50 protein-coding genes and 2 pseudogenes are annotated in these 54300 nt (G+C 70.3%); 16 read left to right on the forward strand and 36 right to left on the reverse strand.

Annotated features, from left to right (window positions below; genetic code table 11):
* The coding region (locus VI238_RS01975; RefSeq protein ID WP_331647881.1) for a hypothetical protein at positions 1–537 on the forward strand (537 nt) is incomplete at its 5' end.
* A gap of 522 nt (positions 538–1059) precedes the next feature.
* Here the strand turns inward: VI238_RS01975 and folP are convergent.
* The 4 genes from folP to rlmE form a co-directional block, all read right to left on the reverse strand.
* On the reverse strand, positions 1060–1953 hold the full coding sequence (gene folP, locus VI238_RS01980) for a dihydropteroate synthase (protein ID WP_331647883.1): 894 nt from the start codon (positions 1951–1953) through the stop codon (positions 1060–1062).
* A gap of 191 nt (positions 1954–2144) precedes the next feature.
* Positions 2145–4778, reverse strand: coding sequence for a S8 family serine peptidase (locus VI238_RS01985; RefSeq protein WP_331647885.1), 2634 nt, complete (start codon positions 4776–4778; stop codon positions 2145–2147).
* Positions 4779–4977: 199 nt separating this feature from the next.
* A complete protein-coding gene (gene ftsH / locus VI238_RS01990; RefSeq protein WP_331647887.1) occupies positions 4978–6921 on the reverse strand; it encodes an ATP-dependent zinc metalloprotease FtsH in 1944 nt (647 codons plus the stop codon).
* A gap of 91 nt (positions 6922–7012) precedes the next feature.
* Positions 7013–7633 (reverse strand): 23S rRNA (uridine(2552)-2'-O)-methyltransferase RlmE, encoded by a 621-nt coding sequence (rlmE, locus tag VI238_RS01995; RefSeq protein ID WP_331647889.1) that lies wholly within the window; start codon positions 7631–7633, stop codon positions 7013–7015.
* A 137-nt stretch (positions 7634–7770) separates the two neighbouring features.
* Between rlmE and yhbY the strand changes: the two genes are divergently transcribed.
* The gene (gene yhbY, locus VI238_RS02000; RefSeq protein ID WP_331647891.1) at positions 7771–8070 is read left to right on the forward strand and encodes a ribosome assembly RNA-binding protein YhbY; all 300 of its coding nucleotides are present in this window, start codon (positions 7771–7773) and stop codon (positions 8068–8070) included.
* 9 nt (positions 8071–8079) lie between these two features.
* Positions 8080–8472 (forward strand): Mth938-like domain-containing protein, encoded by a 393-nt coding sequence (locus VI238_RS02005; protein WP_331647893.1) that lies wholly within the window; start codon positions 8080–8082, stop codon positions 8470–8472.
* A gap of 70 nt (positions 8473–8542) precedes the next feature.
* Here VI238_RS02005 and VI238_RS02010 read toward each other — a convergent pair whose 3' ends face one another.
* From VI238_RS02010 to VI238_RS02025, 4 genes are all read right to left on the reverse strand, one after another.
* Positions 8543–8929: a VOC family protein gene (locus tag VI238_RS02010; protein ID WP_331647895.1), complete on the reverse strand. Its 387-nt coding sequence runs from the start codon at positions 8927–8929 to the stop codon at positions 8543–8545.
* A gap of 34 nt (positions 8930–8963) precedes the next feature.
* Positions 8964–9224: a hypothetical protein gene (locus VI238_RS02015; RefSeq protein WP_331647898.1), complete on the reverse strand. Its 261-nt coding sequence runs from the start codon at positions 9222–9224 to the stop codon at positions 8964–8966.
* Positions 9225–9434: 210 nt separating this feature from the next.
* Positions 9435–9680: a hypothetical protein gene (locus tag VI238_RS02020; RefSeq protein WP_331647900.1), complete on the reverse strand. Its 246-nt coding sequence runs from the start codon at positions 9678–9680 to the stop codon at positions 9435–9437.
* Positions 9681–9706: 26 nt separating this feature from the next.
* Positions 9707–10012 carry a hypothetical protein gene (locus VI238_RS02025; RefSeq protein ID WP_331647902.1) on the reverse strand — a complete coding sequence of 102 codons (306 nt, stop codon included), beginning with the start codon at positions 10010–10012 and terminating at the stop codon, positions 9707–9709.
* A 2-nt stretch (positions 10013–10014) separates the two neighbouring features.
* Here VI238_RS02025 and VI238_RS02030 point away from each other — a divergent pair, with 2 nt between their 5' ends.
* The 4 genes from VI238_RS02030 (at position 10015) to VI238_RS02045 (ending at position 15732) form a co-directional block, all read left to right on the forward strand.
* Positions 10015–10203: a hypothetical protein gene (locus VI238_RS02030; RefSeq protein WP_331647904.1), complete on the forward strand. Its 189-nt coding sequence runs from the start codon at positions 10015–10017 to the stop codon at positions 10201–10203.
* Positions 10200–11711: a PAS domain S-box protein gene (locus tag VI238_RS02035; protein WP_331647906.1), complete on the forward strand. Its 1512-nt coding sequence runs from the start codon at positions 10200–10202 to the stop codon at positions 11709–11711. Before VI238_RS02030 ends, VI238_RS02035 begins: the two co-directional genes overlap by 4 nt.
* A gap of 104 nt (positions 11712–11815) precedes the next feature.
* A complete protein-coding gene (locus VI238_RS02040; protein ID WP_331647908.1) occupies positions 11816–13894 on the forward strand; it encodes a hypothetical protein in 2079 nt (692 codons plus the stop codon).
* Positions 13895–14019: 125 nt separating this feature from the next.
* The gene (locus VI238_RS02045) at positions 14020–15732 is read left to right on the forward strand and encodes a hypothetical protein (protein ID WP_331647910.1); all 1713 of its coding nucleotides are present in this window, start codon (positions 14020–14022) and stop codon (positions 15730–15732) included.
* A gap of 31 nt (positions 15733–15763) precedes the next feature.
* On the opposite strand, the gene VI238_RS02050 is transcribed toward VI238_RS02045, so the two are convergent.
* From VI238_RS02050 to surE, 5 genes are all read right to left on the reverse strand, one after another.
* Entirely contained in the window at positions 15764–16639 is an 876-nt protein-coding gene (locus VI238_RS02050) for a sigma-70 family RNA polymerase sigma factor (protein WP_331647912.1), read from the reverse strand.
* A 232-nt stretch (positions 16640–16871) separates the two neighbouring features.
* Entirely contained in the window at positions 16872–17726 is an 855-nt protein-coding gene (locus VI238_RS02055) for a peptidoglycan DD-metalloendopeptidase family protein (protein ID WP_331647913.1), read from the reverse strand.
* A 165-nt stretch (positions 17727–17891) separates the two neighbouring features.
* Positions 17892–18497, reverse strand: a complete 606-nt coding sequence (locus VI238_RS02060; protein ID WP_331647915.1) for a DedA family protein — start codon at positions 18495–18497, stop codon at positions 17892–17894.
* 49 nt (positions 18498–18546) lie between these two features.
* Positions 18547–19227 (reverse strand): protein-L-isoaspartate(D-aspartate) O-methyltransferase, encoded by a 681-nt coding sequence (locus tag VI238_RS02065; protein WP_331647917.1) that lies wholly within the window; start codon positions 19225–19227, stop codon positions 18547–18549.
* 2 nt (positions 19228–19229) lie between these two features.
* Positions 19230–20006 (reverse strand): 5'/3'-nucleotidase SurE, encoded by a 777-nt coding sequence (gene surE, locus VI238_RS02070; protein ID WP_331647919.1) that lies wholly within the window; start codon positions 20004–20006, stop codon positions 19230–19232.
* Positions 20007–20269: 263 nt separating this feature from the next.
* Between surE and VI238_RS02075 the strand changes: the two genes are divergently transcribed.
* On the forward strand, positions 20270–20845 hold the full coding sequence (locus VI238_RS02075) for a Smr/MutS family protein (protein WP_414650014.1): 576 nt from the start codon (positions 20270–20272) through the stop codon (positions 20843–20845).
* Positions 20846–20893: 48 nt separating this feature from the next.
* Here VI238_RS02075 and VI238_RS02080 read toward each other — a convergent pair whose 3' ends face one another.
* The 9 genes and pseudogenes from VI238_RS02080 to VI238_RS02120 all read right to left on the reverse strand — a co-directional run bounded on the left by VI238_RS02080 (position 20894) and on the right by VI238_RS02120 (position 28257).
* On the reverse strand, positions 20894–21115 hold the full coding sequence (locus VI238_RS02080) for a hypothetical protein (RefSeq protein WP_331647921.1): 222 nt from the start codon (positions 21113–21115) through the stop codon (positions 20894–20896).
* A 119-nt stretch (positions 21116–21234) separates the two neighbouring features.
* Positions 21235–22260 carry a tRNA pseudouridine(13) synthase TruD gene (gene truD / locus VI238_RS02085; RefSeq protein WP_331647923.1) on the reverse strand — a complete coding sequence of 342 codons (1026 nt, stop codon included), beginning with the start codon at positions 22258–22260 and terminating at the stop codon, positions 21235–21237.
* A gap of 83 nt (positions 22261–22343) precedes the next feature.
* Positions 22344–22811 (reverse strand): annotated as a pseudogene (ispF, locus tag VI238_RS02090) (2-C-methyl-D-erythritol 2,4-cyclodiphosphate synthase); the annotation flags it as partial.
* A 106-nt stretch (positions 22812–22917) separates the two neighbouring features.
* Positions 22918–23616 carry a 2-C-methyl-D-erythritol 4-phosphate cytidylyltransferase gene (ispD, locus tag VI238_RS02095; protein ID WP_331647925.1) on the reverse strand — a complete coding sequence of 233 codons (699 nt, stop codon included), beginning with the start codon at positions 23614–23616 and terminating at the stop codon, positions 22918–22920.
* Complete coding sequence (ftsB, locus tag VI238_RS02100) at positions 23606–23923, reverse strand: cell division protein FtsB (protein WP_331647927.1); 318 nt, start codon at positions 23921–23923, stop codon at positions 23606–23608. The genes ispD and ftsB overlap by 11 nt, the downstream gene beginning before the upstream one ends.
* Before the next feature lie 10 nt (positions 23924–23933).
* Positions 23934–25229, reverse strand: coding sequence for a phosphopyruvate hydratase (eno, locus tag VI238_RS02105; RefSeq protein WP_331647929.1), 1296 nt, complete (start codon positions 25227–25229; stop codon positions 23934–23936).
* On the reverse strand, positions 25226–25615 hold the full coding sequence (locus VI238_RS02110) for a hypothetical protein (RefSeq protein ID WP_331647931.1): 390 nt from the start codon (positions 25613–25615) through the stop codon (positions 25226–25228). Before VI238_RS02110 ends, eno begins: the two co-directional genes overlap by 4 nt.
* A 31-nt stretch (positions 25616–25646) precedes the next feature.
* Entirely contained in the window at positions 25647–26477 is an 831-nt protein-coding gene (gene kdsA / locus VI238_RS02115) for a 3-deoxy-8-phosphooctulonate synthase (RefSeq protein ID WP_331647933.1), read from the reverse strand.
* A gap of 106 nt (positions 26478–26583) precedes the next feature.
* The gene (locus VI238_RS02120; RefSeq protein WP_331647936.1) at positions 26584–28257 is read right to left on the reverse strand and encodes a CTP synthase; all 1674 of its coding nucleotides are present in this window, start codon (positions 28255–28257) and stop codon (positions 26584–26586) included.
* 238 nt (positions 28258–28495) lie between these two features.
* Here VI238_RS02120 and VI238_RS02125 point away from each other — a divergent pair, with 238 nt between their 5' ends.
* Entirely contained in the window at positions 28496–30091 is a 1596-nt protein-coding gene (locus VI238_RS02125) for a hypothetical protein (protein WP_331647938.1), read from the forward strand.
* A 163-nt stretch (positions 30092–30254) separates the two neighbouring features.
* A complete protein-coding gene (locus VI238_RS02130; protein WP_331647940.1) occupies positions 30255–31739 on the forward strand; it encodes a choice-of-anchor Q domain-containing protein in 1485 nt (494 codons plus the stop codon).
* 52 nt (positions 31740–31791) lie between these two features.
* Here the strand turns inward: VI238_RS02130 and mdtD are convergent, their stop codons facing one another.
* A complete protein-coding gene (gene mdtD / locus VI238_RS02135) occupies positions 31792–33207 on the reverse strand; it encodes a multidrug transporter subunit MdtD (protein WP_331647948.1) in 1416 nt (471 codons plus the stop codon).
* A gap of 161 nt (positions 33208–33368) precedes the next feature.
* On the opposite strand from mdtD, the gene parE reads away from it, so the two are divergent.
* Together parE and VI238_RS02145 are read left to right on the forward strand one after the other, a co-directional pair.
* Complete coding sequence (gene parE, locus VI238_RS02140; protein ID WP_331647950.1) at positions 33369–35258, forward strand: DNA topoisomerase IV subunit B; 1890 nt, start codon at positions 33369–33371, stop codon at positions 35256–35258.
* Positions 35259–35409: 151 nt separating this feature from the next.
* Positions 35410–37230 (forward strand): DUF885 domain-containing protein, encoded by a 1821-nt coding sequence (locus VI238_RS02145; protein WP_331647952.1) that lies wholly within the window; start codon positions 35410–35412, stop codon positions 37228–37230.
* Between the two features lie 49 nt (positions 37231–37279).
* Here the strand turns inward: VI238_RS02145 and VI238_RS02150 are convergent, their stop codons facing one another.
* Positions 37280–37771: a TspO/MBR family protein gene (locus tag VI238_RS02150; RefSeq protein WP_331647954.1), complete on the reverse strand. Its 492-nt coding sequence runs from the start codon at positions 37769–37771 to the stop codon at positions 37280–37282.
* Positions 37772–38023: 252 nt separating this feature from the next.
* Here VI238_RS02150 and VI238_RS02155 point away from each other — a divergent pair, with 252 nt between their 5' ends.
* Complete coding sequence (locus tag VI238_RS02155; protein ID WP_331647957.1) at positions 38024–38521, forward strand: MopE-related protein; 498 nt, start codon at positions 38024–38026, stop codon at positions 38519–38521.
* Between the two features lie 31 nt (positions 38522–38552).
* On the opposite strand, the gene VI238_RS02160 is transcribed toward VI238_RS02155, so the two are convergent.
* From VI238_RS02160 to VI238_RS02205, 10 genes are all read right to left on the reverse strand, one after another.
* Positions 38553–38951, reverse strand: a complete 399-nt coding sequence (locus tag VI238_RS02160) for a YybH family protein (protein WP_331647959.1) — start codon at positions 38949–38951, stop codon at positions 38553–38555.
* Between the two features lie 26 nt (positions 38952–38977).
* Positions 38978–39577, reverse strand: coding sequence for a hypothetical protein (locus VI238_RS02165; RefSeq protein ID WP_331647961.1), 600 nt, complete (start codon positions 39575–39577; stop codon positions 38978–38980).
* A 99-nt stretch (positions 39578–39676) separates the two neighbouring features.
* Positions 39677–40912: an FAD-dependent oxidoreductase gene (locus VI238_RS02170; RefSeq protein WP_331647963.1), complete on the reverse strand. Its 1236-nt coding sequence runs from the start codon at positions 40910–40912 to the stop codon at positions 39677–39679.
* 3 nt (positions 40913–40915) lie between these two features.
* Entirely contained in the window at positions 40916–41242 is a 327-nt protein-coding gene (locus tag VI238_RS02175; protein WP_331647987.1) for a hypothetical protein, read from the reverse strand.
* A gap of 445 nt (positions 41243–41687) precedes the next feature.
* On the reverse strand, positions 41688–42848 hold the full coding sequence (locus VI238_RS02180) for an acetate/propionate family kinase (protein WP_331647965.1): 1161 nt from the start codon (positions 42846–42848) through the stop codon (positions 41688–41690).
* Complete coding sequence (locus VI238_RS02185) at positions 42845–43804, reverse strand: bifunctional enoyl-CoA hydratase/phosphate acetyltransferase (protein WP_331647967.1); 960 nt, start codon at positions 43802–43804, stop codon at positions 42845–42847. Before VI238_RS02185 ends, VI238_RS02180 begins: the two co-directional genes overlap by 4 nt.
* Positions 43805–43895: 91 nt before the next feature.
* Positions 43896–44387 carry a hypothetical protein gene (locus VI238_RS02190; RefSeq protein WP_331647970.1) on the reverse strand — a complete coding sequence of 164 codons (492 nt, stop codon included), beginning with the start codon at positions 44385–44387 and terminating at the stop codon, positions 43896–43898.
* 135 nt (positions 44388–44522) lie between these two features.
* Positions 44523–44996, reverse strand: coding sequence for a hypothetical protein (locus VI238_RS02195; RefSeq protein ID WP_331647972.1), 474 nt, complete (start codon positions 44994–44996; stop codon positions 44523–44525).
* A gap of 43 nt (positions 44997–45039) precedes the next feature.
* The gene (locus VI238_RS02200) at positions 45040–45831 is read right to left on the reverse strand and encodes a hypothetical protein (protein WP_331647974.1); all 792 of its coding nucleotides are present in this window, start codon (positions 45829–45831) and stop codon (positions 45040–45042) included.
* A complete protein-coding gene (locus VI238_RS02205; protein WP_331647976.1) occupies positions 45828–46190 on the reverse strand; it encodes a DUF4398 domain-containing protein in 363 nt (120 codons plus the stop codon). The genes VI238_RS02200 and VI238_RS02205 overlap by 4 nt, the downstream gene beginning before the upstream one ends.
* A gap of 137 nt (positions 46191–46327) precedes the next feature.
* Between VI238_RS02205 and VI238_RS02210 the strand changes: the two genes are divergently transcribed.
* The 3 genes from VI238_RS02210 (at position 46328) to VI238_RS02220 (ending at position 50749) form a co-directional block, all read left to right on the forward strand.
* Positions 46328–47800, forward strand: coding sequence for an amidohydrolase family protein (locus VI238_RS02210; RefSeq protein WP_331647978.1), 1473 nt, complete (start codon positions 46328–46330; stop codon positions 47798–47800).
* 80 nt (positions 47801–47880) lie between these two features.
* On the forward strand, positions 47881–49158 hold the full coding sequence (locus tag VI238_RS02215; RefSeq protein ID WP_331647980.1) for an acetyl-CoA C-acyltransferase: 1278 nt from the start codon (positions 47881–47883) through the stop codon (positions 49156–49158).
* 265 nt (positions 49159–49423) lie between these two features.
* Positions 49424–50749, forward strand: coding sequence for a hypothetical protein (locus VI238_RS02220; protein ID WP_331647983.1), 1326 nt, complete (start codon positions 49424–49426; stop codon positions 50747–50749).
* Between the two features lie 1001 nt (positions 50750–51750).
* Here the strand turns inward: VI238_RS02220 and prmC are convergent.
* The gene (gene prmC / locus VI238_RS02225) at positions 51751–52587 is read right to left on the reverse strand and encodes a peptide chain release factor N(5)-glutamine methyltransferase (RefSeq protein WP_331647989.1); all 837 of its coding nucleotides are present in this window, start codon (positions 52585–52587) and stop codon (positions 51751–51753) included.
* A pseudogene (locus VI238_RS02230) lies at positions 52584–54300 on the reverse strand (hypothetical protein); the annotation flags it as partial. The pseudogene VI238_RS02230 and the gene prmC, both read right to left, overlap by 4 nt.

The raw sequence follows: 54300 nt of genomic DNA on the forward strand, positions 1-54300 counted from the left end.
GCGGTCGCCGCGCTGCCGACCACCGACGAAGCGCACGTGCGCGCGCAGGCCTGGCTCACGCGCGTGCGCGCACTCATCGCCGCCGGGCGCTCCGACGACGCGCAGGACGAATGTGCGCAGTTCCAGCGCTGGACCAGCGAGCACGCCGACATGCCGTCGATCGGCCAGTTCGCGCGCTTGGCCGATGCCGAGCTCGCGCGCGCGGGGCAGCGGCGCGAGGACGCCTACCGCAGTTATGCGGCCGCGTTCGCCGACGCCGAGCGATGGGGCGTTCCGAAGGACCTCGCCGTCGTCGTCTCGTCCTACGGCGCGAGCCTCATCGCGGACCGCGAGCTCGATCGCGCGAGCGAGGTCGTCGGCCGCGTCGCGCGCTGGGCCGAACAGGACTACGACTGCGCACTGCTGCAGGCGCACCTCTACGAGGCGCTGCACCAGACCGACGCCTGGCGCGCGGCCCTCGCGCGCGTGCGCGCGCTCGCGGGCGAACGGCCGGTGCCGGCCACGGGCGACGCCGAAACGCCGACGCGCCGCGGGTAGGCCGGCCGCGCGGCCCCCCGCCCTGGCCGCGGCGCCCCCGTCGAACGGCCGTCCAGCCGGCCATGCCGCCGTCCGTCAGCGTCGCTTCATGCGATACGAACGGAAAACGAATGAAGATGGAGTGCAGCGGCGCACTCCCCGCGCGATCCTGCCCCGGTTCCATCGAGGGCCGCCGTTCGACAGGCGCCTGCCGCACCGGATGCCGTCGAGGGCAGGCAACGGTCCGGCGTGCGGCCCGCACGTTTCGGCGCGCGATCCGTTGCGGCTGCGACGAAGCGGCCGCATGCAACGTCCTCGGTGCAAAGTCCCCCCGGTCGGGGTACCCCCCAACAGCCCCGACCGGCCCCGCCGTCGCCTCCCTCTCTCCCTCGGGCGACGGCGGGAATTTCTCCCTGACGCGCACCGGTCCGCCGCTCCCGGCGGACCGGTGCCGCGAAGACCGGGGTGGACGCGCGCATCGGCATTCCGTCCGCGAAGACGCCCCGCGCCCAGGGTGGCCTGAGCGGCGCGGCAGTCGGCGGGTCAGTCGTCGTCCCAGAGACCCGTCGTTTTCGCCGCGGGTGGCTTGCGCGCCGATCCGTCCCCGGCGGCGACCGCCTGCCAGACCGCGAGTGCATCGCGCGTCGGCGCGACGTCGTGCACGCGCACGATCGCGGCGCCGCGTTGCGCGGCGATCAGCGCCGCCGCGACCGAACCCGCCACCCGCTCGTGCGGTTCCTCGCGGCCGGTCAGGATGCCGATCGAGCGCTTGCGCGAGAGCCCGGCCATCACCGGCGCGATCTCGGCGAAGCGCTCGAGCGCGCGCAGCAACGCGAGGTTGTGCTCGAGTGTCTTGCCGAAGCCGAAGCCGGGATCGACGAGGATCTTCTTCTTGTCGATGCCGGCCATCTGGCACGCGAACAGCCGCTCGGCGAGGAAGCGGTGTACTTCGCCGACGACGTCGTCGTAGTGCGGCGCGTCCTGCATCGTGCGCGGCTCGCCCTGCATGTGCATCACGCAGACCGGCACGCCGAGCGCGGCGGCCGCATCGAGCGCACCGTCGCCGCGCAACGCGCGCACGTCGTTGATCAGCCCCGCGCCCGCGCCGACTGCAGCGCGCATGACCTCGGCCTTCGACGTGTCGATCGAGATCGGCACTTTCACCTGTCGCGCGAGCGCTTCGATCACGGGTGCGACGCGTGCGATCTCGGTCGCCGCGTCGACCTCGTCCGCCCCGGGCCGCGTCGATTCACCGCCGATGTCGAGCAGGTCCGCGCCCTGCTCCACCAGCGCAATGCCGTGCGCGACCGCGCGCGCGGGATCGACGAATTCGCCGCCGTCGGAGAACGAATCGGTGGTCACGTTGACGATGCCGCACACGAGGGTGCGGTCGAGCACGAGCTCACGGCCGTTGCAGTCGAGGCGGGCGTGGAACATGGCGGCTTCCGGGTGGGCGGCCCGGGCATTGTATGCGCGCTTCCCTCATCGGTTCGTCGCGAACAGCGAGTGGGTCGTGCTCCTCGCTCCGTCACGCGACGGCAGGCGACGGCGGCACGGCGGTCGCCGTGCGCGCCTCGGGACGCATGTCGCGATGCGCCCGTCGCGCGCCGGGACGTATGTCGACGCGTTCATCCGGCCGCTTCGAAGCCGTCGGCGTAGATCGCATCGTCGAGCGGCGTCGAAACGACCGCCGTGTCGTCGGCGGCGTTTCCGTCCGCCTCGTCGGCCCTCGCCGCGAACGTCGTAGTGACCGGGTCGGCCGGGTTCGCGCCGACGACGGTGTCGAGGACGAGCGTCGCGCTCGCGCCTGCGGCGAGCGGATCGGCGAGTGCGCACTGCAGGTTCGCGCCGAGGCCGAGGCAGGTCCATCCCGACGACCCCGGCGTACCCGCGCTCGCGAGGTCGGGAGCGGTGACGACGACTTCGACGTGGTTCGCGGCATCGGGGCCGTCATTGTGCACGTCGACCGTGTACTGGATCGCCTGGCCCGCGACGACGGACGCCGCATCCGCACTCGCGCTCACGCCGAGATTCGCCGACGGCGGAACCTCGCCGACGCAGTTGTAGCAGACGAGCGCGAAGTCCTGGTCGGTCGCGTCGCCCGAGTGCGGCAGTGCATCCGAATTGACGTCGGTCGCGAGCACTTCCACCGTGACGGAGCCCGCATGCTGTGCCGACTGCAGGAAAACCGCTTCGGTGTTGTTCTTCGCGTCGGCGCTGCCGCCCGGGGTCGACCAGCCCGCGTCGTCGAGCACGTTGCCGCGATAGACGGTGCCGTCGGCGGTCACGCGTAGATCGAGGTCGTTGTTCCACGCGGGCGTCGAACCGCCGAGGCCGTGGCCGGGCGCGTCGGTCCAGGCGAGCATGATGCGGATCGGCTTGGCCGGGTCCGCCGCCGTGTAGGTATGCGTCCAACTCTCGCCGGTGTTGTCGAACACGGTCGCCTGGTCGACGTACTCGACCGCCGCGTCCGGCGCGAACACGGGCGGCAGCTGCAGGCGTCCCCAGCCCTGCTTGCTGTCGAACAGGTGCGTGAGCACGCCGCCGTCCGCGTCGTGGTTGCCGGTGAGGTTCTTCGCCACCGCGGTGAACGCGGCCTTGATCATCGCCGGGCTCGGGTCGTGGCCGAACAGGTTGCGGTAGTACTCGACGAACAGCGCGGAGGCACCGGTCACGTGCGGCGAGGCCATGCTGGTGCCACACATGAGCTCGTAGCCGGTCGCGCTCGCGCTCGAATCGACGCTGCACCCGGGGGCGACCATCGCGGGAATGCTGCGCCCGTCGAGCGCGGGCCCGTGGGCGCTGTTCGAAGAAAGGTCGTCGATCGCGGCGATCTGCACGGTCGCCGAACTCTGCATCTTGGTCGAGCCGATCGTGAAGATGTTCTTCGCTTCGTCGGGCGTGCCTTGCGAGCTGACGCCGCCATAGCCGTTCATGAACGACAGCACGAAATGGAGCGGCTGGTCGCCCGGCGCGGTGGGATCCGCATCGCGCACGCCGACGTCGACCTGGCGCGTATCGTCGTCGTAGCCACGCGGCGAGCCCGCGGGGCCCCAGCTGTTGCCCGACATGACCGCACCGTTGCGTTGCGACTCGGTCATGAGCAGGAGCATGCCGCCCGCCTGCGTGAATGTCGGGTCGTACAGCTGCTCGACGAGCCTCGCGCCCGGCGCCATGCCGAGCCCGCGCAGGAACCCGTTAGCGAGCGTACCGGAACTGCCGTCCGCGGCCATGATGCCGGCCGTGTGCGTACCGTGCGCATCGCTCGCGGCGCCGCCGCAGGTCGTGCCCGCACACGGCAGCATGCGATGCACGAGATCCGGATGCGTGTCGTAGATGCCGCCATCGACATCGGCGATCACGACACCCGCGCCATCGAGGCCGATCTGCTCCAGGTAGGCGAGGTAGCCCGGCACGGCGAGGTTGTTGCCGCCGTAGTTCCCGGCTGCGATCTGGTCGCTCATCTCGCCGCGCAAACCGCCGTCGCGCGGCACGGGCTGGATGCTGTAGACGCCAGGAACGTTCGCGAGCGTCCCGAGGCGGTCTCCCGCGACGCGTACGCTGACGACCGAAAACGTGCGGTCGACGGCGCGCTCGCCGACGACGTCGGCGCCGGCTGCGCGCAGGCGGGCGGTGACGCCGGCAGCGCCTCGATACGTGCTCACGTGCGCCTCGATCGTGTCGGGCGGCAGCGCGCGCCACTGCGGCAGTACCCGGTAGGCCGGGGCGAAATCGCCGCTCCAGCGCACGGCGGCGCGCGCGGATGCCGCCCGCAGCTGCGACGGGCGCGCCCACACGACGTACGTGAACGGATGAATGTACTGGACCGGTTCGACCCCGGCCGCGCGCAAGGCGTCGAGATCGCTCTCGCGTACGGGGCCGGTGAACTGCACGAGGTGCAGGTCGCTGCCGTCGGCCGTGGTCGATGCGACATGTCGCCAGCCGGCGGGCAGTGACGGCGGCGCACGCACGGGATCGAACCGCGCGCCGCCGAGATCGAGCACGAACGGTTCGGCGATGACGTCGACGTCGAAGCCCGCGCTGCGGATACCGCGCAATTGCGCATCGTCGACGGTGAGCCACTGGAAGCGGCCGTAATCGGTGCTGCCCGCCGACGTGCCGCGCACGCGCGCGAGTTGCTCCGCCGCGGCTTCCACGCGCAACCCGTAGATGCGCGCCGGGGGCGGCGTCGCCGACGCGGCTATCGAGAACGACGCGGCGATCGCCGCCGCGATCAAGGTCGGACGATGGATGCAAGGCATGCGCTGGCTCCCCGGGGTGGCTGGAGAACCCACCGGTGCGGCCGCGCCATCGGCATCGCCGGACGTCCCCAGGGCGCCCGCCGCATCGCGCGGCAAAATTCGAGTGTATACCACCCGACGCACCGCCCGGCTCCGGCGCGCGCCCGAAAAAAAGGCCGTCCCCAGGGACGGCCTTCGTCATGCTGCGGATGCGATGGGCTCAGTCGCCGAGGCGTTCGCGCGGCTGCACCGCGGGACCGCCGATCGGGCTCTCGCCACGCGGCTTGTCGCCACCACCGCCGCTGCCCGGCTTCTTGTCGCCGCGCCAGTCCTTCGGCGGACCTGGCGTGCGACCAGCCATGATGTCCTCGATCTGCGCGGCATCGATCGTCTCGTACTGCAGCAGCGCTTCCGCCATCGTGTGCAGCTTGGCGAGGTTTTCCGTGAGGAGCTCCTTGCTGCGCGCGTACGCACGGTCGAGGATGTCGCGCACTTCCTCGTCGATGCGGCGCGCGGTCTCGTCGGAAACGTTCTTGTGCTGCGTGACCGAACGGCCGAGGAACACTTCGTCCTCCTCCTCGCCGTACGCGATCGGGCCGAGCTTGTCCGACAGGCCCCACTTCGTGACCATGTTGCGCGCCATCTTGGTCGCGCGCTCGATGTCGTTCGACGCGCCCGTGGTGACCTTGTCGGCACCGAAGATCAGCTCCTCCGCGACGCGGCCGCCGTACAGCGAGCAGAGCCGGCTGACGATGTTTTCCTTGTTGTAACTGTAACGGTCGTTCTCGGGCAGGTACATCGTCACGCCGAGCGCGCGGCCACGCGGAATGATCGTGACCTTGTAGACCGGGTCGTGGTCCGGCACGAGGCGGCCGACGATCGCGTGACCCGCCTCGTGGTACGCGGTCAGCTTCTTCTCGTCTTCGCTCATGATCATCGAGCGCCGCTCGGCGCCCATCATGATCTTGTCCTTCGCGCGCTCGAAGTGATCCATGCGCACTTCGCGCGAATTCTCGCGCGCGGCGAACAGGGCCGCCTCGTTGACGAGATTGGCGAGGTCGGCACCGGAGAAGCCCGGCGTGCCGCGCGCAATCGTCAGCGGCTCCACGTCGGCGGCGACCGGCACCTTGCGCATGTGCACCTTGAGGATCTGCTCGCGCCCGCGCAGGTCGGGCAGCGGCACGACGACCTGGCGATCGAAGCGACCCGGGCGCAGCAGCGCGGGATCGAGCACGTCCGGGCGGTTCGTCGCGGCGATCACGATCACGCCTTCGCTGCCCTCGAAGCCGTCCATTTCGACCAGCAACTGGTTCAGGGTCTGCTCGCGCTCGTCGTGGCCGCCGCCGAGGCCGGCGCCGCGATGGCGGCCGACCGCGTCGATTTCATCGATGAAGATGATGCACGGCGCGTGCTTCTTCGCTTGCTCGAACATGTCGCGCACGCGCGCCGCGCCGACGCCGACGAACATCTCGACGAAGTCGGAGCCCGAGATCGAGAAGAACGGCACCTTCGCCTCGCCCGCGATCGCCTTCGCGAGCAGCGTCTTGCCCGTGCCGGGCGAACCGACCATGAGCACGCCGCGCGGGATCTTGCCGCCGAGCTTGGTGAACTTCGACGGGTCGCGCAGGAACTCGACGAGTTCGGACACTTCCTCCTTCGCCTCGTCGCAGCCTGCGACGTCGGCGAAGGTGATCTTGACCTGGTCCTCGCCCTGCAGCTTCGCGCGCGAACGACCGAACGACATCGCGCCGCGCCCGCCCGCGCCCGCCTGCATCTGGCGCATGAAATAGACCAGCAGGCCGATGAAGATGAGGATCGGCACCCAGTCGAGCAGGATGCGCCAGAGCGGCATCACGTTGTCGGGCGGCGTCTGGCGCACCTCGATGTTGTTCTTCGCGAGCAGCTCGAGCAGGTCCTTGTTGCCGTCGATCGGCACGATCGTCGACACGGTGCTGGTTCCGTCCTTGAGCTTGGCCGTCGCCTTCGATGGGATCTCGGCGCTGAACGTCACCGACGACACGCTGCCGTTGCCCACCTGCTGGGTGAACTGCGAATACGGCACGTCCGTCGGCTGCGAGACGCGCGGGTTGAAGCTCTGGAACACGGTCAGCAACACGACCGCGATGACCACCCAGAGCAGCAGATTCTTGGCCATGTCGTTCATCGTGCGGAACTCCCGCGAGCGGCCGGGCAACCCTGCGCGGACGGTTCACGAATAGCGGCGGTGGTCTGGAAAATTTCGAACATGAATGCCCTCACGCGCGCTTGCCCACGGCCAGCGCATACACTTCCGGGCTGCGTGCCCGGGAAGCCTTCGGCTTGCGGATGCTGACTCGCTCATAGCCTGCACGCAAGCGCCTGACGAAATCGTCGAATCCTTCGCCCTGGAAAACCTTGGTCAGGAATGCCCCGCCCTTGCGCAGGTGCTGGGCGGCGAATTCCTCCGCAAGTTCGACCAGGTGCATCGAACGCGGCTGATCGACCGCGTTCACGCCACTCATGTTGGGGGCCATGTCCGAAAGCACAAGATCGACCTCGGCACCGCCAAGCGCCTGTTTCAGCTGCTCGAGCACCGCGTCCTCGCGAAAATCGCCGAGGATGAACTCGACGCCGCCGATGCCCTGCATCGGCAGGATGTCGAGTGCGATCAAGCGCCCCTTGTCGCCGAGCCGTTCGCGCGCAACCTGCGACCAGCCGCCCGGCGCGGCGCCGAGGTCGACGATCACCATGCCCGGTTTGAGCAGGCGATCGCGCTCGATAAGCTCCTCGAGCTTGAACACCGCGCGCGAACGCCAGCCTTCGGCCTGCGCCCGCTTCACGTAGGGGTCGTTGAAATGTTCCCGCAGCCAGCGGGAACTCGATTTGCTGCGCGCCATGGGCCCGGAGTCGCGTTCTGCCCGTGGCGGCGCACGCCGGTGACCGGCGCCTGCTGCGAGGGACTCGTCAAGGCGGCCATGATACCCTGTCCGACCCGCGGTCGGCTCTCCCGCCCGCCTCGATTCGGTTGCCGTTCATGCCCCTGTCCGCCTCCCAGAAGCGCTACCTGCGCGGTTTCGCCCACGACCTCAAGCCCGTGATCCTCGTCGGGCAGAAGGGCGTCACGGCCGCCCTGCTGGCCGAATTCGACGGCGCACTCGACCACCACGAGCTCGTCAAGGTCAAGCTCGCCGACGACGACCGCGCGTCGCGTGCGGCATCGATCGAGGAGATCCGCGCGCATTCGGGTGCCGAACTCGTGCAGGCGATCGGCAAGGTCGCCTGCTTCTACAAGCGCAATCCGGACCGCAACCAGTTCCCGCTGCCGAAAGGCTAGGGCCGCGCCGTGCAGCTCACGCATGAACTGCCGGAAGGGTATTTCTTCTTCCGCTCCTGCGCGCCCGGCGCCGTGAGCGTCGTCGATCGCGAACTCCGGACGAGTTTCCTGCTCGCACCCGATCGCATCGTCGAGCACTGGCCGGTGAAGGTCGCGGCGGAATTCGACGTCGCGGCCGCCGAGTCGGTCGCTGCGCTCGCGCCCGAAGTGGTCCTGCTCGGCACCGGCGAAACACAGGTTTTCCCGCCACGCGAGGCGCTCGCGGCCTTGCTTCGCCGGCGCATCGGCGTCGAAGTGATGACGAATTCGGCCGCCTGCCGCACCTACAACCTGCTCGCAGGCGAGGGCCGCCGCGTCGTCGCCGCGATCATGCTGCCGCCTCCGCCCGGCGCGGCCGCCTGAGTCGCGCGACGGGGCCGTGACGCCCGGTTCGGGTTGCCACGCTCGCCGTGCGCGTGCGCGGGCCCGCAGGTCACGCCGGCCAGGCGCTGATCGTCACGTAATAGCCGTCGGGATCGCGCAGCGAGAATTCCATCGTCCCGGTGTTGGGGTTGCGGTTCGCATCCTCCTCGAATCCGTCGACCAGGGCCCGTGCGCGCTCGCGCGCGGCGTCGAAGTCGTCGACGCGGAAGAACAGCAGCAGGCCATTGCCGGGCTCGGCACGGCCAGGGCTCGCCAGCGTGGGATGCTCGTGCGCTCCCCACGCGTGCAGGCACAGCAGCACGGTTCCGTCGGAGTCCACGATCTGGCCGAAATGGGCGTGCGCCGGCGCGCCCGCCGGCTGGCCGAACAAGCGCTGGTACCACGCGAAGCTGCGCGCGACGTCGCGGACGCCGATGACGGTCCAGGTGCGCTTCATCGCGTCGCGACCGGCCCCTCGTCGGAGCGCGGCATCAGTCGCAGGATACTTCGAGGTCGACGACGCGCGCGGCGGCCATCGTCCGCAGGATGCGCAGCAGGATTCCCGCCGACGCCGCACCGGACAATTCGCCTTGCGCGTAGTTGACCATGAGCTCCCAGTGCGAAAGCGACTCGCACCGCGAGGGCAGCTTGCGACTGCGGTAGTACGAGGGTTCCGCATCGCACACGTCGCGCACGGAGTTGCTGAGGACCGGCGTGCTGACGACCGCGACGATGCGCCACTCGGGATTCATGACTGCTCCGGGATCGTGCTCCGGGAGGGCCACTATGGGCCCCGCCCCCCGCCCAATCGGTGACGCGGGTCTCGAAACGGGACCCGCTTCACACGAATTTGCGATCCGCGGGCCCGCGTGCGGAGGTCCATATGCGGCCGCTCCGGATCATGTCGCTCGTCGAAATCCGCCGGCACCATGAGTCCCTTCGCGGCCGCGCGCCGCGCGCGATCAATCCAGCAGGATCGCGCCCCCGGCATAGGTGCTGCGCACGGCGCGCAGATCGTCCTCGATGTCGCCCGCGGACACGCCGAGGCGATACCAGCCGATCGTCGTGTCGGTCGCGGCGCGTTGCGCCGGGTCGACATCGACGGTCCAGAGGATGTCGCCCACCGCGTTCGACCATACCGTGACGTCGCCGTCGGCGAGGGCGGCGTGGATCGCGAGTGCGGTGGCGGCGAGATCGCCCGAGAGCATGTGCGCCGCCCGTCGCGTACGGCGCCTCATTGGACGCCGGGCTCCCACGCCTCGGCCGGGCCGTCGCGCAACACCCACGACCCCCAGACGATCCGGAATCGGTCGAGACGACCGAGGTCGGCGAATCGGAGCAGCGCTTCGAGCACGCCGCGCGTGGTCGCGAGCGCGTCGTCGGTCTGCGACACCGCGACGCAGACGCTGTACCAGGACGAGCCGTGCGGCGACTTGATGAAGTGCTCGATGCGGTAAGGTGCCGCGCTGCCGAAGCCCGCGAGCAGCGCGCGCACGTCCTCGAGCGAGGCCGTCGTCTCGATGACGGCGAGGGTGTGCATCCGTGATGATCCTGCTGTCGTTTCCGTTTCGTTCATGCGTCGACGCCATGATGGCCGCGGCCTGGAAGCGCGGAAGTCTGCGCGCCGAGCTGAACGCCGTCGTGGGACGCATGCCCCGGATCGCCCGGGGCATGTGTCCCGTGCCGGGCCCCGTAACCCCTCTCGACATCGACGCATCGCTCACGGCATGAGCAGAACACCGACACCACCGGCCTCCCTCGCGGACTTCGACCAGCTTCGCCAGATCCTCGCCGGCCTTGCCGAAGGCGTGATCCTCGTCGGGCGCAAGCGCGACGTGTTATGGGCCAACGCGTCGGCCTGCGCGCTGCACGGCGTGAAGACGCCGTCCGAACTCGGCGGCACGACCGCGGGCTATCGGCGCCTGTTCCGCCTGAAGTACCGCAACCATCATCCGCTCAGGGCCGCGCAGTACCCGCTCGAACGCGTCGCTGCAGGCGAGATCTTCGATGGCGTGATCGTCGACGTGCAGGCGCACGCCGATCCGGACTCCCATTGGGTGCACCGCGTGCGCGGGCAGACGATCCTGTCGCCGCAGGGCACCGCCGACCTCCATGCGCTGTTCATCACCGACATGACCGAATGGGCGAGCGCCGAACACCGCTTCGAGAAGGCGTTCGGCGCCAATCCCGCACCCGCGGTGATCTGTCGGATCGGCGACCTGCGCTACGTGAAGGTCAATCCCGGGTTCCTGCAGATGACCGGCTTCACGAGCGAGCAGGTGGTCGGTCGCTCCACCTACGAGCTCGACGTGCTCGCCCACGCGGCCGCCCGCGACGACGCGATCGCGCGGCTGTCGGCGTGGCAGACGATTCCGCAGATGGAAGCCGAACTGATCGCCGCCGACGGCAGCGGCAGGCTCGTCGTCGTCGCTGGACAGCCGATCGAGATGGCGGGCGAGCCGTGCATGCTGTTCACCTTCATCGACCTCGAACCGCGTCGCAAGGTCGAACTCGCGCTGCGCCACAGCGAGGAGAAGTTCGCCAAGGCATTCGCGATGTCGCCGCTCCCCGCCATCGTGTGCCGCGCCGACACGCTCGAGATCACCGACGTCAACGAAGCCGCCTCCGCCCTCGCCGCGCGGCCCACGACCGAGCTCGCCGGCCGCACGCTCGACGACCTCGGCCTGCTCGGATCGGGGCCGGAGCGCAAGCGCGTCGCTGCGCAGCTCGGGTCGCATGGGCGGGTGCGCAACGCCGAACTCACGCTCGCGCTGCGCGAGGGCGAGTCGATCGACGTGCTGGTCTCCGCGGATACCGTGCGCATCGAGGACCGCGACTGCGTCCTCATCGCCTACCTCGACATCACCCATCGCAAGCGGCGCGAACTCGAGCTCGCCGATGCGGTCGAGGCGATCATGCAGGACGCCTCGTGGTTCAGCCGGCCGCTGATCGAGCGACTCGCCCGCGTCCGCCGCGGCGACGCGCCGGTCGATTCGGCCGAACTCGCGAGCCTCACCCGCCGCGAGGGCGAGGTGCTCGCGCTGATCGGCGAAGGGCTCGCGGACAAGACCATCGCGGCGCGCCTCGGGCTCTCGCCGCGCACCGTGCGCAACCATGCGACCTCGATCTACGCCAAGCTCGGCGTGCGCAGCCGTGCCGAGGCGATGCTGTGGGTACGCGAGCGCGGCATGCGCGGCCTGCCCGCCACGGCGGAGCGATCACGCCGCGGCCACGCCTGATCGGGGGCGTGGCGCCGTCGGCGGATGGCGCGACGAACCGCGGTGGCCGAATCCGGCGCACAATCGCGTAATCGGGAAACGTCCTCCGACCACGCGAGTCCGCCATGTCCTTCCGCCGTCGCTTCGTGCTCCTTCCCGTCGTCCTGCTCTCGCTCGCACCGCTCGCGCGCGGGCAAGCGCTGGTCGTCTACGACGACGCGCTCGAGAACGGCTTCGGCGACTGGTCCTACGGCGGCGGCAGCGACTTCGCCAATACGACGCCGGTACACGCGGGGATCCGCTCGATCGCGTTCGCGGGCAACGCGTTCAATGCGGTGTCGTTCACGCACGAGTCCGGCCTCCTGTCCACGACGGGTTACCCCACGCTGCACTTCTGGGTGCACGGTGGAACGGCCGGCGGCCAGCAGCTGGGGCTGGTGCTGCAGACGAACTGCAGCGCATCCGGCAACCCGTGCACGGTCGTCGCGCAGGGCGACCTCGGCCCGTACATCGCCGGTGGCGCGCCGGCCGCGGGCACCTGGCGCGAAGCCACCGTGCCGCTCGCGCAGCCGCCGCTGTCGTACTCGGGGCCGTTCGACCGCATCGACATCGTCAGCGATGCCGCGGGCGCGCAGCCGACGCTGTACATCGACGACGTCGCCTTGCAGGCAGGGTCGAACGTCGTCGATCCGATCTACGCGAACGGGTTCGAGGGCGCGCCCGTCGCGGCGGACCTGCTCGTCGAGGAACACGACGTGACGGTCGACTCGATGGTCAGCGACCGCTTCACCTGGCGCGATTCGGCGAACGCGCCGCGCGTTGCGGTGCTCGCGCACAACGACGGCCAGACCGGTCCGACCGCACCGGGTGGCTACCCGAACCGCGGCGGCGCGCTGCGTGAGTTCCGGTACCGGATGCCTGACGGCTCGACGCGCGTCGCCGGCGTCACCGACTACGGCAACGCGGGACAGGGTGGGTTCGGCTACGTCGTCTCGCATTCGGCCTGGCCGAGCAACGGCGGCGGTTGCAATGGCGATGATTCGCCGCTCGGCTACGGTACGCCAGGGTCGTTCCAGCGCGTGTTCGAAGGCCGCCACCATGCGATCTTCCGCTTCACGCAGGCCTACCCGCGCCATTGCAGCTCGGCGGCGGGCGGCGCGAGCGCGGTCGTGCCCGTGACGATCGACTGGACCTTCTCGACCGGCCGCGACAATCCGCTCTGGTCGGTGACCTGGGACATGAGCGCGCTCGGCGCGGATTACCTGTTCGACGATTCGCGCGCGCCTTACGGCGAACTCGAGATCGACGGCAGCGGCGCCGCCGACATCAGCGGCGTCGCATGGGGCGATCGCTGGCAGTTCACGAGCACGACCGCGCCGGTCACGCTCGACAGTGCGTGGACCTGGAATACGCCGAACAGCGTCCCGTACGTGAAGCTCTGGGTGACGACGACGAACGCGACGATGGGGCTCGTGCAGAGCCAGACGATGACGCAGCAGGACGCGGGTGCGCGCAATGCGTTCTATCACGACGTCACTGCGTACTGGAACCACACGAGCGCGCAAGGCGATGCCGGCGACGGCTACGCGATGCCATGGCAGGACAGCTGGCCGTACCAGGCGAACTCGTACTCGATCGACGTCGGCACGTCGAGCAACAACGCGCGCCTGACCTGGGGCACGTCGTACGGCTTCCTCGGCCAGACGAGCTACGACGTGCATGACGGCGTCGTCGCGACCGCGTCGGGCTATCCGAAGAAGAGCTATGCCGTCTACGTCGTACTCGGCCCGCACACCGCGAATCCGGTCGAGAGCCAACGCGCCGAAGTGGAGGCGATCCAGACACTCGTCTTGAGTGCGAGCGTCGGCAGCGTCGCGACGAGCGGGCCGGCCGGCCCCGCGCGCAGCGATACGATCACCTACGCGCCCGCCGGCTACGACCCGGTGCGCGGGGCGCTTACGTTCAATGCCGCCGCCAACGCGCTCGACGCGAACATCGCGGTCGGTGCCGGTCGCACGCTGAAGCACCCGCTGCTCGTCGTGCGCGGCATGAGCGCATACCCGCAGACGGTGAAGCTCGATGGCGCGACGCTCGTCGCCGACGTCGACTACTACCCGTCGCTGCGCGCGGGCGCGAACGAGCTGTGGCTCACGCTCAACCGCGATCTCGCGGGTACGGCGAACCGGCTCCAGTTGCAGCCCTAGGTCCTCCGCGCGCGGCGCGCAATCTCCCGACGCCCCGCGCGCGGCGCCGCGCGCATGGCGTTTCATGCGCCCGGCTGCGTATTCCGTCAGGTCCGCGGCCTTGCGCCGCCCACGGGAGATGCCTCGTGTTCGTTCGAATCCGTGCCGGCCTGCTCGCCGTCTCGCTCGCTTTGCTGCATTCGCCGCCGGCCGTCGCCGGCGGCCCGGTATTCTGGCTCGGCGGCGGCGGCGCGCCGTGCAACTTCGGCTCGCTGTCGACCGCGCTCGGCGCCGTGCCGCAGGGCGCGACGATCCGCATCGCGAACAACCAGTCATACGCGAACACGAATCTCACGATCTCGAACAGGAGCGTGACGCTGGAAGGCGGCTGGGCGGATTGCGCCGGCACGCCGTCCGCGCAGCGGACGCTCATCGAAGGTGCGGCCGGCGCGAACCTGCCGGTGCTGCGCATCCAGGCCGCGGGCACGTCGCGCAGCGTGCGGCTCGAGCATCTCGAGGTCCGCGGCGGAACGCGTTCGGGCATCGAGGTCGACGGACTGCTCGACGTGCGCCTCGACGACACCCTGGTCACGGCGAACAGCGCTGCCGACGGCGGCGGCATCTCCGTGACGGGTGTGTCGCCGGCGCAGACCGTGCTGCGCCTCGTGCACAGCACGGTCGGCACGCCCGAGGTCGGAAACGGCGACGGCAACGCAGCGACGTTCGGCGGCGGCGTGTACTGCGCCGACGCGCGCGTGCAGCTGAGCAGCGCGCTCGTGCAGGGCAACGACGCCGACTACGGCGGCGGCATCGCGCTGCTCGCCTGCGATCTCGACGCGGGCGCGGCCGCACTCGTCGTCGCCGGCCATCCCTTGCTGTCGGCGCTCGTGCGCGACAACACCGCGACGTTCTTCGGCGGCGGCCTCTACGCGACGAATGCGAGCAACATCGGCCTCGACAACGACCACCAGCCCGTCACGTTCGAGGCGAATCGCGCGAGCCGCGGCGGCGGCATCCACCTCAGCGCCGCTGGCACGCAGTTCCACGGCGCCGGCATCACGCTCGCCAGCAACAGCGTGGGCGGCTTCGGCGCCGCGGCCTACGTCGAGAGCGGCGCGTATCTCGCGCTCGAACGCGGCGCCGACGGCGGTACGTCGTGCGCCCGCGACGCCGTCTGCAGCCGCATCGTCGACAACACGGTCGACGATGTGCCGACCGCGGCCGCCAGCGCGCTGCAGGTCATCGACGCGGTTGCGGTCATTGCGCAGACGGACGTCGCCGGCAACGCGTCCCACACCGGCCAGTCGCTCGTCCGCCTCGACGGCCACAGCGGGGTGCGCGTGGTCGACAGCCTCGTGCACGACAACGATGCGGGCGCCGGCCGCCTGATCGTGCTCTACGGCAGCGACAACCTGTTCACGCTCGGCGCGAGCACGGTCGTGGGCAACGCGACGCTCTCGCCGCTGGTCGACGTGCGCGAGAGCGGAGGCGCCGCGGCGTTGCACTTCGACCGCAGCGTCGTCTGGCAGCCCGGAGTGCTCGTGCAGGACACGAACGCGGGCGAGACGGTGTCGAGCACGTGCATGAACGTGCACGCGGGCGCGGGCATCGACGGCGTCACGACCGACCCCGGCTTCGTCGATGCGGCGACCGGCGACTTCCGGCTGCGCGCCGATTCGACGAACGTCGACGCGTGCGCGGACACCGCGGCGGCAGCCGGAACGGGCGCAAGCCACGTCGATGTCGCCGGCCATCCACGCCCGCAATCGGCCACCGGCTCGCCGACGCCGTTCGATCGCGGCGCCCATGAACTCGTCGACCTCGTCTTCGCCGACGGCTTCGATCCAGCGCCGCCGTGAAACGGCGGGGCGCGGGCGCTGCCGCGCGCGCTCACTGGGAGGCGAGCTTGCGCAGGCGCTCGAGGCCCTCTTCCTGGATCTGCCGCGCGCGCTCGCGCGAGATGCCGAGGTCGCGGCCGATGTCGGCGAGCGATTGCACGGGCGTGCCGTCGAGACCGAAACGGCGCTGCAGCACGAGGCGCTGGCGCTCGTTGAGGCGGGCGATGAGCGCGTTCAGTCGCTCGCTGCCGATCGCGGCCGCGGTTTCGTTCGTGCCGTCATCGCCGTCCTGGATCGTGCCGATCAGCGCGCGCTCGCCGGCGTCGAGCGCATCGAGCGAGTCGACGCGCTCGCTGACGCGGAACAGTTCGGCGACGTCCTGCACGCTCTTGCCGACGACCTCCGCGATCTGGTCCAGGCTCGGCGCCGCGCCATTGCGCGCGGCGAGCTCGCGTTCGGCGCGCAGCACCTGGGCGAGCTCGCGCAGCACGTGCACGGGCAGGCGCACGGTGCGGCCCTGGTTCATCACGGCCGACTGCACCGCTTCGCGGATCCACCACACCGCGTAGGTCGAAAAGCGCAACCGGCGCGCGGGGTCGAACTTGCCGACTGCACGGATGAGCCCGAGGTTGCCTTCGGCGATGAGATCCATGAGAGGGACGCCGCGGCCGACGTACGGTCGCGCGACACTGACGACGAGGCGCAGGTTCGCCTCGATGAGTCGGCGGCGCGCATCCGCGTCGCCGGACTGCACGCGCTCGGCGAGCGCCCATTCCTCGCGCGCACCGAGCAGTTCGATGTAGCCGATCTCGCCGAGGTACGCACTCGCGGAACTGCGTGCTTCTTCGTCCTGCGGTTCGATCGCGTCGACGAGATCGAGGATCCCGTCCTGCTGGGCATGGGCATCATTGGCGTCGGGCCGCGTCACGGACGCAGCTTACGGCAACGCCGATGCAGGCGTCATTTCCGCGCATGCGGGTCCAACGAGCGGGACGGCGTGCGCGAACGACGGGGCGTGCGCGGGAAGCCGCGGACCCGCGAGCGCGATACGGGTTTCTCCGTGCGAGGGACGGGTTCCGCGCATGCCGATGTCGGCGAATGCATTCCTTCGACGCGCGCGCGCGGACCTCGAGGTCACCTGCGTCGCCGCCGCACGACGCTCAACGCCGCGGCAGGAAGTCGACCGGGTTCGCCGGTTTTCCGTTGCGGCGGATCTCGAAATGCAGCGAGTCGCGGCTCGCGCTGCTCGAACCCATCTCGGCGATCACCTGCCCGGCCTTGACCCGATCGCCTTCCTTCACGAGGCGCTTGCTGTTGTGGCCGTACGCGGAGAGGAAGCTCGGGCTGTGCTTGATGATGATGAGTTCGCCGTAGCCGATCAGGCCATTGCCGCTGTAGACGACGGCGCCGTCCGCGGCGGCACGCACGGGATCGCCGCTCTTGCCGGCGATGTCGATGCCCTGTCGCGTCGGATCGCCCGCCGCGTAGCTGCCGACGATGGGTCCCTCGGCCGGCCAGCGCCAACTGACCTCGCCGGCGGGCAGCGCAGGCTCCGGCGCGGGCGGCGCCGTGGGTTTCGGCGCCGGCGCAGGTGCGGCACCCGCGCCCGTCGATGCGGCTCCCGCGGTCGTCGCCGACGGAGCGGCCGCCGTCCCCGCAGGCGGCGGCACGTCGCGACTGGACGAGGCGGGCGCCGTCGCGGCACGCGCCTCCGCGCGCGTCGGTGCGGGCGTGGATTGCAGGGGTTCGAAGGCGCCGGGCCTGGGAGCGCTGTTCTTCGTCGGCGTTGCGACCGTATTCGGGCGCGGCGGCGGCGGAGCCGCCGCCATGCGCGAGGCCCCTGCCGGCGCCGCCGCCGCCGGCGGCGCGCTCGTGCGCAGTTCCTGGCCGACATAGATCGTGTACGGCGCGCCGATGCCGTTCCAGTCCGCGAGTTCGCGGTAGTCGACGCCGTGGCGGAACGCGATGCTGTAGAGCGTGTCGCCGCGCTGCACGAGATAGGTGTCGGCCTTCACGCCGACAGCCGCGGCGGGCGCGCGCGCGCGAGGCGGTCGGTCAAGGCTGCGGTCCTCGACCGGCGCGGGTCCCGTCGAGGCGCAGCCCCCGATGCACGCAGCGAGCATCAGGCCGACGAGGCGCCGCTCGAATCCACCGCAGAAATATCTCCGCATGACAATATGTTACCGCATGAATTTCAGGTACACGATCAACCCGGCGACCGCCGCGACGATGAGCCACCCGATCCACTCGATCCAGCGATGCAGCAGTTCCTCCGCACGCCGGCCGCCGAGGCGGATCGCGCCCGCGAGCAGGAACACGCGCTTGCCGCGCCCGACGACCATGCCGCCGACGAACGGCAGCAACGGCATGCCGACGATGCCGGACGCCCACGTGAAGATCTTGAGCGGCACCGGGATGAACCCGGCCGCAACGAGCATCCAGAACGCCTGCCACGGATGCGCACCCATCTCGGTGCGCAGCTCGGCGACGAGCGCGTCGATGCGGGGCAGCCAGCCGAGCCAGGCGAACAACGGTCGCATCGCGTCGAACGCGAAGTGGCCGAGCGCATAGGCGGCCAGCGCGCCGACCAGCGAACACGCGAGGCTCACGCCCGCATAGCGCGCCCAACGCCGTGGCTGCGCGAGCACCATCGGCGCGAGCATGATTTCGGGCGCGATCGGGAAGATGATCGCTTCGACGAAGCTCAGCACGCCGAGGTAACGCTCGGCGAACGGATGCGACGCCCACACGAGCGCGCGTTCGTACAGCGGCCGGAAGAGTTTCATCGAATGCGCTCCCTGCCGTTCACGAGGCGGCGATCCGTCGCGGTGCCGTTCATCCGAGGCCGCCGAGCAGGGGTACGAAACTGACCGCGCCGAGATTCTCGGAGACGAATCCGTCGTCGCCGTGTCGCACGCGCAGCAGGCCCTGGCGGCCCGACGGCCCGACCGGCGCGACGAGGTACCCCTCCGGCGCGAGTTGCGCGAGCAGCGCGGGCTCGAGCGCCGCCCCCGCCGCGGTCACGATGATGGCGTCGAACGGCGCCTGCTCGGGCCAGCCGAGCCGACCGTCGTCATGCTTCGAACGGATGTTGGACAGGCCGAGCTTGCGGAAGCGGCGCCGCGCGTTGCGCAGCAGTTCGTCGATACGCTCCACCGTGTGGACCTGCTCGACGAGCGCGGCGAGCACCGCGCACTGGTAGCCCGACCCGGTGCCGACCTCGAGCACGCGGCGCGGAAGCCTCGCCTCGATCAGCGCTTCGGTCATGCGCGCGACGACCCAGGGCTGGGAAATCGTCTGTCCCTGCCCGATCGGCAGCGCGGTGTCCTCGTAGGCGCGCGACGCGAGTGCTTCGTCGATGAACAGGTGGCGCGGCAACTGGCGCATGACGTCGAGCACGCGCCGGTCGCGGATGCCCTCGGCGACGAGGCGGTCGACGAGGCGATCGCGCGCCCGCTGCGAGGTCATGCCGAGGCCGCGCGACGACGGATCCGGGCGCGAGAACAGCGGACTCATGGTCAGGCGGCCCCGGCGACGTCAGGCCGCAGCGCAGCGACCCAGCCGCTCACCTTCTCGAGTGCCTGGAAGCGCGTGAGGTCGACATGGATCGGCGTGATCGAGACGTAGCCGTCGCGCACCGCGTTGAAGTCCGTGCCGGGGCCGTCGTCGGCAGCCTCGCCCGGCGGGCCGATCCAGTAGATCGGCCGGCCCCGCGGATCGTTCTGAGCGATGCACGGCGCCGAGCGGTGTCGCCGTCCGAGTCGCGTGACCGCGAGGCCGCGGATCTCGTGCCACGGCCGATCGGGCACGTTGACGTTGAGGATCGTATCGGCCGGCAACGGATCGACGAGCAGGCGGCGCATGAGCAGGAGTACGGCTTCGGCGGCGCTGTCGTAGTGCGTGCCCTTGTGGTCCTTCGTCACGAGCGACACCGCGATCGCAGGCAGGCCGAGGAAGCGTCCTTCCATCGCCGCCGACACGGTGCCCGAATAGATGACGTCGTCGCCGAGGTTGGCCGCATTGTTGATGCCCGAAACGACGATGTCGGGCTCGTGGTCGAGCAGGCCGGACAGCGCGAGGTGCACGCAGTCGGTCGGCGTACCGGCGACGCGCCAGCGACCGTCGTCGAGGCGCAGCGCGCGGATCGGCGCGTCGAGGGTCAGCGAATTGCTCGCGCCGGAACGGTCGCGGTCGGGCGCGACGACGGTGACGTCGCCCACCGCTCCGAGGCGCCGCGCGAGCACGTGGATGCCCGGTGCGTCGACGCCATCATCGTTTGAAACCAGGACTCGCATGCGGCTTCCTGCGCCCGCGCCAGCGCGCACGGCACACCAGCGGGTATCTGTTCTCGGGGAAGCAGGCATGATAGCGGATCGGGCCGGCGGACGCTGACGCCGGGCAGGCAGGCGGTTGTCGATGCGGACCCGCGTGGTTACGCTCGGACCCTACCGAACAGGCCCGATGCGACGGGCCGCCCGCCCGAGACGAGCACGCAGCTTTACGCACGTTCGTGACGATATCCGACGACAAGCCCTGGTCAGTGCGCGTGCGCGATGCGCTGCGACGGCGCGCCGTCGCCTCCCGTGCGCCGATCGAGGACGCTTCGTCGCCGGACGAGGACGCGCGGTTGTTCCGCGACGCGATCGGCGAAGTGCGCCCGCTGCCGGAACCGGAGGCGGCCGAACCGACGCGGCCGCGGCCCGCACCGGAACCGCTCCAGTCCGAGCGCGACGAGGCGAGCGTGCGCGACGAACTGCTCACGCACGCGATCGACCACGGTGCGATCGAGGTCGGCGACGAGATCAGCTACCTCAAGCCGGGCCAGCCGCCGAGGCTGCTGCAGAAGCTGCGCCGTGGCCAGTTCAGCGTGCGCGCGGAAATCGACCTGCACGAGATGAGCGTCGCAGTCGCGCGCGAGGCGATCCGCCAGTTCCTCGACGATTGCCGCCGCCACGATGAACTGTGCGTGCGCATCGTGCACGGCAAGGGCCTGCGCTCGAAGGCGCACGGCCCGGTGCTCAAGCAACTCACGGACGGCCTGCTGCGCCGGCGTGCGGACGTGCTCGCCTTCACGTCGGCGCGCCCCGCGCAGGGCGGCACGGGCGCGGTGATCGTGCTCCTGCAGGGCGCGTGAGGACGGCACGCGCGACGCGCGTGCGCCGATGCCAGGCAACGTGGGACCTCAACCGTCGTTGCGCGCGAGGCGCTCGGGACGCGTCGGGTAATTGACCCACATCACGGTCGCGTGGCGGCGAAGTGCCCACTGGTTCACCGCGATGACCTTGCCGTAATCGATGTCGCCGTCGTACGAGCGGCGCGCCATGCCGTTGCGGCCGCCGCTGCCGGCGCACGCCGACAGGCCCAAGCCCAGCAGTACCGTCAATCCAATCGCGAGCGATCGCATGACAACCTCCGCTTCGGACGCCGCGACCACGGCACGATCGCCATGATCGCGCGGACACCATACGCCCGATCGACGCGCCCGGCATGTGCCCCGCCGCGCGAAACCCCCGCTTCGCCGCATCACGCCATTTCAGTGCGCCAGTCGCACAATTCGCGCAACACGGTCGTCGCGAAGCTGCCGGCGCCGAGGGCGAACTCGACGACGAACCGGTCGGAACCCTCCCACGCGTGCGCGAGGCCCGCCGCGCGCAGGCGCAGCGCGCGGCGTTCCTGTTCGAGGCCGGCGCGTTCGAGGCCCTCGGCGATCGCCGCGTGCGGAGCGATCGCCGCGCGCTCGAGCGCGGCCACGGCGCCGACGGAGCGCAGCTCGCCGCGCCCCCACAGAGGGCCGGTCGGGTGGATGTCGCCTGCTTCGAGCCGGCGCGCGAGGTCGTCGCTCCACGGCTCCGGCCCGAAGATCGCGTGCGTGCCGTCGAGCATCCAGACTTCGCCGTCGACGGCGCGATTCCAGTCGTCGCGCTCGACGCGCGAGGCGAGCACCGCGTTGAACAGTTCCGAGCGCGCCGCCGACAGCGCGATGCCGCGGCGCTCACGCGGCATGCGTTCGCCCGCGAACAGGCGCGCCGCGAGCGCGAGGTTGCCGCCGTCGCGGCCGAAGCGCTGCTCGCCGAAATAATTCGGCACGCCGCGGGCGGCGATCGCGGCGATGCGGTTTTCGATCGCGTCGCGATCGCCGCGCACGTCGCGCAACACGATCCGGAAACGGTTGCCGCGATGCGCGCCGCGCTTGAGCTTGCGGTTGTGGCGCGTCGCCGAGAGCACGCGCACGCCCTCGATGGCCACGGCCGACCAGTCCGGGTCGGCGCGTCCCGCGAGCTGCACCGTGAACGCCTGCCGCGTGACGGCATGACGATCCTTGAGCCCGGCGAAGCCGACCGCGAGTGGCGCGACGCCGGCCGCGCGCGCGAGCTCGCGCGCGACCCACTCGGTGTTCGCCCCGGTCTTCTCGACCACGAGGAATGCATGCTCGCCGCTGCCGGAAGGCTCGAAACCGAGCACTTCGTCGACGCGGAAATCGACGGGGTCCGCACGCAGCACGCCGGTCGCGGGTGGGCCGCCGTGCGCGTACGGCAGCGCACCGCTCATTCGAGTTCGTCCGGCTCGAGCCGGCGCGCGAATGCTTCGAGCGCGGGCGTGGCCGGTGGCGTGACCGTCGCCGCGGCGCGGTGCCGGTGCAGCAGCACGACCGCGAACGCGGCGATGCCCTCGCCACGCCCGGTGAAGCCCATCTTCTCGCTCGTCGTCGCCTTCACGCTGACGTCCCCGACGGTACAACCGAGGTCGGCCGCGAGGTTGAGGCGCATCGCCTCGACGTGCGGCGCGAGCCTGGGCCGTTCGCATACGACCGTGATGTCCGCGTTCGAGAGCGCGTAGCCGCGCTCGATCGCGAAGGCCATGCAGCGCAACAGCAAATGCCGGCTGTCGACATCCTTCCAGAGCGGATCATCGGGCGGAAAATGATGGCCGATGTCGCCGAGCGCGAGCGCGCCGAGCACCGCGTCGCAGAGCGCATGGATCACCACGTCGCCATCCGAATGCGCAACGAGTCCGTGCGTATGCGGCACGCGTACGCCGGCAAGGGTGACGTGGTCACCCGGTCCGAAGGCGTGGACGTCGATGCCTTGGCCGATGCGCATCTCGTGAGGGCCGGGAGCTGGGGGCTGCAAGGATACGGCAAGCGTGCGGCGTGCGGTGCAACCGGTCGCCGGGGCTGGGCCGAAGCGGAGCGCGCACCGCCGGCCCTCAGCCCTCAGCCCTCAGCAACAGGTATTCCGCCAACGCGAGGTCGGCCGGCGTCGTCACCTTGATGTTGCTTTCCGCGCCTTCGACGAGCAGCGGGCGATGGCCGACGCGCTCCATCGCCATCGACTCGTCGGTGATCGCGGCGCCGTCCGCGTGCGCGCGCGCGAGCGCGGCGACGAGTTCGCCGCGCCGGAACAGCTGCGGCGTCAGCGCGCGCCAGCGCGCTTCGCGCGATTCGGTCGCGGCGACGCGGCCGGCCCCGTCCGCACGCTTGAGCGTGTCGCGCAGCGGCGCCGCGAGCAGGCCGCCGCCGGCGGCGCCGCCTAGCGCGACGAGGCGCAGGATGTCCGCAGCGGGCACGCACGGCCGCGCCGCGTCGTGGACGAGCACGAACGCTTCGTCGCCGACGTCGGGCGGCAGGGCGCGCAAGCCCGCGAGCACGGAGCCACTGCGCTCGGCTGCGCCCGTCGCGACGAGCAGCGGTTTGCCGCCGACGGACTCGCGCCTCACCCACCGGCGGTCGTCGGCGGCCAGCACGAGCAGGATGCCGGCGATGCACGGCGTCGCCGCGAGGCGCTCGAGCGTCCATTCGATCAGCGGTCGCCCACCGAGCGCGACGTACTGCTTCGGGCATTCCGCACCGAAGCGCTGTCCGCGCCCGGCCGCGGGGACCACGCACCACAAGCGATCAGCGGCCATGCGCCTGGCCGTCTTCGGTCCGCGAAGCGTCGCCGGGTTCGACGACCTGGTAGAACGTCTCGCCCGGTTTGAGCAGGCCGAGTTCGGAACGCGCGCGTTCCTCGATCGCCTCTTCGCCGTGCTTGAGGTCCTCCACCTCGGCCGACAGCGTCTCGTTGCGCTTCTTGAGGCGCTCGTTCTCTGCCTTCTGTTCGGCCACGCGCTGCTGCAGCCGCCACACATCGCGCAGGCCGCCCTGCCCCGTCCACAGGCGAACCTGCAGCGCGATCAGCACGATCACGAGAACGAGGGCGACCCAGCGCAACATGCGCGAAGCCTCAGCGGGCGAAGTTCGGCAGGTTCGGGAACGCGTCCTTGCCGGCGTAGCGCGCAGCCGCGCCGATGGCCTCTTCGATGCGCAGCAACTGGTTGTACTTCGCGACGCGGTCGGAGCGGCACAGCGAGCCGGTCTTGATCTGCGTCGCCGCGGTCGACACCGAGAGATCGGCGATCGTCGTGTCCTCGGTCTCGCCCGAGCGGTGCGAGATGATCGAGGCGTACTTCGCCGCGTCGGCCATCGCGATCGCGTCGAGCGTCTCGGTCAGCGTACCGATCTGATTGACCTTGATCAGGATCGCGTTGGCGATGTGCCGATCGATGCCCTGCTCGAGGATCGACGTGTTGGTGACGAACAGGTCGTCGCCGACCAGCTGCACGTCCCTGCCGAGGCGCTCGGTGAGGCGCTTCCAGCCGTCCCAGTCGCCTTCGGCCATGCCGTCCTCGATGGTCACGATCGGGTATTTCGCGCACCACCCCGCGTAGAACTCGATCAGCTGCTCCGCACTCAGCACCTTGCCTTCGCCTTCGAGGTGGTAGGCGCCGTCCTTGTAGAACTCGGAACTCGCGACGTCGAGGCCGAGCCAGATGTCCTTGCCGATCGCGTAGCCGGCCTTCTCGACCGCCGCGAGGATCGTCTCGATCGCTTCCTCGTTCGACTTGAGGTTCGGCGCAAAGCCGCCTTCGTCGCCGACCGCGGTGTTGAGGCCGCGGCCCTTGAGCACGGATTTGAGCGCATGGAAGACTTCGGTCCCCGCGCGCAGGCCTTCGCCGAACGTCGGCAAGCCGATCGGCAGGATCATGAATTCCTGCATGTCGACGTTGTTGTCCGCGTGCGCGCCGCCGTTGATGATGTTCATCATCGGCACCGGCAGGCGCGCGGCGCGATCGCCGGCGAGGTATTTCCACAACGGGATCTTCCGCGACGCCGCGACCGCATGCGCGTTCGCGAGCGACACGCCGAGCAGCGCGTTCGCGCCGAGCCTGCCCTTGTTCGGCGTGCCGTCGAGCGCGACCAGCTTCGCGTCGAGCCCGCGCTGGTCGGCCGCATCGAACCCCTTCAGCGCATCCGCGATCGTCGCGTTGACGTTGGCGACCGCATTCCGCACGCCCTTGCCGAGGTAGCGCGTCTTGTCGCCGTCGCGCAGTTCGACCGCCTCGCGCGAGCCGGTCGACGCGCCCGACGGCACGGCCGCACGCCCGAACGATCCATCGGCGAGCGTGACTTCGGCTTCGAGGGTCGGGTTGCCGCGCGAATCGAGGATCTCGCGGGCGTGGATGCGTTCAATTCGGCTCACTGCGTGCACTCCGGCATCTTGGTGGTGGGATCGGGGAACAACGTGGGGTCCGGCTGCCACGAAATGCGCGTGACGCCGTAGGGCTTGAGCGCCTGGTAGGTCTGCTTCGAGAGTGCCGCGTCGCGGCACGAGGCGACGACGATCACGCACCGGAGCGGCTTGCCTTCGCGCCGGCGCACGACTTCGGCGGCGAACATCGCGGGCGACATGGCCTGGCCGTCGAGGCCGAACTGCAGTCGCGGCGAGTAGGTCGCCGTGACGCTCGCACCGGCACAATCGTCGCGGCCGGTATGGACCTTCGGCGCGGGCGCGGGCGCCGCGGCACGCACGACGCCGAAGGCGCACAGGCCGACGAGCGCGAATCGCTGCACCGATCGCGGCTTCACGGGTCGGTGGTCGAACGGCATCGCGCCCCCATCAGACTGCTTCGAGGAAACCGTTGCGCTTGCCCACGCGATCGAGCTCGACCAGCGTTTCGAGCAACGCCGCCATCTTCGCCAAGGGCCACGCGTTCGGTCCGTCGCTGAGCGCATTGTCCGGATCCGGGTGCGTTTCCATGAAGATGCCCGCGATGCCGGCCGCGACCGCGGCGCGCGAGAGCACCGGCACGAACTCGCGCTGGCCGCCCGACTTGCCGTCTGCGCCGCCCGGCAACTGCACCGAATGCGTCGCATCGAACACGACCGGGCAGCCGGTATCGCGCATCACGCTGAGGCTGCGCATGTCGGAGACGAGGTTGTTGTAGCCGAAGCTCGCACCGCGTTCGCAGACCATGATCTGCTCGTTGCCGGTCGCCTTCGCCTTCGCCGCGACATGCTTCATCTCCCACGGCGACAGGAACTGGCCCTTCTTGATGTTGACCGGCCTGCCCGCGCTCGCGACATTGTGGATGAAGTCGGTCTGGCGGCAGAGGAACGCGGGCGTCTGCAGCACGTCGACGACGCTCGCGACTTCGGCCATCGGCGTGTACTCGTGCACGTCGGTGAGCACAGGTACGCCGATCTGGCGCTTCACCTCGGCGAGCACCTTGAGGCCCTCCTCGAGCCCGGGACCGCGGTAACTCGTGCCCGAGGTGCGATTGGCCTTGTCGAAGCTCGACTTGAAGATGAAAGGCACGCCGAGCCGATCGGTGATTTCCTTCAGCGTGCCCGCGGTGTCGAGCTGCAGCTGCATCGACTCGATCACGCACGGCCCGGCGATGAGGAACAGGGGCTTGTCGAGGCCGACCTCGAAACCACAAAGCTTCATCGCGATGCCGCTCCCACGGTGGCGGAGCGCCGCAGGACGCCTTGCGCGAACCGCCCGGCAGGCGCATCGCGGCGCACGCCGCTGTCGATAACGCAGGTCCGACGCATCACGCGACCGCCTCCTTCGCATCCGCGCCGGCAAGGCGCGGCACTTCGCGCACCGCCTTCTGCTCGCGCGCGGCGCGCACGAAGCCGATGAACAGCGGATGGCCGTCGCGCGGTGTCGACGTGAACTCCGGATGCGCCTGGCAGGCGACGAACCACGGGTGGTTCGGCAGCTCGACCATCTCGACGAGCAGGTCGTCCATCGACTTGCCCGAGATCACGAGGCCGAGGTCCTCGAACTTCTGGCGATAGCGGTTGTTGAACTCGTAACGATGGCGATGTCGCTCGCGCACGACGTCCTGTCCGTAGAGCTCGCGCGCGAGCGTACTGGCCTTGAGGCGGCATTCCTGCGCGCCCAGTCGCATCGTGCCGCCCTTGTCGGAGCCTTCGTCGCGCTTCTCGACTTCGCCGGCACTGGTCGTCCACTCGGTGATGAGCGCGATCACCGGATCGGAACAGTTGCGGTCGTTCTCGCTCGAATTCGCGCCCGGGAGGCCGGCGATGTTGCGCGCGAAATCGACCACCGCGGCATGCATGCCGTAGCAGATGCCGAAGTACGGGATGCGATGCTCGCGCGCGTAGCGCGCCGCGGCGATCTTGCCCTCGAAACCGCGCTTGCCGAAGCCGCCCGGCACGAGGATGCCGTCGGCGTCCCTGAGCATGTCGGCGCCCTTGCGCTCGATTTCCTCGGACTCGACCCAGCGCAGATTCACGCGCGTCTTCTGCTTGATGCCGCCGTGGCGCAGCGCTTCGCCGAGCGACTTGTACGCATCCTTGTGCTCCACGTACTTGCCGACGATCGCGATCGTGACTTCGCCCTGCGGATGCTCGACCGCCTCGACCGTGCGTTCCCACGCGGACAGGTCGGCCGGTTTCGCGGCGAGGCGCAGCTTGTCGATGACGATTTCGTCGAGGCCCTGGCTGTGCAGCCACATCGGCAGCTGGTAGATGACGTCGACGTCGGTCGCGCTGATGACCGCCTTCTCGGGGACGTTGGTGAACAACGCGATCTTGCGCCGCTCGCTCTGCGGCAGCGGCTGCTCGCAGCGGCACAGCAGTACGTCGGGCTGGATGCCGATCGAGCGCAGTTCCTTGACCGAATGCTGCGTCGGCTTGGTCTTGATCTCGCCGGCCGCCTTGATGAACGGCACGAGCGTGAGATGCATGAAGATCGCCTGCTCGGCGCCGTGCTCGATGCGGATCTGGCGGATCGCTTCGAGGAAAGGCAGCGACTCGATGTCGCCGACGGTGCCGCCGATCTCGACCAGCGCGACGTCGTAGCCCTGGGTCGCCTCGTAGATGCGGTGCTTGATCTCGTCGGTGATGTGCGGAATCACCTGGACCGTCGCGCCGAGATAGTCGCCGCGGCGCTCCTTGGCGATCACGCTCTCGTAGATCTTGCCGGTCGTGATCGAATTCTTGCCCGTCAGTCGAGTACGTACGAAGCGCTCGTAATGGCCGAGATCAAGGTCGGTTTCGGCACCGTCGTCGGTGACGTACACCTCGCCGTGCTGGAACGGGCTCATCGTGCCCGGGTCGACGTTGATGTAGGGGTCGAGCTTCATCATCGTCACGCGCAGGCCGCGCGCTTCGAGAATGGCAGCCAGCGACGCGGCGGCGATGCCCTTGCCAAGCGAGGACACCACACCGCCGGTCACGAAAATGAGGGGGGTCATGGGCGGAGCTTTCTGCTGGAAACCCGTATTCTAGTTGCTCCGCCTTCCCCGCGCATCTCGCGCGATGCGTGACGCCAATGCCGCGCGCCGCATGGGCGATCGCGTTTCCTCGGCGGGCCGCTACCTGAATGCGCGGCGAACGACGCGCCCGCTACGACACGCCTCGTGATAGGAAGCCCGCTGCGGAGCCGTTCTTGGGGGCTGACGACCGCCATGGACGGTCACGACGGAGCCCACGATGCGACACTTCTTCCTGTTGTCCGGCCTCGCCCTCGCGAGCGCCGCTCCCCTGCATGCGGCCGAGATCAGCGTCGGTGCGGGCCCTGCCTGCACCACTCATACGATCGCCGACGCCCTGACCCTGGCGGCGGCGACGCCCGAAATCGACACGATCCGCCTCGCCGACGACCAGGGCTACACGGACCAGACCGTGTTCATCGGCACCTCGGTCAATCTCGTCGGCGGCCATGCCGCCTGCGGCGCGACCTCGCCCGTGGGCGCCACTGCCCTGGTCGGCACCGGCCAGTGGGCGACCCTCGCGATCGGGGGCAGCGAGGCCGGCATCAGCGTGCGCCTCGAACGCCTCGACATCAGCGGCGGCGGCGCGAGCGGCGAGATCGGAACCTGGGGCGGCCTCAACGTCGACGGGCATGCGTTCGTCTCGCTCGCCGACGTGGCCATCCACGACAACCACAACCTGTTCGGCGGCGGGGTGCAGCTCGCCGGCAACGCGATCGTCCAGTTCGAGCGCAACATCGACATCCACCACAACCATGCCACCGCCGGCGGCGGCATCTTCTCCGACGGCGCGACGCTGCGCGTGCGCCCGCAGAACGTCGTCGTGCGCGACAACGATGCGCTCAACGGCGGCGGCGTCGCGCTGTTCGGCGGCGCGCTGCTCAGCGTCGGCACCGATCCGGACGATCCGGCGACGCCGGTCGACGGCTTCCTCGTCGCGAACAACGCAGCCGGGAACTATGGCGGCGGCGTGATGGTGAGCGGTGCGGGTACGTCGATGCTGGCGGACGACACGGTCGTGCGCGACAACAGCGCGGGCGAAGGCGGCGGCGTGTTCGCCGGCAACGGCGGCTACGCCCAGTTCGCGCGCTTCCGCGAAGGCCCGTTCCGCCACTGCCCGCACGAGCTCGAGTGCCTGCGCCTGTCCGGCAACACGGCCGAGCGCGGCGGCGCGATCTCGGTGCGCGACGACGGCAGCGCCCACCTCGACGAGGCGATCGTGCGCGGCAACACCTCGGCCGGTGGCTCCGCGCTGTGGCTCTACGGCGACGGTTCGCAGATGCGCATCTATGCGAGCCTCGTCGTCGGCAACGGCTGCGTCGAAGGTGCGCCTGGGTGCGCGACGATCTACACCTCGGGCGGCTCGCTGCGCTTCGAGCACACCACGTTCGCCGACAACGGCGGTGCCGACAGCCTCATCTGGGGCGACGGCGCGCAGGGCGCGATCGTCACGGACATCAAGGGCTACTCGAGCCTCGTGTCCGGCAAGACGAAGATCTTCGACTTCCTCGGTGCGGTGCCGACCGTGTCGTACGACTGCGTGCTCAAGGACAGCGGCAGCGACGAAATCGCCGCCTCGCGCAGCGCGGTCATGGCCTTCACGTTCCAGGACGCCGCGCGCGGCGACTACCACCTGCCCGCCGACAGCATCGCGATCGACTGGTGCGACGGCACCCCGGTGTCGAGCCAGTCGCCCGACATGGACGATACGCCGCGCGGCCTCGATGCCGATCAGGGCGACCTGTTCGGCACCTACGACCTCGGCGCGTTCGAGGCTGACCGCATCTTCGCGACCGGCACCGAGATGCGCCGCTGAAGCCGGCCGTGCATCCGGCAGACATCGCCTGCCGGATGCACGGCGTCGCGCACGCTTGTCGAATACTGCGCACTGCCACTGCGGGCGAGGGGATCGATCGCGCACCTGCGTACATACGGACACACCCGCACTACGGCGGGTGCCCGTTCCCCTGGAGTGCGCGATGAACCTGACTCGACCTTTTCTCCATGCGATCGCTCTGACCGCTACATCGGCGGCGCATGGCGCGACCTTTACCGTCGACCAACTCGGCGATGGCGGCACCGGCAGCCTTCGCGACGCGATCGCGAAAGCCAATGCCACCGCGGAAGCCGACACGATCCAGTTCCAGGCGGGCCTGCAGGGCACGATCGACCTCACCGGCGGCGAGCTCGTCGTCACCGGCAGCGTCGGCATCGTCGGCCCCGGTGCTTCCAGACTGGCGATCGACGCGAACGGCCGTAGCCGCGTATTCCGTTTCGACAACCCGACCGCGGCCGAGCGGACATGGGCGATCAGCGGCATGACCGTCACGCGCGGCACCGCGACGTCGGCCAATGGCGACAGCGGCGGCGGCCTGTTCTACGAGAATCCCGCGTCGTCGTCGACGCGGCCGTCCCTGACGCTCGGTGGCGTCGTGTTTTCCGCCAACCAAGCCGCGCGCAAGGGCGGCGCGATCAGCGTGTCGGGCGCGAACCTCACGCTCGTTGGCGTCACGATGAACGGGAACGACGCCAGCGGCGGGTTCCAGCCGTCCGGCGGCGGGCTGTACCTCGATCGCGGCCTGCTGCAGATGGACCGTAGCCGCGTCATCGACAACACGGCCCAACTCACCGGCGGCGGCATCAGGCTCGCCCCGCCCGGCATCAGCGCGGTGATCACCGACAGCCTGATCCAGGGCAACAGCGCATCGCTCAGCGGCGGCGGCATCCAGGCGGGCACGATGAAGAGCCTGAGGATCTCGCGCAGCACCTTCGCCGGCAACGCGGTCACGAGCCAGACCGAAGGCGGGGGCCTTTACTTCGACGGAGTGACGGACGCGGGCTCACCGGAGAACGTCGTCGAGAACTCCACGTTCTCCGGCAATCGCTCGCAGCACCAGTCCGGTCGCGGCAGCGCCATCGCCGTCGCGCAAGGCAATCTGACCGTGCGCAACAGCACGTTCGCGTTCAACGCGACGGCGCCCGACACCGCTCCCGGCTCGAATGCGGGCGGCGCGCTTTGGGTCGCGAACGGCACCGGCACGCGCGTGACCGTGCAGAGCACGCTGTTCAGTCGCAATACGCACGGCAACGCGGGCGCGTCGCTCGACCTCACGCGGCTGACCGGCATTCCCGAAAGCACGCTCGTGGCGGACCACAACCTGTTCCAGACGACGCCGGCCATCGGCGTCCTGACGAGCGGCAGCGCGAACATTGAAGGCGACGCCAGGGTGCAGGACCTCACGCTCGCCGACGGTGGCCTCACGCCCGTGCTTCCGATCCCGTCGGACAGCCCGGCCGTCGACGCGGGCTCGAACCCCGGTGCGCTGACGACCGATCAGCGCGGCGGACGCTTCGTGCGAACGATCGACTCCGATCCGTGCCACCGCCCGCTCGTGAACGTCACCGACATCGGCGCGTACGAGGTCCGCGCGGACTCGATCTTCTGCTACGGCTTCAACGACTGACATCGCGGTTCCGGCCCCTGCGGCGTCCCGCGCACTCACCCGCGGGGCGCCGCTACAGCGAATCGGCCGGCGCGGAAACGGGATAACGGCGCTTCGCCTCGAGCTGCCAGAAGATCCAGGCCGATACCGCCGTGACGAGGCCCATGCAGACGAACGTCGCATGGAACGCCGGCAACGTCGCCACGCCGGGCGCGACGCCGAAGACCGACGTGAACGCACCGAGCAGCCCGCTCGCCATCGCGACGCCGAGGCTCATCGACAACATCATCACCATCGACAGCAAGCCGTTGCCGCCGCTCGCGAGCTCGCCCTCGAGATCGCGCAACGTGACCGTGTTCATCGCGGTGAACTGCAACGAGTTGACCATTCCGAACGCGGCGAGCTGCACCACGCGCAGCCACGCGGGCTGCTCCGGCCCGATCAGCGCGAAGCTCGCCATCGCCGCGCCGACGAGCACGGTGTTGACGAGCAGCACGCGGCGGTAGCCGAACGCCTTCACGATCGGCACGATCAGACGCTTGGACACCATCCCCGCGAGCGCCACCGGGATCATCATCATGCCCGCCTCGGTCGGCGAACGACCGAGGCCGACCTGCAGCAGCAGCGGGATCAGGAACGGCATGCTGCCGCTGCCGAGCCGCGCGAACAGGTTGCCGAGCACGCCGACGCGGTAGCTGTGCACCGCGAACAGCGCGAGCGGGAACAACGGGCGTGGGCTGCGCGTCGCGTGCAGCCAGTAGGCGACGAAGCTCGCGAGGCCGAAGATCAGCAGCACGAGCATGCCCGCGTGCCGGGCGCCGAGCTCGGTGAGGCCGTCGAGCGCGAGCGAGATCGCGACCATGCTGAAGGACAGCATGAAGTAGCCGCCGAGATCGAAGCGTGCGACCGCGCTGCGCGCATCCGGCATGAAGCGCAACGTCGCGAGCGCCGCGACCGCGCCGACCGGAAGATTGATGAGGAAGATCCAGTGCCAGGAGATCGTCTCGACGAGCCAGCCGCCGAGGGTCGGGCCGATCAACGGGCCGATCATGCCCGGGATCGTCACGAAACTGATCGCGGCGAGGAAATCCTTGCGCGGCACCGAACGCATCACGGCCAGCCGCCCGACCGGCAGCAGCATCGCGCCGCCCACGCCCTGCACGACCCGCGACGCGGCGAGCTGAGCGAGCGTGTGTGCCTGCGCGCACAGCAACGAGCCGAGCGTGAACAGCACGATCGCGGCGAAGAACACCCGCCGCGTGCCGAAGCGGTCGGCGAGCCAGCCCGACGCCGGAATCAGCATCGCCATCGTCAGCGAATACGCGACGACGACCGACTGCATGCGCAACGGGCTTTCGCCGAGGCCGGCGGCCATCGCCGGCAGCGCGGTGTTGACGATCGTCGAGTCCAGCATCTGCATGAAGACGCCGAGCGCGACGAGCCACAGCAGGGCGCGATTCGGCGGCGCGGCGTTCGTCTCGGTCGTCATCGGCGCGGCGAGTGTAGTCGACCGGCGCTGAACCGCCCACGCCGCTTGACCCTCGGCGCCGTGCTCGCCATGCTGCCCGGCTGTGCGTCCGATGCCGGGCGCGGAAGACCAACGCCGGCACCGCGCCGCACGCTCCGACCCGATCAACCAGAGCCACCTGCATGAGCAGTCGCTACAACGCCGCCGATATCGAAGTCCTCTCCGGCCTGGATCCGGTCAAGCGCCGGCCCGGCATGTATACCGACACGTCGCGGCCGAACCATCTCGCGCAGGAAGTCGTCGACAACTCGGTCGACGAGGCGCTCGCCGGGCATGCGAAGACGATCGAGGTGACCGTGCACGCGGACGGCTCGGTCGAAGTCGCCGACGACGGCCGCGGCATGCCGGTCGACATCCATCCCGAAGAGGGTATCCCGGGCGTGGAACTCATCCTCACGCGCCTGCATGCGGGCGGCAAGTTCTCCAACCGCAACTACCAGTTCTCGGGCGGTCTGCACGGCGTCGGCGTGTCGGTCGTCAATGCGCTGTCGCAGCGCGTCGAAGTGACGATCCGCCGCGACGGCCAGGTTTACCGCATGGAATTCAGGGATGGCGATCGCGCGAGCGAACTCGCCGTCGTCGGCAGCGTGCCGAAGAAGCAGACCGGCACGACGGTGCGCTTCTGGCCCGACCCGAAGTACTTCGACTCGCCGAAGATCGCGCTCGCGCGTCTCAAGCACGTGCTGCGCGCGAAGGCGGTGCTGTGCGCGGGACTCACCGTGCGCCTCGCCGACGAGACGGGCGGCGAGAAGCTCGAGTGGTACTACGAGGATGGCCTGCGCGACTACCTGCGCTCGATGCTCGGCGCGGTCGAGTACCTGCCCCCGGATCTCTACGTCGGCCATCACCAGCGCGACAACGGCGCAGTCGAGTTCGCGGTCGCCTGGCTGCCCGAAGGCGAGCTCACGCAGGAGAGCTACGTCAACCTGATCCCGACCGCGCAGGGCGGCACGCACGTGAACGGCCTGCGCTCGGGGCTCACCAATGCGCTGCGCGAGTTCTGCGAGTTCCGCAACCTGCTGCCGCGCGGCATCAAGCTCGCGCCCGAGGACGTCTGGGACCGGCTCTGCTTCGTGCTCTCGCTCAAGATGACCGACCCGCAGTTCTCGGGCCAGACCAAGGAGCGGCTGTCCTCGCGCGACGCCGCCGGTTTCGTCGAGAACGCGGTCCACGACGGCTTTTCGCTCTATCTCAACCAGCACGTCGACATCGGCGAGCGGATCGCGCAGCTCGCGATCGAGCGCGCGACCCTGCGCCTCAAGGCCGAGAAGCAGATCGTGCGCAAGAAGATCACGCAGGGCCCTGCCCTGCCCGGCAAGCTCGCCGATTGTGCGTCGAGCGACCTGTCGCGCACCGAGCTGTTCCTCGTCGAAGGCGACTCCGCGGGCGGCTCGGCGCGACAGGCGCGCGACAAGGATTTCCAGGCGATCCTGCCGCTGCGCGGCAAGATCCTCAACACTTGGGAAGTCGAGTCCGGTTCGGTGCTCGCTTCGCAGGAAGTGCACGACCTCGCCGTCGCGATCGGCTGCGACCCGGGCAAGGACGACATTTCGGGTTTGCGCTACGGCAAGGTCGTCATCCTCGCCGACGCCGATTCCGACGGCCTGCACATCGCGACGCTTCTGTCGGCGCTGTTCCTGCGCCACTTCCCGCGGCTCGTGCGCGAGGGCCATGTGTTCGTCGCGATGCCGCCGCTGTTCCGCGTCGACGTGGGCAAGCAGGTGTTCTACTGCCTCGACGAGGCCGAGCGCGACGCGATGCTGGAGAAGATCCAACGCGAGAAGATCAAGGGCGCGGTCAGCGTGACGCGCTTCAAGGGCCTCGGCGAAATGAATCCGTCGCAGCTGCGCGAATCGACGATCCATCCCGACACGCGCCGCCTCGTGCAGCTCACCGTCGAGGCCGACGACGGCACGTCCAAGGTGATGGACATGCTGCTGTCGAAGAAGCGCGCGGGCGACCGCAAGGAATGGCTCGAGACGAAGGGCGACCTCGCTTCGCTCGAGGTCTGAGCATTCGAGGCCCTGGCCGGCCGCGCCGACCCGGACGGGTGACCACGCATCGGGGACGTCCTGCGGCTCCGTTGGCCGGAAGCCGCGCCGGGACGTTCCCGACGCCCTGCCCCATGCGCTAGGCTGCGCGCTTCTCCGGGGAGGAGTGGTGATGCGTACCGTGCTGAAGTGGCTGCTGCGCCTGGTCCTGATCGTGCTCGTGCTCGGCGGCGCGTTGTTCGTGCACGTCTGGTACTTCAAGCCGTATTCGATCGACTGGTTCTACGGGCGCGTGTTCGCGCAGTTCGCGTTGAAGAGCCCCGAACTGCTGAGCAGCCTGCGCATCCTGCCGCCATGGGCGGATTTCTACAGCGACGAGCTCGACGACGCGTCGCCCCGGCACGAGGCGGAGATGGCGCAGATGGTGCGCGACGACCTCGACGTGCTGCACCGCTACGACCGCAGTGCGCTCGACCCCGCGGGCCAGCTCTCCTACGACGTGCTCGACTACTTCCTCGCGATCCAGGTCGAGGGCGACAAGTACCGTGGCCACGATTTCCCGGTCAACCAGATGTTCGGCGTGCAATCGAGCCTGCCGAACTTCATGGCGCAGACGCATCAGGTCGGCAATCGACACGACGCCGACGCGTACGTCGCGCGGCTCGACCTGTTCCCGCAGAAGTTCGCCCAGGTGATCGAAGGGTTGAAGGAGCGCGAGGCGAAGGGCGTGGTGCCGCCGAAGTTCACCGTCGACGAAGTGCTCGCGCAGATGCGCGGCTTCATCGCGCCGCCGCCGAAGGAACACATGCTCTATGCGAGCTTCAAGGAGAAGCTCGACAAGGTGCCGGAGGCCGCGATCCCGGCCGCCGACCGCGATGTGCTGCTCGCTCGCGTCGCGGCGTCGATCGAGCGCAGCGTGTACCCCGCCTACCGCACGCTGATCGATCATTTCGCCGCGCTGCAGCCGAGCGTCACGCGCAACGACGGTGCTTGGAGCCTGCCCGACGGCGACGCCTACTACGCATGGTGCGTGCGCATGCACACCACCACCGACATGACGCCCGAGCAGGTCCATGCGCTCGGCCTCGCCGAGGTCGCGCGCGTGAGCGCGCAGATGGATGCGATCCTGAAGGCGCAAGGCCTTGCCGACGGACCGATCGGGCCGCGCGTGCAGCAGCTCGCGCACGCGCCCGACGCGGCCTATCCGAACACGCCGGAGGGCAAGGACGCGATGCTCGCGCGGTACCAGGCGATCCTCGACGAAGTGAACGCGGGCCTCGGCTCCGCGTTCCACGTGCGGCCGAAGCTCGGCGTCGTCGTCAAGCGCGTGCCGGAGTTCTCCGAGAAGACCGCGCCCGGCGCGTACTACGAGCCCGGCTCATTCGACGGCACCCGCCCCGGCGTGTTCTACGCCAACTTGCGCGACACGACCGAGAACCCGAAGTGGGGCATGCGCACGCTCGCCTACCACGAGGGCATACCCGGCCATCACTTCCAGATCTCGATCGCGCAGGAACTGCAGGGCGTGCCGTTCTTCCGGCGCGTGCTGCCGTTCACCGCGTACGCCGAAGGCTGGGCGCTGTACGCCGAACGCCTCGCCTGGGAACTCGGGTTCGAGATAGACCCGCTCGACGATCTCGGCCGCCTGCGCGACGAGATGATGCGCGCGGTGCGCCTCGTCGTCGATTCCGGCATTCATTACAAGCACTGGTCGCGCGAACAGGCGATCCAGTACATGATGGACAACACCGGCATGGCCGAGAGTTCGGTGACGTCCGAGATCGAACGCTACTTCGTCGACCCCGGCCAGGCGCTCGCCTACAAGGCCGGCATGCTCAAGATCCTCGAGCTGCGCGAGCATGCGAAGCAGGCGCTCGGCGCGAAATTCGACCTCGGCGAGTTCCACGACCAGGTGCTCACGCACGGCTCGCTGCCGCTCGCGCTGCTGCAGCGCGTGATCGAGGACTGGATCCGTCAGAAGCAGTCGGCGTGACGCGAACACACCGGCTGGTTGCACCGAGCCGGCGTCGCCTACGCCGGCCTCAACCGAGCAAGGTGGGGTTCGCGCGCCAGATCGCCCAGCACAGCGCGCCGGCAAACGAGACCCAGGCCAGGTACGGAACGAGCAGCGCGCCCGCGATGCGATCGATGCGCCAGAACAGCACGAGCGTCGCCACGACGAGCAGCCACAGCAGGCCGATGTCGAGCACCGACGCCGCACCGAGGTGCCAGGCGAAGAACAGCCAGCTCCAGAGCGCGTTGACCGCAAGCTGCAGGACGAACGCGACCAGCGCGGGACGTGCGCCGGTCGCGTTCGACAATCCGATGCGCCATGCGGCGATCGCCATGAGCAGGTAGAGCACGCTCCACACCGGTCCGAACACCGAGGGTGGCGGCGCCCACTCCGGCCGCACGAGATCGGCGTAGAAGCCGCGGGCATCCACCGACGCCACGGCGCCGATGCCGCCGGCCGCGAAGCAGAGCGCGCACCATCCGGCGAGCGCTGCCCATCGTCTGTGCGATTGAACGGCCATGTGCGACTCCTGCTTCGACTTCGGGAATGCGGCGTGAATGGCGGAACGCATTCGTGCCCGCAAGCCGCGATCCTAACGCAATCCGAATGTGCGCTCGGGCATCCTGCGTTTCCCGTGGCGACCGCACGCGGGCCCGCTGAGAAGCGCGCCGGGGACGTGGCGGCGTCGCGGACCACATGGTCGTGCGCACGTGGTTTCGCCCAAGCGCGGCCACGTGCGACACTCATGGCGACACCGCTCGGGAGCTGCACGATGAATGCCTGCCGCCTCGTTCCGATCGCGTTGCTGCTGCTCGCGTTCGCGTCCTTGCCGGTCGCGGTCGACGCCACGACTTCGGTTGCCGCTCCGCCCGCGCCTCGCCCGTCCGGCGCGATTCCCGGCGGCGGGGGCGACTGCAACGACAACGACGCGAATGTCTACCCGGGACACGCCGAGGTTCCGGCGAACCGCTACGACGACGACTGCGACGGGCTTGCCGACGAGGACGCCGGCGGCAATCCGTCGACCGACGTCAACGACGTCGACGGCGATGGCTTCAGCCCGGCGATGGGCGACTGCAACGACACCGCGATCGGCATCCATCCCGGCGCGAGCGAAGTCGTCGGCAACTACGTCGACGACGACTGCGACGGCATGGCCGACGAGGACGCATCGGACCATCCTTCGAGCGATTCGGCGGACCACGACGGCGATCAGGTGATCATCGCGCCGGATGCGATCTTCGCCTCGGGATTCGACGGCGCGGCCTGAGCGCCGCTTCGCGGTCGACGCGTGCGGCGCGTCAGCGGCGCAGGATCGCCTGCTTCGTCGCGTGATCGATCGGCGCGGAAGAGTGCTCGTGCGCGATCTTCCAGTCGCCGTCGATGCGCCTGAGGCCGAGCGTGACGCGATTCGCGAGCGAGCGAAGCACCGTGCCGTCCGCGTCGTGCGCCGCATACGTGAGGATCGCATGTCCGAATGCGAGATCGCCTGCGACCGTTCCGCCGACGTCGTCGAACCGGACGACGACGCGCTCGTCGCCGAGCGATCCGAACCAGCTCTTCGCCATGTCGCGCCAGGCATCGATGCCGCGCAACGACCACGAGCCCCACATGTCGAACACGAGCAGATCGTCGACATAGAGCGCGACGAACGCGTCGACGTCGCGCGCGAGGACCGCCTGTGCGTAGCGGGCGAGCACCTGCCGGATCGGTTCCGCCCCCGCACTCACGGCGCCACCCCGACCATCGGCAGCACCGCGTCGTACGCCTGCAGGAGGCCAGGCTCCTGGATGTTCACGTCGGTGAGGTAGACCTGCATCGAACGCGCGAGCGCGCCCGTATCGTCGTGCTGGAACGTGAGCGGGCCGAACATGCCCTGGGCGAAGCTGTTCTCGTAGGTCTGGAACGTCTGCTGTCGCGTGTAGATGCGCGAAATCGAGTAGGCGAGGTCCTGCGGCAGGTATGCCAGTGCCTGCGTCGCGAGCGCGAGGTCCCACGCGGTGTGCTCGAACATCACCGGCTGCACGCCGCGGAACCCGGTCGCCGCCTGGAACCGCTCCATCGGCCGCGGGCCTTCGGCCGCGAGGAACTCGCCGACGCCGCGCGCGAGGCGCTCGTGATAGGCGCGCACGTCGGCGACCGCCTTGCGATTGACGCGCATCTCCTCGGCGAAATTGCGCAAGGCGTCGGCCGCGAGTTGGCGATGCTCCCGGCTCTCGCGCCACTGGTCGGCGAGCAGAGCGAGGAAAACGCCTGCGCTGACGAGCGCGAGTTCGGCCAGCCAGCGGAGCACGGAACGGCCGCGCAGGAACGTTTGCAGGCGCACGGGTAGGCTCCGGACGTTCGTCGACGCGTTCGATTGTATCGGCATCGGCCGATCGCGCGCGCAGGCGCGCGGCGGCGTCGGGCGAGGCGCCACGCCCGTTCAGCGCGCGGGCTGGACGTCGACGCGGGCGCGCCGATCGAGGCGCGCGAACGAAACGAGTCGGTCGCAGGCATGCGCGCGGCCCCGCACGCGAGCGGCGAGCACGTCCGCGCCGAGGCGTGCGTAGGCGATACCGTTACCACCGTAGGCGAGCGCGAACAACACGCGCGGCCCGTACTGGGCGTGCGCATCGAAGAAGGGCAAGCCGTCCTCGGTCTCGGCGAACGTGCCACCCCACGCCCATGCCGGCTCGATCGACACACCGATCCGGCGCTCCGCCTCACGCGCGAGCTTCGCCGCCTTCGCCGCGACGCGTGCGGATCGCACGATGGGCAGGTCGATGCGGTCGTCGGCGCCGCCGACGAGCAGGCGGCCGTCGTCGGTCGTGCGCATGTAGAGGTACGGTCGCGCGGTCTCCCACGCGAGTACGCCGCGCAGGCGGGCAAGGTCGTCGCGCGCGTCGGTCACGAAGGCGTAGCTGCTGCGATTGCGGGCGACGCGTGCGTCGAGCCAACGCTGCGACTCGTACCCCGCCGCGATGACGAGGTGGCGCGCTCGCACGCTGGCTCCGCGGTCGGTTTCGACACGGATGTCCCTCGACCGCACCGCGAAGCCCGACATCGCGGTGCGGTCGAAGACGGCGCCGCCGTCGCGGACGATCGCGCGCAGCAGCGCATGGCAGGCGCGATACGGGTCGACTTCCGCGGCCGGTCGGGTCAGGATCGCCGCGGCCGCATCGATGCCGAATGCGCGGCGCAACGCGTCGGATTCGAGCCAGTCCACGCGCAATCCGACGTCGCGCCGGCGCTCCCATTCCGCGATGAGCCGCCGGCGATGGGCCGCTCGCGTCGCGAAATACAGGCTGCGCGCTCGCCGAAATCCGATGCGGCGGAACCGCGCCAACTCGACGCTCAGCGCCTGCACCGCGCCCGCGCTGGCGCGATACGCGAGCGCGGCGGCGGCATCGCCGTGGCGCGCCGCGAGGTCGACCATTTCGACGTCGAGTTCGTACTGCAGCAGGGCGGTCGACGCCGCCGTACTGCCCCAACCACACTCGCGCCGGTCGATCAGCACGACGCGATGGCCGTCGCGCTGCAGGCGTCGTCCGATCAGCGCGCCCGTGATGCCGGCGCCGACGACCGCGACGTCGCACTCGACGCTGCCTTCGAGCGCGGGAAACGGGTCGATCAAGCCACTGCGAACCGTCCAGAACGGATATCCGCTCTTGAGGTCCATGCGTCAGCGGCGCGAACTCGCATTGAGGCGCGCCATGCTCGCCGGCTCCGGCGCGCGCGTCATCCGCGGCCACCAGGCGTCGAACTCGGCGTGCGAGACGCGTCCGTCGCGATCGCTGTCGGCATTCGGCAGGTCTTCCTGCAACGCGACCGCGTGCTGGCGCTCGAGTTCGTCGAGCGAAAGCGCGCCGTCCCCGTTGCCGTCGAGCTGCGCCCATGCCGCGTCGGACGATGCGTGCGAACCGCCGTCGGCGACGCGTGCCGCGGGCGCCGCGCATGCGCCGACGGCCGCAGCGGCCACGAGCATCAACGGGATGCGAAGCCGACGCATCACGACGAGGCCTTCCGCGCCGGCGTCGTTGCGCGGCGATCGGCGGGTGCATGTGCGTCGAGGCGCGTCGACGCGCCGCACGTCGGAGCGGCGAGCGGACGGATCGGCACGAACGGCAGCGAGCGCGAACGGGCAAGCTTGAAGATCGGCGCGGGCAACGGCATCGCGGACATCGACGCATCCTCGTGAACTCGACGGCCGCACGCTAGCGCCATTGGGTGAAGCGGTACCTGAACGCCAGGGGTGGCATTCATCCGGTATCCAGCTTCACGAGCTCGCCCTGGCCGGACGAGTCACGGAGGTAGCCGGCGCTCGCATGCGGCCGAATGCCCCGCGGCGGGCGGACACGAGCGCGATGGGTAGAGCGAACCTGCCGCGACACGCGACGCGGCCCCGTGGCGTGGTCGCGGCGCGAAGCGGCCTCGTCGTCGGCGGCGCCCGCCGCTCACGCGGCGGCAAGCGCGTCGCGGCACGCGCGTGCGATCACGACTTCCTCGTCGGTCGGCACGACGCGCACGGGCACGCGACCGCCACCGATGCGCTCGCCGTTGCGCGCGTTCGCCGCGGCGTCGAGCGCGATGCCGAGGAAGCCGAGCGGCGCGCAGATGCGCTCGCGCACGGGCGCGGCGTTCTCGCCGATGCCGCCGCTGAACACGAGCGCGTCAATGCCGCCGAGCGCGGCCGCCATCGCCGCGATCTGGCGCGTGCAGTGGTAGGCGAACAGGTCGATCGCCTCGCGCGCCTCGGCGGCCGGGCTCGCGAGCAGTTCGCGCATGTCGGCGCTGATGCCGGACACGCCGAGCAGGCCGCAGTCCTGGTACAGCATCTTCTCGACCGAAGCGGGCGTCGCACCGTCGCCGCGCAGCAGGTGGAACGCGACGCCCGGGTCGAGCGGACCGCAGCGCGTGCCCATCGGCAGGCCGTCGAGTGCGGTGAAACCGAGCGAACAGTCGATCGAACGACCGCCATCGACGGCACACACGCTGGCGCCGCTGCCGAGGTGGGCGATCACGACGCGACGCGCGTCCGGTTCGAGCCGGCGCGCTTCGCCCGCGAGGTACTCGTAGGAGAGCCCGTGGAAGCCGTAGCGGCGCACGCCGGCGTCGTGCAGCGCGCGCGGCAGCGCGAAGCGACGCGCGACGTCGGGCCAGCGCGAATGGAATGCGGTGTCGAAGCACGCGAGCTGCGGTACGCGCGGTGCGCGATCGCGCAGGCGCCGAATCGCGGCGAGATTGTACGGCTGGTGCAGCGGCACGATCGGATCGAGCGCCTCGAGGCGCGCGAGCACCGCGTCGTCGACCGGCACCGGCGCGGTGTAGGCGATGCCGCCGTGCACGACGCGATGGCCGACGATCGCGAGCCTGCGCTCGCCGAATTCGGCGTCGAACCAGTGCAACATCGCGTCGAGCGCCTGCGCCTGTCCGGCATCGGCCGGCAGCGGCAGGAGCCGCGCCGTCTCGCTTGGGCGCACCGCGCGCAGGCGCGGGCCGCGCCCGATCCGCTCGACCTGACCGCCGCCGAGCCGCGACAGGCGCTCACCCGCCTCGAAGACGGCGAACTTGAGGCTCGACGAACCGGCGTTGACGACCAGCAGCACCGCGCTCACGAAGCGAGCCTGCGCGGCTGCGCGAGCAGCACGGCGAGCGCGCACGAGGCCAACCGGATGCGCACGCTGTCGGATCGGCTCGCGAGGATGATCGGCACGCGCGCGCCGAGCACGACGCCGGCTGCGTCGGCGCCGGCGAGGTAGACCAGCTGCTTGTACAGCATGTTGCCGGACTCGAGGTCAGGCACGACGAGCACGTCGGCGCGGCCCGCGACCGGCGACACGATGCCCTTGATGCGCGCGGCCTCCTCGCTGACCGCGTTGTCGAACGCGAGTGGGCCATCGAGGATGCCGCCGCTGATCTGGCCGCGATCGGCCATCTTGCACAGCGCGGCAGCCTCCACCGTCGAGGGGATCGCCGGGTTGACCGTCTCAACCGCCGACAGGATCGCGACGCGCGGACGCTCGTAGCCGACCCGGTGCATGAGGTCGATCGCGTTCTGCACGATGTCGGCCTTCTCCGCGAGGTTCGGCGCGATGTTGACCGCGGCGTCGGTGATCAGCAGCGGCCGGGGGTAGTTCGGCACGTCCATGAGGAATGCGTGCGAGATGTGGCGTGCGGTGCGCAGCCCCTTCTCGCGGTCGAGCACCGCATGCAGCAACTCGTCGGTATGCAGGCTGCCCTTCATCACCGCACCGACCTTGCACTCGCGCGCGAGCGCGACCGCAGCCGCCGCGGCGGCATGGCTGTGCTCGACGTCGACGCGCTCGATGCCGTCGAGCGCGATGCCCGCCTCGTGCGCGAGCGCATCGATGCGCGCGCGCGGACCGACGAGCACGGGCACGACGAGACCGGCGTCGCGCGCCTCGATCGCAGCCTCGAGCGCCTCGCGGTTGCACGGGTGCGCGACTGCGACGCGAATCGGCGGCAGTGCCTGCGCGGCGCGCAGCAACCGCTCGTAGCCGCCGTGCGCATGTTCGTCGATCGGCGAAACCACCTTGGGCACGGACTGCATGGTCGCTCCCCGCGATAGCATGGAAACCCATCCTACCGTGGAACGCCGACGCGACGGCGCCATCGGGCCGGCGACGGCCTCGACGCACGGATCAGCGCCGAACGCGGAAGTGCAGCACGAAACGCGCGAGCCAGCCCGCGATGCACGCGCCGAACGCAGCAAGGCCGCCGAGCATGAGGCGCTCGTCGAGGTGCGGTGGCGAAGTCGCGTGCGCGCGCACGACGAGCGTGTGCGTATAGCAGAGGAACAGGCAGAGCAGGATGCCGAAGGCCGCGCCCTGGTCCGCGAGCCATGCGCGCGTCGCCGCCGCGCGCTCCGGCGCGAGCCAGTAGGCCTTGTCGGGTAGCGACAGGAACGCAGCCGGCAGGCGGACGACCAGCCGCATCGGCAACGCGAGGGCAAGCGGCAGCACGCAGCACACGCCGATCATGAGCGCGAGATAGGCGTTGCGCGTCATGGCGCCGTCCGCACGCCCGCCCGCGCCGAAATGCGAAGCGACCGGATCCGGCAGGGCGACGCCGGTCGCGACGATGTAGATCGCCGCTCCGATCACGGTCAGCCCGAGCGCGCGTGTCGTGGTCAAGTACGCATCCCACCGTGGCGTCGGCGCATTCTCCGTGGCGGAGCGCGCGCGTGCAATCGGTGCACCCAGGTCGAGCGACGATCGTGACGCGCGCCCCGGCACGCAACCCCGGGATGCGTCAGGCGTCCTCGCGCTCTACCGGCGCGAGCACTTCTCGTACTCGCTCTGCGTCACCTCGTCGTTGTGGTTGATGTCGCAATCGGCGAAATGCTGGCGCAGCCAAGGATCGTTGCGCGCCTGCTCGAGCTTGAGCGAGCCGGCCTTGTCCGTGTCGAGCATGCCGAAGTCGAGCGGCTGCGGCGCGGCGGGCGGCGCGTTCGCCGTCGAGTTCGTCGCCGGCAACGGGTTGCCGTTCGCATCGCGCGGGACGTCCTGCTGGCGGTTCGTGCCCTGGCGGCCGTCATTCGTGGGCGTGCCGACCGGTGGCGGCGTCGTGTCGACGGGCGGGGTCGCGGTATTCACCGGTGGCGTGGACGGCGGCGTGTCCACCGGCGGCGGTGTAGCCGGCGCAGGCGCGGGCGACTGCGTCTGCGCGTGGACGACGGCGGTCGCGGCGAACAAGGCGGCCGAAAGGCCCAACAGGCGGATGTTCGTGGTCATGATGTTCATGGAACGGGTCTCCCGTGAGGTGGCTGATCGATGGCATCCCTGCCTATTCGCGGACGACGACGAGCACGTCGCCGCGAGTGCCTCCAGCCGGCGCTTCGCGCCGTGCATCGCGCACGTCGAGCCGGGCCGGGTCGATGCCGCGCCGGCCGAGGTAGTCGCGCACGACCATCGCGTGCGCGCGGCGCGCCTCGCGCTCGCCGTAGGAGACGATGCTCACGTCCGCGCGCGGCGCTCCATCGAGCGCGCGCGCGAGGTTCGTCAGCGAGCGCTCGCCGCTCGCGGTCAGCCCGGTTTCGCCCGGGCCGAAGTTGAACTCCGCAAGGCGCAGCACGAGGCCACGCTCGTCGACCGAGGACTCGCTGCCGACGAGCTCGCGCTGCATCGCGAACAGCCGCGCGCGCGAATCGGGCAGCGGCGCGCGATCGCGCATCCCGAACTGCACGTCGGCGGCGACGCGCGTCGCGCGCGCCGACTCGTGCGGACCGGCGAAACGGTCGCGCTCGCGCCCGAGTTGCTCGCCGCGCGATTCCGCGTCGCGCGCGAGCGCACTTGCCTCGGCGACCTGCTGCAACTTGCCGGTCAGGTAGACGCCCTGCTCGTACGCTCTCGCATCGAGCAGGCGCGCGTTCGCCGCCAGGGTCGCCAGCGCGGCGTCCGCGTTGGCGAGCTCCGCGCCGCCGTTCCGGCCGACGCGTGGATCGGCGTGCAGGCGCTCCTGCTCCATCTGCAGGCGCACCAGCTCGGGCGGCGGGCCGGGCGGCGCGGACGCGCACGCGACGAGCCCCGACACCGCGAGGGCGACGAGCACCGGCTTGATCGGGCGCCCGTGGTTCATGGAACACCTCCTTCGGCCTGCAGCGTGTCGATGCTGCGCTGGATCCGAGCGGTCGCGGCCTCCGCGCGCTGCTGCCGCGCACGCGCCGAGGCGAGATCGCCATTCACCTTCGCGCGCTCCGCGAAGTACGCCGCGTCGGTCCATTCGCGTGCGTCCGCGGCCCTCTGCGCCGCGTCGAGCGCCGCATGCGCCTCGCCGAGATCCCCCGGCGCATAGCGCGCCGCATCGTCGCGTTCGGCGGCCTGCACGGCCGTGGCGGCCTGCGCGAGTTCCCGTTGCGCCGCGTCGCGATCGATCGCATGGACGACGCCGGCTGCTGCGGCCAGCGCGACCGTGACGGCAATGCGGATCATCTTCATGCGCCCTCCTCGGCGGCCTGTGCAGGGCGAGCGTGGATCGGTCCGGTTGAATGTCGCCGAAACCCTGCGCCATCGCTTCAGCCGTCGTTTCCTTTCGAGTGATGCGCTACGCTGCGGCAGGTCCGAGGGAGCGTTGGATGCGCGCATCGATGCCTGCACGAATGGCCGCGATGGTCCTGCTCGCCTGCGCCGCGGGGTCGCGCGCGGCCGGCGCCGCAGGCCTCGCGGTCGTCGACGTCACCGTCGTCGACGTCGAAACCGGACGTGGCGTTCCGCATCGAACCGTGCTCGTCGAGGGCGACCGCATCACGGCCGTCGTCGGCGCAGCCGACGCACGCATCGACGTCGATGCGGTGCGCGTCGACGGTCGCGGCCGCTGGCTCGTCCCCGGGCTCGTCGACATGCACGTGCATCTGTTCAACACGGTGTCGCATCGACCACCGAATGACTGGGCGCTGCCGATGTTCGTCGCGAACGGCATCACCGGCGTGCGCGAGATGAACGCGGATGCCGCGTCGATCGCGGTGCTCGCGGCATGGCGTCGGGAGACGGACGCGGGCGAGCGCATCGCGCCGCGCGTGCTCGCCGCCGGAGTCGCGGCGCGCGTGCGCGAACCGGCGGATGCACCGGCCGCCGTTGCCGCGGTCGCCGGCGCGGGCGCTGATTTCGTCAAGGTGTTCTCCGAAGTCGGTGCGCCGCAGTGGCGTGCGATCGTCGACGCCGCGCGCGAGCGCGCGCTGCCGGTAGCGGGGCACGTGCCCGCATCGGTCGAGCTGCTCGATGCCGCGACGCTCGGCCAGCGCACCGACGAGCACCTCATGCAGGCGTACGAAGCCTGTTCGTCGATCGAAGGCGTGTTGCTGCGCGAGCGTGCAGGGATCGACGGCGATGCACTGGGTGCGCTGCGCGACGCGCAGGAGGCGCGCGCGCTCGCCGCGTTCGATCGCGGCACGTGCGCGCGCGTCGCGCGACGCCTGGCCGCGAGCGGCCAGTGGCAGGTGCCGACGCTCGTGCTCGCCTGGACCGAAGCGCGCCGCCATGCATCGCTGGCGCAGGCCGATCCGCGCTGGCGCTACCTGCGCGCCGACGAGCGCGAGCGCTGGTTGCGCGCGCTGGAGCAGGCTGCCGCGCATCCCGATCCGCTCGCGCGGCGGCGCTGGCAGGTCACCCGCGCGATCGTCTCGGCATTACGCGCGGCGAACGTGCCGATGATGGCGGGAACCGATGCGCCGATGCCCGAGGTCTATCCCGGCTTCTCGCTGCACGACGAACTGGAGCGCTTCGTCGATGCGGGCTACAGCCCGGGCCAGGCGCTGAGCGCGGCGACGCTCGCGCCCGCGCGCTTCCTCGGCATCGAGGCGACGAGCGGGTCCGTCGCCGCGGGCAAACGGGCCGACCTCGTACTGCTCGCGGCGGATCCGCTCCGCGACGTGCGCAATACGCGTCGCATCGAAGCGGTGCTGCTCGGCGGACGCCTGCTGCGCCGGGCCGACCTCGATGCGGTGCTGCAGGACGCGGCACGCCGGGTCGCCTTTCGCACCGCTCCACGTCGCTCGCGGATCGACGCGATCACGCGGGCGCCGCACCGGCGCCATGCACGCAGCGGCTAGCCCGTATCCATCGCGTGGCATGGCAGTCCGGCGTCGGCCGCGGTAGGCTGGCCGCTTCCTGCCACGGCGAGGAGAGCTGCATGCGCACCACGGGCGATGTCTGGCTGGCGGCGGGCGTCCGCACGCCGTTCGCGAAAGTCGATGGCCCGCTCGCCGGGCTCGACGCGATCCAGCTTTCCGTGCGCGTCGCGCGACACATGATCGACCAGTTGCACGGCGCCCTGCCCGACTTTTTCGTCTGGGGCCATGTCGTGCCGAACCTCACCTGGAGCAACATCGCGCGCGAGGTGCTCATGGATGCGGGCGTCGGCGCGAACGTGCCCGCGTTCTCGACCGTGATGGCCTGCGGAACGAGCATGGTCGCCGCATTCGAGGCGGCCGGCATGCTCGCCGACGGCAGCCGCGAGCTCGCGCTCGTCGGCGGCGTCGACAGCCTCAGCAAGATCCAGATCGGGCTCAGCCAGCCGTTGTCGGACTGGCTGCGCGGCTTCCAGCATGCGCGCTCGCTCGGCCAGAAGATCGCCCACGCGGCGGAGATCCGCACCGCCGACGTCGGCCTCTACGTCCCCGCCGTGACGAATCGCACGACCGGCCTCAGCATGGGCGAACATACCGAGATCACCGCCAAGCAGTGGAACATCGGTCGCGCGGAGCAGGATGCATACGCACTCGAGAGCCATCGCCGCGCGATCGCCGGCTGGGACGCGGGTTTCTTCGACGACCTCGTGGTGCCGACCGACGACGTCGCGAGCGACACGATCCCGCGTCGCGACACGTCGCTCGAGAAGCTCGCGAAGCTGCCGCCGGTGTTCGACCGTTCGAGCGGCAAGGGGACGATGACGGCGGGCAATTCGTCGCTGCTGACCGACGGCGCCGCGGGACTCTGGGTCGCGACCCGCGCGGGCCTCGCGAAGTTGCCGCCGCGCACGCCGCGCGCGCGCCTGCTCGACTTCGAGATCGCCGCGGTCGATTTTCGCGTGGAGGGCCTGCTCATGGCGCCCGCATTCGCGATCCCGCGCCTGCTCGCTCGCAACGGCCTCACCTACGCCGACATCCACCTGTGGGAGATCCACGAGGCATTCGCGTCGCAGGTGCTGTTCCACCTCAAGGCGCTCGAGGACCGCGCGTTCGTGCGCGACAAGGCCGGTGTCGACGCCGACCTCGGCGCGTTCCCGCGCGAGCGCATGAATCCGCACGGCGGCAGCGTCGCGCTCGGTCACCCGTTCGGCGCGACCGGCGCGCGCATCCTGAGCCAGGCGATCAAGGAGCTCGATGCGCTCGAGCCCGGCGCGCGCGCGATCGTGAGCATCTGCACGGACGGCGGACAAGGGACGGTCGCGTTGCTCGAGCGCGGATAGGTTCCCGGCGGCGCCAGTCGATCGAGGGCGTGGCGGCCGTCGTGCCGTTCAGCCGTGTTCTTGCTTCGAAATGGAATGTCGGCGCGTTCGTCCCAGGAATCCTACTTGCACTCTACGCGGGCTCCCACCCCTATGCGGGCCGGACCCGGTGCCCGCACCTTCGTGCGATGCGATCCGGCGAATCGCGAACTGCGACACGCTGCGCGGCGGCGCCGGCGCTCGCACGCGAAGATGCGCCGCCTCCGTCATCCCCGGGAATCCACCGATGCGCCGACTGCTCCTGCTGCCGCTCGTTGCCGCCCTGCCCGCACATGCCGCGACGTATCAGGTCGGGCCGGCACGCACGTATCACACGTTGAATGCGCTGTTCGCCGCGATCGACGTCGGCGCCGACGACGTCGTCGAAGTCGACGGTGACGCGACCTATCCCGGCGGCGTCATCGTGCCTCCCGAGGCGAGCGGCGGCGACGGTCATCCGCTCGTGATTCGCGGCGTGCGCGTGAACGGCCATCGCCCGATCATTTCGGGCGGCGGCAACACGGTCGAGTTCCGCCAGTCCGACCACCTCGTGTTCGAGGGCTTCGAGGTCACCGGTGGCACTGCGCGCTGCATCCTGCAGGGCGCGCACGACGTGACCGTGCGAGACAGCGTGATCCACGGCTGCGCCGCGCACGGCATTCTCAGTACGGACCAGTTATCCGGCTCGTTCACGCTCGAATACAGCGAGATCTACGACGCCGGCAACGGTACCTCGCAGCATCCGCTCTACATCCAGAGCGACGAGATCGCGCATCCGGGCTCGCTGTTCCGCATGCAGTACTGCTACGTGCATGATGGCAACGGCGGCAATCTGCTCAAGGATCGCCACGAACGCAGCCAGATCTACTACAACTGGTTCGAAGGCGCGGCCTACCACGAACTCGAACTCATCGGTCCCGACGAACAGACGCAACAGGACGGCTGGAGCGTAGACCTCGTGCGCGAGGACCAGGACGTCGTCGGCAACGTGATCGTGCACAGCAACCCCGCGTTCGGCGCGGTGATCCGCGTCGGCGGCGACGGCTCGGGCCAGAGCAAGGGCCGCGCGCGCTTCGTCAACAACACGATCCTCGTGACCTCGGGCCAGGACGCGACGGTGTTCCGCGTCTTCGACGGCATCCAGGCGGTCGAGGCGCACAACAACGTGCTGTATGCGAGCGCGGGCGGCGCGATCCGCGTGGAACGCACGGTCGAAGCGGTGTGGGCGAACGGACGCCAGGTCGGCGGCAGCAACAACTGGGTGCCGACCGGCGCGACCTTCGTGCCAGCGGAATGGACGGGTACGCTCAGCGGGGCGAATCCCGGCTTCGCGAACGTCGCTGCACTCGATCTCACGCCGGCCGCCGCCGGCGCGCTGCACGACGCGGGCGACGCGGCACCGCAATCGATTCCGGGCTATGCCGTGGCCGACGCGCTGTTCCCGCCGCACTTCCAGCCGAAGCGAGCGCTGCTGCCCGTCGGTGGCGCAGTCGGACGCATCGTCGATGGTGCGATCGACATCGGCGCGATCGAACTCGCAGGCGACCTGATATTCGCGAACGGGTTCGATTGACCCGTCCGGCGGAAGGCTCGCGAGCGCCTTCGTCGACGAGCATCGCGGCTGAAGCCGTTCCGACAGGCACGTGCCTGCGACCGCGACCGAGCGTCGTCCACCACGCGTCGTGATTCCGGCGAAAGCCGGAATCCAGTTCTTCGTGTCGACCGTGAGACACCGGGTCCCGGCTTTCGCCGCGACGACGACCGGGGGCTTCAAGCTTCCGCGCTTCCTGCGCCTGCTCTGCTCCACCAGAGTCCCCTCGGCGTCGGCGGGCGGCCGGCCGAAGAGGGCCCGAAGGGGGCGCGCGAGGGATCGCGCGCATTGCGCCGTCAGCGCAGGGATGCGCTGTCGGCGCAACCGGCCGACGCCTGCGGACCCGCGAGGCAGAGCCTCGCGGGCGACGACGCGGGGTGCCCTTTCTCTTGGTGACTTCTCTTTGGGCAAGCAAAGAGAAGTCACCCGCTCGCCGCCGAGGCGAGCGGAACCTTGCGACGACACTGAAGCTTTCCGGAAGAAGCCTTGTCGAGAGTCTTTTCCGTTCCCCATGGCTTCAAGAGCAGGAGCACAATGGATTCCCGCCTTCGCGGGAATGCCGGCATCTCTGCGCAAAAAAAACCCCCGCTCGCGCGGGGGCATGAACACGCTAGGCGCAATACCGTCCGTGGCCACCGTCCATGGCTCGTTCCCTGGTCCCGCATCCGGCGGGACGATCCCGGTACCTGATTGGAAAGGTCCGGTGCGTGGCGCTCACGCGCGACGCGGTTCGGGGCTTGCTCGTTGCGCGACGCGGGGGCGCCGTGCAGGTGAGGCCTATCTTCACGATTCGCGACACGCGGTTCCGTGTCACGTCCAACGCTCGCCCGATCGACCGGTGCACACGCGCACTGCGAACTGGCGCACACAATGAGGCCCGGCGGACTCGCTCGCGCGCGTGCACCCTGCGGGGAGCCTGCGGAAACCGTCGCGATCGCCGCGATGCTTGCCCCGCTGTTCGCAGCCGCGGGCGTCGGCCCCGTTCAGGCGCTGCGCCGACCGAGCGTGACGCGCTCGTGGCCGCCAAGGTCGTGCACGCTCCGCACGTCGTCGAATGCGTGGCGTGCGAACAGTGCGCGCACGGCCGCGCCTTGCATCCAGCCGTGCTCGACGAGCAGCCATCCGCGGGGCAACAGGTGGGCCGGCGCATCGGCGACGATCGAGCGGATCGCGTCGAGGCCGTCGCGACCCGACGCGAGCGCGGAGGCCGGCTCGTGTCGCAGGTCGCCCTGCACGAGATGCGGATCGTCGGCGGCGATGTACGGCGGGTTCGACGCGACGAGGGTGAAACGCGCATTCCCGAGCGCCACGAACCAGTCGCCGTGCGCGAACTCGACATTGTCGATGCCGAGGCGGCGCGCGTTCGCGCGTGCGACGGCGAGCGCGTCGGCACTCGCGTCGGTCGCGACGACGCGCGCGCGCGGCCGCTCGTGCGCGAGCGCGAGCGCGATCGCGCCCGAGCCGGTGCCGAGGTCCGCGACCGCGCAGGCCTCGTCCACGGGGATGCGCTCGAGCGCGAGTTCGACCAGCAATTCCGTTTCGGCGCGCGGGATCAGCACCGCGGGTGATACCGCGAGATCGAACGTCCAGAAGCCGCGCCGCCCGAGCAGGTACGCGACGGGCGCCCCCGCGCGGCGCGCCTCGACGAGTTGCTCGAACGCCGCGACCCGATCCGCGGCCGGTTCGTGCTCGGGCCATGCGAACAACCACGCGCGCGTGCGGTCGAGCGCGTGCGCGAGCAGCAGTTCCGCTTCGCCGCGCGCGCCGTCGCCGCCGAGCGTCGCCGCGGCGCGCGCGAGCAGCGTGCGTACGTCGCTCAGGAGCCGCCCTCCGTCGCGACGATCGCCGGCGGCGAAACCTGCGGTACGTCGACGACGGGCTTCGGCGCCGCGCGCCAGTAGCCCGTGCTGCTCCACGCGTCGAAGCCGCGCCGCAGCCAGCCGACCAGCGCGGTGGCGAGCCACAGCGCCCAAGCGAGCATCGCGACCTTGTGCGTCCACAGCGGCACGCTGATCGCGCTCGCAACGGGCAGCGCGTCGCTGCTGCGGTCGACGAACCAGCGTAGCGCATGCGCGTCGGAACCATTGCCGGCGACCGCCATGTCGGGTGTCCCGAGCAAGCCGGCCTGCACCGCGGCGAGCAGGCAGAGCAGTGCGACGAGGGTGAACAGCGGCAGTCCGATCTGCGCGAGGTTGAATGCGACCCAGTGGCGCGGCGCCGTGCGCGAGCGCAGGTCGAGCGCGAACAGCCACGCGACGACGACGAGCAACGCGAACCACGAGAACGTCGAGAAGCCGAGCGCGAGCAGCAGCCACTGCCACGCCTTCAGCGGCGACCGCGGCGAGCGACCGAGCGCGACCGCAAGCAGCAGCGCGACCGCGAGTTCGCTCCAGTACAGCACGGCCGGCCCCGGCCCGGGCCCGGTCGTCGCGAGCAGCCAGCGATCCTGCGGCAGGTCGATGCCGAGGTCGATGTTCGCCGCAGGCAAGCCGAGCGCGAGCGCGGGCGAGCGCACGCGCAGCCCGGCTGCCTCGTCATCGCGCCAGCGGATCTCGAACGCGTGCGTACCCGGCACGAGCGGCAGGCTCAGCTTGCCTTCCTGCAGGCGCAGGTTGAGCGGTTGGCCGTCGCGGCTGGTGCCGGTCAGCTCCGCACCCGGCGGCAACGTGATCGCATGCTCGCCGCCGCGGCTCGCGCGCATGCGCAGGTTCAGCACCACGTCGGAGCCGCGCTGGCCGACGCTGCGGACGAGCCCGACCGCGTCGATCGCGCGCGACGATCCCTGCGCTGCCTCCGGTCGAGTCACCTCGAGCTCGAGCTTCTCGCCGGGCAGCGGATGGAACTCGTAGCGATGCATGCCGCGCTCGTCCGCGGGCGAGGCGGCGACCGCGGGCACGCCGCTGGCATCGAGGTGCCAATTCGGGCCGACCTGCACGAACCATGTTTCCGCGCGCTCGCCGAGCGGCGGAGCGACGAGCACGAGCTTGCCGGACTTGTCGAGCTTGCTCTCCCAGCTCGTCGCACGCACGCCGTCCCCGAGCGCGACGACGATGCGCGCGTCCTCGACCTTGAACGCCCCGCTCGTCACATGCTCGCCGTCGAGCAGCGGCACCGCGATGGCGAAGCCGCCGTCGAGCGGCGCGAGGCGCGTGACCACGGTGGCGACCGACCAGTCCAGGCCGAGATCGATCGTGCGCTCGACGCGCACGAACGGCGCGAACTGCTGCGTGCTGCCGACCGGCTGCTCGCCGTTCGCGCGCGCGCGCACGAGTGCGAGGGTCCCGGTCAGCAGGTGGGCGTCCTCGATGCCGCTCGCCTCCCAGCCGTCGCCGTCGAACTCCACGCGTGGTGGCGCGAGCGGGAAGTCGAGCGAGAGCTTGTCCGCGGCCGCGACGAACGCGAGTTCGAGGCGGTGCACGCCGCGCGGCACGACGAGCCAGAGTGCGCCGTCGGCGCGCGCGAAGCCGTCCTGCGCGACGCCGTCGAGCGTCGCGCGGCGCAGCTCGAGGTCGCTGCTGCCGGTCGGCAGCGGC

This window comes from Dokdonella sp. (genome assembly GCF_036518555.1).
GTDB lineage: Bacteria > Pseudomonadota > Gammaproteobacteria > Xanthomonadales > Rhodanobacteraceae > Dokdonella_A.

Coding starts and splice junctions, on each gene's coding strand:
- folP (WP_331647883.1), bottom strand. CDS start 1,953: ATGTTCCACGCCCGCCTCGACTGCAACGGCCGTGAGCTCGTGCTCGAC.
- VI238_RS01985 (WP_331647885.1), bottom strand. CDS start 4,778: ATGCCTTGCATCCATCGTCCGACCTTGATCGCGGCGGCGATCGCCGCG.
- ftsH (WP_331647887.1), bottom strand. CDS start 6,921: ATGAACGACATGGCCAAGAATCTGCTGCTCTGGGTGGTCATCGCGGTC.
- rlmE (WP_331647889.1), bottom strand. CDS start 7,633: ATGGCGCGCAGCAAATCGAGTTCCCGCTGGCTGCGGGAACATTTCAAC.
- yhbY (WP_331647891.1), top strand. CDS start 7,771: ATGCCCCTGTCCGCCTCCCAGAAGCGCTACCTGCGCGGTTTCGCCCAC.
- VI238_RS02010 (WP_331647895.1), bottom strand. CDS start 8,929: ATGAAGCGCACCTGGACCGTCATCGGCGTCCGCGACGTCGCGCGCAGC.
- VI238_RS02015 (WP_331647898.1), bottom strand. CDS start 9,224: ATGAATCCCGAGTGGCGCATCGTCGCGGTCGTCAGCACGCCGGTCCTC.
- VI238_RS02020 (WP_331647900.1), bottom strand. CDS start 9,680: ATGCTCTCGGGCGATCTCGCCGCCACCGCACTCGCGATCCACGCCGCC.
- VI238_RS02025 (WP_331647902.1), bottom strand. CDS start 10,012: ATGCACACCCTCGCCGTCATCGAGACGACGGCCTCGCTCGAGGACGTG.
- VI238_RS02035 (WP_331647906.1), top strand. CDS start 10,200: ATGAGCAGAACACCGACACCACCGGCCTCCCTCGCGGACTTCGACCAG.
- VI238_RS02040 (WP_331647908.1), top strand. CDS start 11,816: ATGTCCTTCCGCCGTCGCTTCGTGCTCCTTCCCGTCGTCCTGCTCTCG.
- VI238_RS02060 (WP_331647915.1), bottom strand. CDS start 18,497: ATGAAACTCTTCCGGCCGCTGTACGAACGCGCGCTCGTGTGGGCGTCG.
- VI238_RS02065 (WP_331647917.1), bottom strand. CDS start 19,227: ATGAGTCCGCTGTTCTCGCGCCCGGATCCGTCGTCGCGCGGCCTCGGC.
- surE (WP_331647919.1), bottom strand. CDS start 20,006: ATGCGAGTCCTGGTTTCAAACGATGATGGCGTCGACGCACCGGGCATC.
- VI238_RS02080 (WP_331647921.1), bottom strand. CDS start 21,115: ATGCGATCGCTCGCGATTGGATTGACGGTACTGCTGGGCTTGGGCCTG.
- truD (WP_331647923.1), bottom strand. CDS start 22,260: ATGAGCGGTGCGCTGCCGTACGCGCACGGCGGCCCACCCGCGACCGGC.
- ispD (WP_331647925.1), bottom strand. CDS start 23,616: ATGGCCGCTGATCGCTTGTGGTGCGTGGTCCCCGCGGCCGGGCGCGGA.
- ftsB (WP_331647927.1), bottom strand. CDS start 23,923: ATGTTGCGCTGGGTCGCCCTCGTTCTCGTGATCGTGCTGATCGCGCTG.
- kdsA (WP_331647933.1), bottom strand. CDS start 26,477: ATGAAGCTTTGTGGTTTCGAGGTCGGCCTCGACAAGCCCCTGTTCCTC.
- VI238_RS02120 (WP_331647936.1), bottom strand. CDS start 28,257: ATGACCCCCCTCATTTTCGTGACCGGCGGTGTGGTGTCCTCGCTTGGC.
- VI238_RS02125 (WP_331647938.1), top strand. CDS start 28,496: ATGCGACACTTCTTCCTGTTGTCCGGCCTCGCCCTCGCGAGCGCCGCT.
- VI238_RS02130 (WP_331647940.1), top strand. CDS start 30,255: ATGAACCTGACTCGACCTTTTCTCCATGCGATCGCTCTGACCGCTACA.
- mdtD (WP_331647948.1), bottom strand. CDS start 33,207: ATGACGACCGAGACGAACGCCGCGCCGCCGAATCGCGCCCTGCTGTGG.
- parE (WP_331647950.1), top strand. CDS start 33,369: ATGAGCAGTCGCTACAACGCCGCCGATATCGAAGTCCTCTCCGGCCTG.
- VI238_RS02145 (WP_331647952.1), top strand. CDS start 35,410: ATGCGTACCGTGCTGAAGTGGCTGCTGCGCCTGGTCCTGATCGTGCTC.
- VI238_RS02150 (WP_331647954.1), bottom strand. CDS start 37,771: ATGGCCGTTCAATCGCACAGACGATGGGCAGCGCTCGCCGGATGGTGC.
- VI238_RS02155 (WP_331647957.1), top strand. CDS start 38,024: ATGAATGCCTGCCGCCTCGTTCCGATCGCGTTGCTGCTGCTCGCGTTC.
- VI238_RS02170 (WP_331647963.1), bottom strand. CDS start 40,912: ATGGACCTCAAGAGCGGATATCCGTTCTGGACGGTTCGCAGTGGCTTG.
- VI238_RS02175 (WP_331647987.1), bottom strand. CDS start 41,242: ATGCGTCGGCTTCGCATCCCGTTGATGCTCGTGGCCGCTGCGGCCGTC.
- VI238_RS02185 (WP_331647967.1), bottom strand. CDS start 43,804: ATGCAGTCCGTGCCCAAGGTGGTTTCGCCGATCGACGAACATGCGCAC.
- VI238_RS02195 (WP_331647972.1), bottom strand. CDS start 44,996: ATGAACATCATGACCACGAACATCCGCCTGTTGGGCCTTTCGGCCGCC.
- VI238_RS02200 (WP_331647974.1), bottom strand. CDS start 45,831: ATGAACCACGGGCGCCCGATCAAGCCGGTGCTCGTCGCCCTCGCGGTG.
- VI238_RS02205 (WP_331647976.1), bottom strand. CDS start 46,190: ATGAAGATGATCCGCATTGCCGTCACGGTCGCGCTGGCCGCAGCAGCC.
- VI238_RS02210 (WP_331647978.1), top strand. CDS start 46,328: ATGCGCGCATCGATGCCTGCACGAATGGCCGCGATGGTCCTGCTCGCC.
- VI238_RS02215 (WP_331647980.1), top strand. CDS start 47,881: ATGCGCACCACGGGCGATGTCTGGCTGGCGGCGGGCGTCCGCACGCCG.
- VI238_RS02220 (WP_331647983.1), top strand. CDS start 49,424: ATGCGCCGACTGCTCCTGCTGCCGCTCGTTGCCGCCCTGCCCGCACAT.